The 53,881-nt window shown below is 73.8% G+C and carries 57 protein-coding genes (2 of these 57 only partly in view); 16 read left to right on the top strand and 41 right to left on the bottom strand.

What is annotated here, in order from left to right; translation table 11 throughout:
* Both nrdE and nrdF read left to right on the top strand, forming a co-directional pair.
* Positions 1–1,931, top strand: the 3' portion of a protein-coding gene (nrdE, locus tag J2X49_RS05410) for a class 1b ribonucleoside-diphosphate reductase subunit alpha (protein ID WP_310123455.1). 220 nt of this gene lie to the left of the window's left edge; the window shows 1,931 of its 2,151 coding nt (coding positions 221–2,151); its start codon lies beyond the left edge, outside the window; the stop codon is at positions 1,929–1,931.
* Positions 1,932–1,963: 32 nt separating this feature from the next.
* On the top strand, positions 1,964–3,085 hold the full coding sequence (gene nrdF / locus J2X49_RS05405; protein WP_310123452.1) for a class 1b ribonucleoside-diphosphate reductase subunit beta: 1,122 nt from the start codon (positions 1,964–1,966) through the stop codon (positions 3,083–3,085).
* A 68-nt stretch (positions 3,086–3,153) separates the two neighbouring features.
* Here the strand turns inward: nrdF and J2X49_RS05400 are convergent, their stop codons facing one another.
* Genes J2X49_RS05400 through J2X49_RS05390 form a run of 3 tightly spaced genes read right to left on the bottom strand, consistent with a single transcriptional unit; the run spans position 3,154 to position 5,293 of the window.
* Positions 3,154–3,825, bottom strand: coding sequence for a haloacid dehalogenase type II (locus J2X49_RS05400; RefSeq protein WP_310123449.1), 672 nt, complete (start codon positions 3,823–3,825; stop codon positions 3,154–3,156).
* Positions 3,822–5,048: a glutaminase gene (locus tag J2X49_RS05395; RefSeq protein ID WP_310123447.1), complete on the bottom strand. Its 1,227-nt coding sequence runs from the start codon at positions 5,046–5,048 to the stop codon at positions 3,822–3,824. Before J2X49_RS05395 ends, J2X49_RS05400 begins: the two co-directional genes overlap by 4 nt.
* A 47-nt stretch (positions 5,049–5,095) precedes the next feature.
* Positions 5,096–5,293 (bottom strand): hypothetical protein, encoded by a 198-nt coding sequence (locus J2X49_RS05390; RefSeq protein ID WP_310123444.1) that lies wholly within the window; start codon positions 5,291–5,293, stop codon positions 5,096–5,098.
* A gap of 274 nt (positions 5,294–5,567) precedes the next feature.
* On the opposite strand from J2X49_RS05390, the gene J2X49_RS05385 reads away from it, so the two are divergent.
* The gene (locus J2X49_RS05385) at positions 5,568–6,632 is read left to right on the top strand and encodes a TerC family protein (protein WP_310123441.1); all 1,065 of its coding nucleotides are present in this window, start codon (positions 5,568–5,570) and stop codon (positions 6,630–6,632) included.
* 13 nt (positions 6,633–6,645) lie between these two features.
* Here J2X49_RS05385 and J2X49_RS05380 read toward each other — a convergent pair whose 3' ends face one another.
* Both J2X49_RS05380 and J2X49_RS05375 read right to left on the bottom strand, forming a co-directional pair.
* Positions 6,646–6,891, bottom strand: coding sequence for a helix-turn-helix transcriptional regulator (locus tag J2X49_RS05380; protein ID WP_310123438.1), 246 nt, complete (start codon positions 6,889–6,891; stop codon positions 6,646–6,648).
* Positions 6,891–7,370: a DUF2975 domain-containing protein gene (locus J2X49_RS05375; protein WP_310123435.1), complete on the bottom strand. Its 480-nt coding sequence runs from the start codon at positions 7,368–7,370 to the stop codon at positions 6,891–6,893. Before J2X49_RS05375 ends, J2X49_RS05380 begins: the two co-directional genes overlap by 1 nt.
* A gap of 116 nt (positions 7,371–7,486) precedes the next feature.
* Here J2X49_RS05375 and J2X49_RS05370 point away from each other — a divergent pair, with 116 nt between their 5' ends.
* Both J2X49_RS05370 and J2X49_RS05365 read left to right on the top strand, forming a co-directional pair.
* A complete protein-coding gene (locus J2X49_RS05370) occupies positions 7,487–8,599 on the top strand; it encodes a DUF998 domain-containing protein (RefSeq protein ID WP_310123434.1) in 1,113 nt (370 codons plus the stop codon).
* Positions 8,596–8,811, top strand: coding sequence for a DUF5302 domain-containing protein (locus J2X49_RS05365; protein WP_310123432.1), 216 nt, complete (start codon positions 8,596–8,598; stop codon positions 8,809–8,811). The genes J2X49_RS05370 and J2X49_RS05365 overlap by 4 nt, the downstream gene beginning before the upstream one ends.
* Before the next feature lie 27 nt (positions 8,812–8,838).
* Here the strand turns inward: J2X49_RS05365 and J2X49_RS05360 are convergent, their stop codons facing one another.
* Positions 8,839–9,573, bottom strand: coding sequence for an MBL fold metallo-hydrolase (locus J2X49_RS05360; protein ID WP_310123429.1), 735 nt, complete (start codon positions 9,571–9,573; stop codon positions 8,839–8,841).
* 83 nt (positions 9,574–9,656) lie between these two features.
* Between J2X49_RS05360 and rmuC the strand changes: the two genes are divergently transcribed.
* Together rmuC and J2X49_RS05350 are read left to right on the top strand one after the other, a co-directional pair.
* Positions 9,657–11,159, top strand: coding sequence for a DNA recombination protein RmuC (gene rmuC, locus J2X49_RS05355; RefSeq protein ID WP_310123427.1), 1,503 nt, complete (start codon positions 9,657–9,659; stop codon positions 11,157–11,159).
* A gap of 9 nt (positions 11,160–11,168) precedes the next feature.
* Complete coding sequence (locus J2X49_RS05350) at positions 11,169–11,813, top strand: NUDIX hydrolase (protein WP_310123424.1); 645 nt, start codon at positions 11,169–11,171, stop codon at positions 11,811–11,813.
* A 57-nt stretch (positions 11,814–11,870) separates the two neighbouring features.
* On the opposite strand, the gene J2X49_RS05345 is transcribed toward J2X49_RS05350, so the two are convergent.
* Entirely contained in the window at positions 11,871–12,719 is an 849-nt protein-coding gene (locus J2X49_RS05345; RefSeq protein ID WP_310123421.1) for an EamA family transporter, read from the bottom strand.
* Positions 12,720–12,758: 39 nt separating this feature from the next.
* Between J2X49_RS05345 and J2X49_RS05340 the strand changes: the two genes are divergently transcribed.
* Positions 12,759–13,286, top strand: a complete 528-nt coding sequence (locus J2X49_RS05340; protein WP_310123418.1) for a MarR family transcriptional regulator — start codon at positions 12,759–12,761, stop codon at positions 13,284–13,286.
* Between the two features lie 22 nt (positions 13,287–13,308).
* Positions 13,309–13,887 (top strand): MarR family transcriptional regulator, encoded by a 579-nt coding sequence (locus J2X49_RS05335; protein WP_310123416.1) that lies wholly within the window; start codon positions 13,309–13,311, stop codon positions 13,885–13,887.
* Here the strand turns inward: J2X49_RS05335 and J2X49_RS05330 are convergent.
* The 9 genes from J2X49_RS05330 to idi are packed head-to-tail and all read right to left on the bottom strand — an operon-like array spanning position 13,884 to position 21,383.
* Complete coding sequence (locus J2X49_RS05330; protein ID WP_310123412.1) at positions 13,884–14,303, bottom strand: pyrimidine dimer DNA glycosylase/endonuclease V; 420 nt, start codon at positions 14,301–14,303, stop codon at positions 13,884–13,886. The genes J2X49_RS05335 and J2X49_RS05330 overlap by 4 nt on opposite strands.
* A complete protein-coding gene (locus J2X49_RS05325; protein WP_310123408.1) occupies positions 14,300–15,781 on the bottom strand; it encodes an SDR family oxidoreductase in 1,482 nt (493 codons plus the stop codon). The genes J2X49_RS05330 and J2X49_RS05325 overlap by 4 nt, the downstream gene beginning before the upstream one ends.
* Complete coding sequence (locus tag J2X49_RS05320) at positions 15,778–16,668, bottom strand: prenyltransferase (RefSeq protein ID WP_310123405.1); 891 nt, start codon at positions 16,666–16,668, stop codon at positions 15,778–15,780. Before J2X49_RS05320 ends, J2X49_RS05325 begins: the two co-directional genes overlap by 4 nt.
* Entirely contained in the window at positions 16,661–16,996 is a 336-nt protein-coding gene (locus J2X49_RS05315; protein ID WP_310123403.1) for a lycopene cyclase domain-containing protein, read from the bottom strand. Before J2X49_RS05315 ends, J2X49_RS05320 begins: the two co-directional genes overlap by 8 nt.
* Positions 16,993–17,322 (bottom strand): lycopene cyclase domain-containing protein, encoded by a 330-nt coding sequence (locus J2X49_RS05310; RefSeq protein WP_246992722.1) that lies wholly within the window; start codon positions 17,320–17,322, stop codon positions 16,993–16,995. Before J2X49_RS05310 ends, J2X49_RS05315 begins: the two co-directional genes overlap by 4 nt.
* On the bottom strand, positions 17,319–18,911 hold the full coding sequence (gene crtI, locus J2X49_RS05305; RefSeq protein ID WP_310123401.1) for a phytoene desaturase family protein: 1,593 nt from the start codon (positions 18,909–18,911) through the stop codon (positions 17,319–17,321). The genes J2X49_RS05310 and crtI overlap by 4 nt, the downstream gene beginning before the upstream one ends.
* The gene (locus tag J2X49_RS05300; RefSeq protein WP_310123399.1) at positions 18,908–19,822 is read right to left on the bottom strand and encodes a squalene/phytoene synthase family protein; all 915 of its coding nucleotides are present in this window, start codon (positions 19,820–19,822) and stop codon (positions 18,908–18,910) included. Before J2X49_RS05300 ends, crtI begins: the two co-directional genes overlap by 4 nt.
* Positions 19,819–20,838, bottom strand: a complete 1,020-nt coding sequence (locus J2X49_RS05295) for a polyprenyl synthetase family protein (RefSeq protein ID WP_310123396.1) — start codon at positions 20,836–20,838, stop codon at positions 19,819–19,821. Before J2X49_RS05295 ends, J2X49_RS05300 begins: the two co-directional genes overlap by 4 nt.
* Positions 20,835–21,383, bottom strand: coding sequence for an isopentenyl-diphosphate Delta-isomerase (gene idi / locus J2X49_RS05290; RefSeq protein WP_310123393.1), 549 nt, complete (start codon positions 21,381–21,383; stop codon positions 20,835–20,837). Before idi ends, J2X49_RS05295 begins: the two co-directional genes overlap by 4 nt.
* A gap of 61 nt (positions 21,384–21,444) precedes the next feature.
* On the opposite strand from idi, the gene J2X49_RS05285 reads away from it, so the two are divergent.
* The gene (locus J2X49_RS05285; protein ID WP_310123390.1) at positions 21,445–22,113 is read left to right on the top strand and encodes a MarR family transcriptional regulator; all 669 of its coding nucleotides are present in this window, start codon (positions 21,445–21,447) and stop codon (positions 22,111–22,113) included.
* Between the two features lie 4 nt (positions 22,114–22,117).
* On the opposite strand, the gene J2X49_RS05280 is transcribed toward J2X49_RS05285, so the two are convergent.
* Positions 22,118–23,524 carry an ATP-dependent RecD-like DNA helicase gene (locus tag J2X49_RS05280; RefSeq protein ID WP_128189877.1) on the bottom strand — a complete coding sequence of 469 codons (1,407 nt, stop codon included), beginning with the start codon at positions 23,522–23,524 and terminating at the stop codon, positions 22,118–22,120.
* Between the two features lie 175 nt (positions 23,525–23,699).
* On the opposite strand from J2X49_RS05280, the gene J2X49_RS05275 reads away from it, so the two are divergent.
* On the top strand, positions 23,700–24,506 hold the full coding sequence (locus J2X49_RS05275; protein WP_310123386.1) for a class II glutamine amidotransferase: 807 nt from the start codon (positions 23,700–23,702) through the stop codon (positions 24,504–24,506).
* 9 nt (positions 24,507–24,515) lie between these two features.
* On the opposite strand, the gene J2X49_RS05270 is transcribed toward J2X49_RS05275, so the two are convergent.
* From J2X49_RS05270 to J2X49_RS05255, 4 genes are all read right to left on the bottom strand, one after another.
* Complete coding sequence (locus J2X49_RS05270; protein ID WP_128189879.1) at positions 24,516–24,734, bottom strand: DUF3618 domain-containing protein; 219 nt, start codon at positions 24,732–24,734, stop codon at positions 24,516–24,518.
* Positions 24,731–25,186 (bottom strand): phage holin family protein, encoded by a 456-nt coding sequence (locus tag J2X49_RS05265; protein ID WP_146354721.1) that lies wholly within the window; start codon positions 25,184–25,186, stop codon positions 24,731–24,733. Before J2X49_RS05265 ends, J2X49_RS05270 begins: the two co-directional genes overlap by 4 nt.
* Entirely contained in the window at positions 25,186–25,446 is a 261-nt protein-coding gene (locus tag J2X49_RS05260; protein ID WP_396130941.1) for a hypothetical protein, read from the bottom strand. The genes J2X49_RS05265 and J2X49_RS05260 overlap by 1 nt, the downstream gene beginning before the upstream one ends.
* Before the next feature lie 116 nt (positions 25,447–25,562).
* Entirely contained in the window at positions 25,563–27,503 is a 1,941-nt protein-coding gene (locus J2X49_RS05255; protein WP_310123380.1) for a M13-type metalloendopeptidase, read from the bottom strand.
* Positions 27,504–27,639: 136 nt separating this feature from the next.
* On the opposite strand from J2X49_RS05255, the gene J2X49_RS05250 reads away from it, so the two are divergent.
* Complete coding sequence (locus J2X49_RS05250; RefSeq protein WP_310123975.1) at positions 27,640–28,950, top strand: MATE family efflux transporter; 1,311 nt, start codon at positions 27,640–27,642, stop codon at positions 28,948–28,950.
* 33 nt (positions 28,951–28,983) lie between these two features.
* Here the strand turns inward: J2X49_RS05250 and J2X49_RS05245 are convergent, their stop codons facing one another.
* Positions 28,984–29,874, bottom strand: coding sequence for an NAD(P)H-binding protein (locus J2X49_RS05245; protein WP_310123378.1), 891 nt, complete (start codon positions 29,872–29,874; stop codon positions 28,984–28,986).
* Positions 29,871–30,320 carry a nuclear transport factor 2 family protein gene (locus J2X49_RS05240; RefSeq protein ID WP_310123376.1) on the bottom strand — a complete coding sequence of 150 codons (450 nt, stop codon included), beginning with the start codon at positions 30,318–30,320 and terminating at the stop codon, positions 29,871–29,873. The genes J2X49_RS05245 and J2X49_RS05240 overlap by 4 nt, the downstream gene beginning before the upstream one ends.
* Before the next feature lie 70 nt (positions 30,321–30,390).
* Between J2X49_RS05240 and J2X49_RS05235 the strand changes: the two genes are divergently transcribed.
* On the top strand, positions 30,391–31,032 hold the full coding sequence (locus J2X49_RS05235) for a helix-turn-helix domain-containing protein (protein ID WP_310123373.1): 642 nt from the start codon (positions 30,391–30,393) through the stop codon (positions 31,030–31,032).
* A 13-nt stretch (positions 31,033–31,045) separates the two neighbouring features.
* Here J2X49_RS05235 and J2X49_RS05230 read toward each other — a convergent pair whose 3' ends face one another.
* Together J2X49_RS05230 and J2X49_RS05225 are read right to left on the bottom strand one after the other, a co-directional pair.
* Positions 31,046–32,683: an ABC transporter permease subunit gene (locus J2X49_RS05230; RefSeq protein WP_310123371.1), complete on the bottom strand. Its 1,638-nt coding sequence runs from the start codon at positions 32,681–32,683 to the stop codon at positions 31,046–31,048.
* A 7-nt stretch (positions 32,684–32,690) separates the two neighbouring features.
* Complete coding sequence (locus J2X49_RS05225) at positions 32,691–33,731, bottom strand: ABC transporter ATP-binding protein (protein ID WP_310123370.1); 1,041 nt, start codon at positions 33,729–33,731, stop codon at positions 32,691–32,693.
* 167 nt (positions 33,732–33,898) lie between these two features.
* Here J2X49_RS05225 and J2X49_RS05220 point away from each other — a divergent pair, with 167 nt between their 5' ends.
* Both J2X49_RS05220 and nucS read left to right on the top strand, forming a co-directional pair.
* Positions 33,899–35,086, top strand: coding sequence for an MFS transporter (locus J2X49_RS05220; RefSeq protein WP_310123368.1), 1,188 nt, complete (start codon positions 33,899–33,901; stop codon positions 35,084–35,086).
* The gene (gene nucS / locus J2X49_RS05215) at positions 35,083–35,778 is read left to right on the top strand and encodes an endonuclease NucS (RefSeq protein ID WP_128189886.1); all 696 of its coding nucleotides are present in this window, start codon (positions 35,083–35,085) and stop codon (positions 35,776–35,778) included. The genes J2X49_RS05220 and nucS overlap by 4 nt, the downstream gene beginning before the upstream one ends.
* A 6-nt stretch (positions 35,779–35,784) precedes the next feature.
* Here nucS and J2X49_RS05210 read toward each other — a convergent pair whose 3' ends face one another.
* The 8 genes from J2X49_RS05210 to J2X49_RS05175 form a co-directional block, all read right to left on the bottom strand.
* The gene (locus tag J2X49_RS05210; RefSeq protein WP_310123366.1) at positions 35,785–36,639 is read right to left on the bottom strand and encodes a hypothetical protein; all 855 of its coding nucleotides are present in this window, start codon (positions 36,637–36,639) and stop codon (positions 35,785–35,787) included.
* A gap of 49 nt (positions 36,640–36,688) precedes the next feature.
* On the bottom strand, positions 36,689–37,993 hold the full coding sequence (gene hemL, locus J2X49_RS05205) for a glutamate-1-semialdehyde 2,1-aminomutase (RefSeq protein ID WP_310123364.1): 1,305 nt from the start codon (positions 37,991–37,993) through the stop codon (positions 36,689–36,691).
* Positions 37,990–38,970: a porphobilinogen synthase gene (gene hemB / locus J2X49_RS05200; protein ID WP_310123360.1), complete on the bottom strand. Its 981-nt coding sequence runs from the start codon at positions 38,968–38,970 to the stop codon at positions 37,990–37,992. Before hemB ends, hemL begins: the two co-directional genes overlap by 4 nt.
* Before the next feature lie 89 nt (positions 38,971–39,059).
* A complete protein-coding gene (locus J2X49_RS05195) occupies positions 39,060–40,451 on the bottom strand; it encodes a tripartite tricarboxylate transporter permease (RefSeq protein WP_310123358.1) in 1,392 nt (463 codons plus the stop codon).
* A complete protein-coding gene (locus tag J2X49_RS05190; protein WP_310123356.1) occupies positions 40,451–40,873 on the bottom strand; it encodes a hypothetical protein in 423 nt (140 codons plus the stop codon). Before J2X49_RS05190 ends, J2X49_RS05195 begins: the two co-directional genes overlap by 1 nt.
* Positions 40,870–41,826 (bottom strand): hydroxymethylglutaryl-CoA lyase, encoded by a 957-nt coding sequence (locus J2X49_RS05185; protein WP_310123354.1) that lies wholly within the window; start codon positions 41,824–41,826, stop codon positions 40,870–40,872. Before J2X49_RS05185 ends, J2X49_RS05190 begins: the two co-directional genes overlap by 4 nt.
* Positions 41,823–43,088 (bottom strand): hydroxymethylglutaryl-CoA reductase, degradative, encoded by a 1,266-nt coding sequence (locus J2X49_RS05180; RefSeq protein ID WP_310123352.1) that lies wholly within the window; start codon positions 43,086–43,088, stop codon positions 41,823–41,825. The genes J2X49_RS05185 and J2X49_RS05180 overlap by 4 nt, the downstream gene beginning before the upstream one ends.
* A gap of 87 nt (positions 43,089–43,175) precedes the next feature.
* Positions 43,176–44,933, bottom strand: a complete 1,758-nt coding sequence (locus tag J2X49_RS05175; RefSeq protein ID WP_310123348.1) for a GAF domain-containing protein — start codon at positions 44,931–44,933, stop codon at positions 43,176–43,178.
* 142 nt (positions 44,934–45,075) lie between these two features.
* Between J2X49_RS05175 and J2X49_RS05170 the strand changes: the two genes are divergently transcribed.
* Complete coding sequence (locus J2X49_RS05170) at positions 45,076–46,104, top strand: NAD(P)-dependent alcohol dehydrogenase (protein WP_310123345.1); 1,029 nt, start codon at positions 45,076–45,078, stop codon at positions 46,102–46,104.
* Between the two features lie 37 nt (positions 46,105–46,141).
* Here the strand turns inward: J2X49_RS05170 and J2X49_RS05165 are convergent, their stop codons facing one another.
* The 8 genes from J2X49_RS05165 to hemQ form a co-directional block, all read right to left on the bottom strand.
* On the bottom strand, positions 46,142–46,594 hold the full coding sequence (locus J2X49_RS05165; RefSeq protein WP_310123342.1) for a hypothetical protein: 453 nt from the start codon (positions 46,592–46,594) through the stop codon (positions 46,142–46,144).
* Positions 46,591–47,607: a serine hydrolase domain-containing protein gene (locus tag J2X49_RS05160; RefSeq protein ID WP_310123341.1), complete on the bottom strand. Its 1,017-nt coding sequence runs from the start codon at positions 47,605–47,607 to the stop codon at positions 46,591–46,593. Before J2X49_RS05160 ends, J2X49_RS05165 begins: the two co-directional genes overlap by 4 nt.
* Positions 47,608–47,628: 21 nt before the next feature.
* Positions 47,629–49,269: an ATP-binding cassette domain-containing protein gene (locus J2X49_RS05155; RefSeq protein WP_310123338.1), complete on the bottom strand. Its 1,641-nt coding sequence runs from the start codon at positions 49,267–49,269 to the stop codon at positions 47,629–47,631.
* 227 nt (positions 49,270–49,496) lie between these two features.
* The gene (locus tag J2X49_RS05150) at positions 49,497–49,985 is read right to left on the bottom strand and encodes a YbaK/EbsC family protein (protein ID WP_310123335.1); all 489 of its coding nucleotides are present in this window, start codon (positions 49,983–49,985) and stop codon (positions 49,497–49,499) included.
* Between the two features lie 154 nt (positions 49,986–50,139).
* Positions 50,140–50,958, bottom strand: a complete 819-nt coding sequence (locus J2X49_RS05145; protein ID WP_310123333.1) for a uroporphyrinogen-III synthase — start codon at positions 50,956–50,958, stop codon at positions 50,140–50,142.
* A gap of 92 nt (positions 50,959–51,050) precedes the next feature.
* Entirely contained in the window at positions 51,051–51,989 is a 939-nt protein-coding gene (hemC, locus tag J2X49_RS05140) for a hydroxymethylbilane synthase (protein ID WP_310123331.1), read from the bottom strand.
* Positions 51,986–53,239, bottom strand: coding sequence for a ferrochelatase (locus J2X49_RS05135; protein WP_310123973.1), 1,254 nt, complete (start codon positions 53,237–53,239; stop codon positions 51,986–51,988). The genes hemC and J2X49_RS05135 overlap by 4 nt, the downstream gene beginning before the upstream one ends.
* A gap of 56 nt (positions 53,240–53,295) precedes the next feature.
* A protein-coding gene (gene hemQ / locus J2X49_RS05130; protein ID WP_146354698.1) for a hydrogen peroxide-dependent heme synthase crosses the window boundary here: on the bottom strand, positions 53,296–53,881 show its 3' portion. It continues 134 nt past the right edge of the window; the window shows 586 of its 720 coding nt (coding positions 135–720); the start codon falls outside the window, past its right edge; its stop codon occupies positions 53,296–53,298.

Raw genomic sequence — 53,881 nt, 5'->3', positions numbered from 1 at the left:
ACGAGGCCGAGGTGCTCGACCGGTACTCCTTCGAGTTCATCAAGTCGCTCATGAAGCGCGCCTACGGCTACAAGTTCCGCTTCCCGACGTTCCTCGGCGCGTTCAAGTACTACACGTCGTACACGCTGAAGACGTTCGACGGGAAGCGCTACCTCGAGCGCTACGAGGACCGCGTCGTCAACGTCGCGCTCGCGCTCGCCGAGGGCGACGAGCGGCTCGCCGAGGCGTACGTCGACGAGATGGTCAACGGCCGCTTCCAGCCGGCCACCCCCACCTTCCTCAACGCCGGCAAGAAGCAGCGCGGCGAGCTCGTCTCCTGCTTCCTCCTGCGCATCGAGGACAACATGGAGTCGATCGGCCGCTCGATCAACTCGGCGCTGCAGCTCTCGAAGCGCGGCGGCGGCGTGGCGTTCAGCCTCACGAACATCCGCGAGTACGGCGCCCCGATCAAGCAGATCCAGAACCAGTCCTCCGGCGTCATCCCCGTGATGAAGCTGTTCGAAGACAGCTTCTCGTACGCGAACCAGCTGGGTGCCCGTCAGGGCGCGGGCGCGGTGTACCTGCAGGCGCACCACCCCGACATCATGCGGTTCCTCGACACGAAGCGCGAGAACGCCGACGAGAAGATCCGCATCAAGACCCTCTCGCTGGGCGTCGTCGTGCCCGACATCACGTTCGAGCTGGCGAAGAAGGGCGAGGACATGTACCTCTTCTCGCCCTACGACGTCGAGCGCGTCTACGGCGTCCCCTTCAGCGACATCTCGGTGACCGAGAAGTACCACGAGATGGTCGACGACTCGCGCATCACGAAGACGAAGATCAACGCCCGCGAGTTCTTCCAGACGCTGGCCGAGATCCAGTTCGAGTCGGGCTACCCGTACATCATGTTCGAGGACACGGTGAACCGGGCCAACCCGATCGACGGTCGCATCAACATGTCCAACCTGTGCAGCGAGATCCTGCAGGTCAACACCCCGTCGACCTACGACGACGACCTCGACTACGTCTCGGTCGGCAAGGACATCTCCTGCAACCTCGGCTCGATGAACATCGCGCTGTCGATGGACTCGCCCGACTTCGGCAAGACGGTCGAGACGGCCATCCGCGCCCTGACGGCGGTCTCGGACCAGTCGCACATCGGCTCGGTGCCCTCGATCGCGCGCGGCAACGACATGAGCCACGCGATCGGCCTCGGCCAGATGAACCTGCACGGCTACCTCGGCCGGGAGCGCATCCACTACGGCTCCGAGGAGGGCCTCGACTTCACGAACATCTACTTCTACACGGTGCTGTTCCACGCGCTGCGCGCGTCGAACCTCATCGCGCGGGAGAAGGGCGAGACGTTCGACGGCTTCGAGCGCTCCCAGTACGCGTCGGGCGAGTTCTTCGACAAGTACACCGAGCAGGAGTGGAAGCCGGCCACGGCCCGCGTGCAGGAGCTCTTCGACGCGTCGGAGATCCGCATCCCCACGCAGGACGACTGGCGCGAGCTCAAGTCGCTCGTGCAGGAGCACGGCATCTACAACCAGAACCTGCAGGCGGTGCCGCCGACCGGCTCGATCTCGTACATCAACAACTCGACGTCGTCGATCCACCCGATCGCGTCGAAGATCGAGATCCGCAAGGAGGGCAAGCTCGGCCGCGTCTACTACCCGGCGCCGTTCATGACGAACGACAACCTGGAGTACTTCCAGGACGCGTACGAGATCGGCCCCGAGAAGATCATCGACACCTACGCCGCGGCCACGCAGCACGTCGACCAGGGCCTGTCACTGACGCTCTTCTTCAAGGACACGGCCACCACGCGCGACATCAACAAGGCGCAGATCTACGCCTGGCGCAAGGGCATCAAGACGATCTACTACGTGCGTCTGCGCCAGCTGGCGCTCGAGGGCACCGAAGTGGACGGCTGCGTCAGCTGCATGCTGTGACGCGCGGCGACGAGACGGAGAAGGAACAGGACATGGACACCCAGCACACCCAGGCGGGCTCGGCCTTCGACGAGATCGCCGAGTCGCCCGTCGACGCCGAGCAGGCGCGCGAGGCCATCGAGGCCGAGCGCGACGAGGTCGAGGCGGCGCTCGGCGCCGGCAAGCCGCAGACCGAGGCCCAGCAGCGCCAGCACCGCCACAACCACCTGGTGCAGGCGATCAACTGGAACCGCATCGAGGACGACAAGGACCTCGAGGTCTGGAACCGGCTCGTCAACAACTTCTGGCTGCCCGAGAAGGTGCCGCTGTCGAACGACGTGCAGTCGTGGGGCACGCTGACGCCCGAGGAGAAGACGCTCACCATGCGCGTCTTCACCGGGCTGACGCTGCTCGACACCATCCAGGGCACGGTCGGCGCCGTCTCGCTCATCCCCGACGCGATCACGCCGCACGAGGAGGCCGTCTACACGAACATCGCGTTCATGGAGTCGGTGCACGCGAAGTCGTACTCGTCGATCTTCTCGACCCTGTCGTCGACGAAGGAGATCGACGAGGCCTTCCGCTGGTCGACGGAGAACCCGTACCTGCAGCGCAAGGCCGAGATCATCATCGACTACTACGAGGGCGACGACCCGCTGAAGCGCAAGATCGCCTCGACGCTGCTCGAGTCGTTCCTGTTCTACTCGGGCTTCTACCTGCCGATGCACTGGTCGAGCCGCGCGAAGCTCACGAACACCGCCGACCTCATCCGCCTCATCATCCGCGACGAGGCCGTGCACGGGTACTACATCGGCTACAAGTTCCAGAAGGGCTTCGAGCAGCTGACGCCCGAGCGCCAGGCCGAGATCAAGGACTACACGTACTCGCTGCTCTACGAGCTCTACGAGAACGAGTCGAAGTACACGGCCGACCTCTACGACTCGGTGGGCCTGACGGAGGACGTCAAGAAGTTCCTCCACTACAACGCGAACAAGGCGCTCATGAACCTCGGGTTCGAGCCGCTGTTCCCGTCGACCGTCACCGACGTCAGCCCGGCGATCCTGTCGGCCCTGTCGCCGAACGCCGACGAGAACCACGACTTCTTCTCGGGCTCAGGCTCCTCGTACGTGATCGGCAAGGCCGAGGCCACGGCCGACGAGGACTGGGACTTCTAGCCAGGCGATCGATGGGGCGGTGCTGCGCGAGCGGCACCGCCCCATCGCCGTTCCCGCCTGATCCCGCGTCAGCCCTCAGCGGCGAGCTGCCCTGCCAGCGACTCGAGGTCTGACGCCTGCAGCTCCGGAGGCTCGAAGTAGCCCGGATACGTCGCGTGGTCGCGGTTGATCCATGCGGTGCGCAGCCCCGCACGCGCGGCGCCGTGGATGTCCCACGGGTGCACTGCCACCAGCAGCATCTCGCGCGGGTCGCGGGCGAGCGCATCTGCGGCGTACGCGTAGGCGGTGGGCGAGGGCTTCCACGCCGGGGCGTCGTCGACGCTCAGCAGCGCAGCGAAGCGGTCGCGCACGCCTGCACGACGCAGCAGTCCCTCGGCCACCGATGCGGCGCCGTTGGAGAGCGTCGCGAGCTGCGTCATAGACGCGAGCGCCTCGACGGCATGCGGGACGTCTGCGTGCACGTCGAGGCGCTGCATGACAGCCAGGATCCGGCGTGCCGACGCCGACGCGTCCGCCGCACCTCCGGCGTCGAGCAGCCGCTCGAGGCCCTCGCGCGCGACTTCGGCGAACACCGCCGTGCCGCCCGCGGCGGCCGCGGCGAAGCCGTCGCGCAGCACGGCCGCGAACCACGTCGGGACCTGGTGGGGAGCGAGTCCCTCAGCCGCGAACGCGGCGCCCATCGGCGACATGTCCGACAGCGTCTCGTTCACGTCGAACAGGATGAGCTCGGGCACCATCATGACCGCCTCCTGGATTCGTCGAGCAGCCCGTCGGGGTCGGCGACCCGCACCTCACGGCCGTCCTCGCGCATCCGCTCGACGCCCTCGTGCAGCAGGCGGCGGCCGACCTCGGTCGCCGACGCCGCGCGAGAGAGGTCGAGCACGATCGGGGCGCCGTCGTCGGGCAGCTCCTCCAGCTCGCGCAGGGCCACCTCGACGGCGGCGAAGTGCATCGTGCCCTGCAGCTGCACCTCCCGCACACCGTCGCCGTCGGCGTCTGGCTCGACCACGCCGTAGAGCACGTGCGAGGCGACCTCGGGGGCGTGCATCAAGTGCAGGCCGAGCTCGGCCGACAGCCGCTCGAACGCCCGCACACCGCGCACGCTGTTGCCGATCTCGTCGAGCCGCGGCGAGAAGGTGCCGATGCCGACCTGCCCGGGCAGCGACCCGAGCACACCGCCCGCGACGCCGCTCTTCGCCGGGATCCCGACCGTGCTCATCCAGTCGCCCGCGGCGTCGTACATGCCGCACGTCGCCATGACGCTCAGCACCTGCGTGCACACCCACGTCGGCACCACCTGCTCGCCGGTGACGGGGTTGCGGCCGCCCGCCGCGAGCGTCATCGCCATCACCGCGAGGTCGCGCACGTCGACGAGCAGGGCGCACTGCCGGATGTAGCCCTCCACGGCGTCGTGCGGCTCGCCGTCGAGCTTGTCCTGCGCGTGCACGAGGTAGGCGAGCGCCAGGTTGCGGCTCGACTCCGATCGCTCCGAGTCGAAGACCGCCTCGTCGACCTCGAGGTCGCGCCCGGCGAACGCCGAGAGCCCCTCCCGCACCCGCACGTCGCGACGCTCGCGGCTCATGCCGGCCTCGCCGACGAGCGCGTGCGTCGCGATCGCGCCGATGTTGATCATCGGGTTGCGCGGCCGCCCGTTCTGCTCGAGCGAGATCTCGTTGAACGCGTCGCCCGAGGGCTCGACGCCGACGTGCTCGAGCACCGTGTCGCGGCCGCGGTCGGCGAGCGCGAGGGCGTACGCGAAGGGCTTCGAGATCGACTGGATCGTGAAGCGGTGCTCATCGTCGCCCGTGCCGTAGACGGTGCCGTCGATCGTGCACAGCGCGATCGCGAAGCGGTCGGGATCGGCGTCCGCGAGCTCGGGGATCGTGTCGAGCAGCTCGCCCTCGTCGCCGTCGACGCACGCGCGCCGCACCTCGTCGAGCAGGTCGGGCACGGGGTTGCGCATGCGCCGAGGCTAGCGGTGCGCTCCTGTGGCCGACCGGGCCGCGGGCGCTACGCGCCCTGCTGCGCCGCGCGCACCGCGGAGCGCGCACGGAGGATCGCCTCGACCTCGGCGCAGAGGGCCAGCTGGCGGTCGGCCTGGGGATCGGAGCGGGGCGCGGGCGCGGCGTCCTCGAGCTCGGCGAGCAGGTCGCGGAGCCGTGCTGCGGTGTCGCGCGGACCGCGATCCGCGAGGTCTGGGCTCGTCATGCCGCGACGATACGCGGCGCGGGCCCTGCCGCCCCGCTCAGACGCGCGCGCGACAGCACCTGCTGAGCCACAACGATGTTCGGATTGAGGTTCCGATGGATCGGCGCGGGAGCGTTGACCGACGCGCGACCCACTTGGTACCGTGCTCGCGGAGGGGAGTAGTCCCCCAGGATGCGTCGTCACTTCGTGCCCGCCATCGGGCTCCGGCGCATCCGGGATCGCGGTTCGCGGTCCCGGGCGAGACCTCCGGTTGCATCGACAACTGGAGGACACGATGGACGTACCCGTCTACGCCTGGCTCGCCGTGCTGGCAGCCATCATCGCCATGCTCGCGATCGACCTCTTCGCGCACCGAAGGGCGCACGTCATCGGCGTGCGCGAGGCGCTCGGCTGGTCGATCGTCTGGGTGCTCTCGGGCATCAGCTTCGGCATCGTCGTCTGGAGCACCTGGGGCGCCGAGTACGGCCAGCAGTACTTCGCCGGCTACCTCATCGAGAAGTCGCTCGCCGTCGACAACGTGTTCGTCTGGGCGATCATCTTCGCCGCCTTCGCGGTGCCGCGCGAGTATCAGCACCGCATGCTCTTCCTCGGCGTGCTCGGCGCGCTCGTCTTCCGCGGCATCTTCATCGCCGCGGGCGCCGCGCTCATCGAGAACTTCGCGTGGATCCTCTACGTCTTCGCGGCCTTCCTGATCCTGACGGGCATCCAGATGCTGCGCACCCGGAACGAGCACGCGCACCCGGAGCGCTCGCGCGTGCTGCGGCTGTTCCGCCGCGTCGTGCCGATGACGGATGCGTACTACGGACAGCGCTTCCTCGTGCGGCGGGCGGGGGTCGTCGTGGCCACGCCGCTGCTCGCGGTGCTCGTGCTGGTGGAGGTCACCGACATCGTGTTCGCGGTCGACTCGATCCCCGCGATCTTCGCCGTCACCTCCGAGCCGTTCCTCGTCTTCACCGCCAACGCCTTCGCGATCCTGGGCCTGCGCGCGATGTACTTCCTGCTCGCCGACCTCATCCACCGCTTCATCTACCTCAAGGTCGGGCTCGCGCTCGTGCTCGTCTGGGTGGGCGCCAAGATGGCGCTGCTCGACGTGCTCTACATCCCCACCACCGTGTCGCTCCTCGTCGTCGCGACGATCATCACGGCCTCCATCGCGGCCTCGCTCGTCGCAACTCGAGGCCAGGAGCGCCGGGCCGTGCAGGCCGACCCCGCGGGCGCCTACCGGAGCGCGACCGCGGAGGAGCTCGCCGAGGCCGAGCCGCTGCTCCCCCGTCGTCGCGCGGCGACGCGCGCGGGGGCGGCGCACGAGGAGGCCTCCAGCGACCGGATCCCGGGATGACCGCGGCCGGCGCTCATCCCCGGGGGCCGTCGTGGCCGGCGGCCGCGTCGTCCTCGTCGTCGACCCACTCGAGCAGGTCGCCGGGCTGGCACTCGAGCACCCGGCACATCGCGTCGAGCGTCGAGAAGCGCACCGCCTTCGCGCGGCCGTTCTTCAGCACCGCGACGTTCGCCGGCGTCAGCCCGACGCGCTCGGCGAACTCGCCCACGCTCAGCTTGCGCTTCGCGAGCTCGACATCGATGCGCACCACGATGGCCATCAGATGACCTCGTCGAGCTCGGCGCGGTAGCCGGTCGCCTGCCGCAGCAGCCCGCGCATCACGATCATGAGCAGCATCGGCAGCGACGAGAGCACGACGACCCCGAACAGCGCCATCGGGATGCCGGGGTCGCGGATCTCGGGCGTGAGGAAGATGACCGTCGTGACCGTCAGCGCCCCGGCCGCGAGCAGGCTCCAGCCGATCGCGAGCGCCCACACGATCGCGTCGACCCAGCGGCGCGATGCGTCGCTGAAGAGCCGGTCGCGCTGCACGAGCGTCAGCAGCCGCCAGATGCAGACGATCACCACGAGCACGCTCGCGAGCACGAGCGTGAGCACGATCTGCGCCGGCACGCGGAAGGCGGGCGCCTCGTCGCGGAGCTCGCCGGGCAGCGACATCGCCATGAGCACGAGCAGCCAGAGCGCCGCGACCACGAGGGCGACGCGGAGCAGCAGGACGGACCAGCGGGAGCGGAGCATGCATCGAGTCTCGCTCGGAATCTATCGAAAGTCAATCGGTGAGCGTCGGGGCCTGGAGACCGCGCCCTGCGCCCCATCCGGGCCGGCCGTCAGCGCGGCATGGTTCGATCGGATGCGTGAAGGCAGCCCCGCAGTCCGAGGCGCGTCGGGAGTCGCGCGCGATCGCCGCCGCCTGGGCCTGCTTCGGGATCGGCACGGCCTTCGGCCTGCTGGCGCTCGCGGGCGAGCCGCGCCCGATCGCCGACGAGGGCGGCATCGCGCAGCCCGCCGCCGGCATCGCCGCGATCGTGACCGCCGCGGCCTTCGTGCTCAGCACGCTCCTGCACCGCCGGCGCGAGACCGCGCCGATGCCCGGCTGGCAGACGACCGTCTCGCACCTGTCGACCGCCGCGATCACGCTCGCCTTCGGCGCGGTCGCCTACGTGGCGGTGCTCACCGGCGGCGAGATCCTCGCGCTCGGCCTGCAGGGCCTCGAGGCACCCGCGATCGGCGGCGCGCTGCTCACGGGCATCGCCGCGTCGACGGGCGGCTGGCTCGCCTTCCAGGCGGGCGTCGAGCTGACGACCCGCGACCTCGCGACGCTGCTGTTCGCGTACCTGACGATCGGCACGCTCTTCGCGATGATCACGGCCGCCGACCCCGCCTGGTGGCAGCGCCACTTCTCCGACCTCGGCACGGGCGACGGCGCGGGCTCGTGGGCCTTCAACGGCACCGTCGTGATCGCGGGCCTGCTCGTCGGCTCGGTCGGCGCCTTCGTCGGCCGCGACCTGCACCGCTGGCTCGGCGACGCGGCGCTCCCCCGCATCGCCTGGGTCGTGGGGCTCTTCGCGCTCACCGGCGCCGCGCTCGCCGGCGTGGGCCTCTTCCCGCTGCACCTCGCGCCGCTGCCGCACAACATCGCCGCCTTCGGCGCGCTCGGGCTGTTCGCCCTCACCGCGGCCGTCGTCACCGTCGTCATGCCGGGGCCGCCGCGCGCGATGCTGCTCACGACGGTCGGCGCCGGCGTCGCGCTGCTCGTCGCGCTGCTGCTGTGGCGGCCGGGCGACGTCTACAGCGCTGCCGGGCTCGAGGCGATCGCCGTCGGCGTCGGCTTCGTCTGGATGACCACGCTCGTGCGCACCCTCGCCGCGTTCGTGCCCAACGCATCCCGCCCCTCCGAGCGCGCGCACCTGCTGGCCGGGCGGCTCGACTCGACATCGGTGCCCGCACGCGGCAAGGTGGGGTCATGAGCGAACACGATCCCGCAGAGGTGGAGACGCCGCAGGACACCCCCGAGGGCACGGAGACGCCCGAGGAGGCGCAGCGGCGCAAGTTCCGCGAGGCGCTCGACAAGAAGAAGCTCGGCCACCACGGCCAGGGCATGAGCGCCGGCTCGGGCGTGCAGTCGGCCCACACCGGCCCCGCCGTGCAGAAGCGCGTGCACCGCCGCAAGAGCGGCTGACGCGGGCCGGAGCTGACCCGGGCCGGCTCAGGCCTCGGTCTGCTCCAGGTAGGAGAGCTGGGCGGCGGCGGATGCCTCGGCGGCCTGGCGCACGGATGCGTCGGCGTCGGCGTACACGAGGTCGGTGACCTCGCCGACCGACGCCTCCGCCGCGGTCGTGCCGAGCTGCCGCAGCGCCGCCCGCACCTGGTCGAGCCGGTCGAGCCGGTGCGCGCGGTACTCCCGCGCCACCGCCGCCACCGACGGCAGCGGCTCGCCGTGGCCCGGCAGCACGTGCAGGTCGCCGAGCGCCTCGAGGCGGTCGAGCGTGGCGAGGTAGGGCGCGATCGCGCCGTCGGGATGCATGATGACGGTCGAGCCGCGGCCGAGGATCGTGTCGCCGGTGAGCACCGCGCGACCCGGGACGACGATCGAGATCGAGTCGTGCGTGTGGCCGGGGGTGGCGAGGATCTGCAGCTCGACGTCGCCGACCGGGATCCACTCGCCGTCGGTGAGCGGCTCGCCGCCGTAGCACTCGTCGGGGTCGAGGCCGCGCAGCACGGCGCCGGTCGAGCGCGCGAGCTCGGTCGCGGCCTCGGTGTGGTCGGTGTGCTTGTGCGTCACGAGGATGAGCCGCGGCTGCACCGCCACGAGCCGCTCGACGTGGTCGACGTCGGCGGGACCGGGGTCGACCACGATCTCGCCGCCGATGACGTAGGTGTTGGTGCCCTCGAGGGTCATGGGTCCGGGGTTGGGCGCCAGGATGCGCTCGATCTCCACCATGCCCCGACCCTATGCGCCGCGGGCTGGGTGCGGCATGGCCGTGTCGGCACCACGATGTCAGCGGCGTCTGGTGCCATGGGGGCATGGACCCGCTGACCGTCATCGTCGTCGCCGCGGCCGTGCTCCTCGCCTGCGCGCTGGGCGCGCTGCTCGGCGCACGCGTCGGCCGCGCGCGCGCCGCCGCCGAGCAGAGCGGCGCCGCGGGCGAGCTGCAGGCGGTGCGCGGCCGGCTCGAGGTCGTCGAGGGCGAGCGCGCCCGCGAGCGCGACCTCGCCGAGCGTCGCCACGCGGCGCAGCTCGACGACCTGCGCGCCGACGCGCAGCGGCAGCTCGACGAGGCGCGCGCCGAGGCGCACCGCCGGCTCGCCGAGGAGCGCGAGCGCGGCCGGGAGGCCATCGCCGAGCTCCAGCAGGATGCGCAGCGTCGCGCCGACGAGTTCGCGGCGCTCAGCCGCGCGGCCCTCGAGCGCAACTCGGCCGTCTTCCTCGAGCAGGCCGAGGAGCGGCTGCGCAGGTCGCAGACCGAGGGCGCCGCCGAGCTCGCCAAGCGCGAGGCCGCCGTGCAGCAGCTCGTCGAGCCGCTGTCGAAGACCCTCGACTCGGTGCGCACCGAGGTGTCGGCCGCCGAGAAGGCGCGCGCCGAGGCGGGCGCCGCGCTCGCCGAGCAGCTGCACGCGATGCGCACCTCCTCCGAGCAGCTCACGCTCGAGACGCGCCAGCTCGTCACGGCGCTGCGCGCGCCCCAGGTGCGCGGCCGGTGGGGCGAGCTGCAGCTGCGCCGCGTCGTCGAGGCGGCGGGCATGCTCGAGCACGTCGACTTCACCGAGCAGGCGCACCACGCGACCGACGAGGGGGCGCTGCGCCCCGACATGCTCGTGCACCTCGCGGGCGAGAAGCAGGTCATCGTCGACGCGAAGGTCGCCTTCAACGGCTACCTCGAGGCGATGGAGGCCCGCGACGACGCGACGCGCGACAAGCGGCTCGACGCCCACGCGCGCCACCTCCGCGACCACATCGACCAGCTCGGCTCGAAGGCCTACTGGGAGGCGGTGCCCGGCACGCCCGAGTTCGTCGTCATGTTCATCCCGGCCGAGCCGTTCCTGAACGCGGCGCTCGAGCGCGACCCGACCCTCTTCGAGCGCGCCTTCGAGCGCAACGTCGTGCTCGCGACGCCCGCGACGCTCGTCGCGCTGCTGCGCACCGTCGGCTACACCTGGCGGCAGGAGCAGCTCGCGGGCGAGGCGATGCGGGTGCTCGAGGTGGGCCGCGAGCTGCACAAGCGGCTCGGCACGATGGGCACGCACCTGGCCACGCTCGGCAAGCGCCTCAACAGCACCGTCGAGGCGTACAACGCCTTCAACTCGTCGCTCGACCGCAACGTCGTGACCCAGGCGCGCCGCTTCTCGGCCCTGCAGGGGCTCGAGCCGGCGATCGAGCACGCGCCGCCGCTCGAGGTGCTGGCCGTGCCCGCCCAGAAGCCCGACCTGCACGCCGCCGATCCGGCCGGGCCCGGCGGCAGCCGCGCCGACGACGCGATCCGCGAGATGACGCGTGGATCAGCGGCGGATGAGGGTCCTCAGCGGTAGCGTGAGCGTGTGACCGAGATCCCCGTCGCCGCCACCCTCGTGCTCGCGCGCGACGGCGCCGGCGCCATCGAGGTGCTCCTGCTGCAGCGGCCCGATCGCGGGGCGTTCGCCGGCGGCTGGGTGTTCCCCGGCGGCAGGGTCGAGCCGCACGACGAGGCCGACGACGAGGAGCGCACCGCCCGCAACGCCGCGGTGCGCGAGACGGCCGAGGAGACCGGCCTCATCGTCGACCCCGACGCGCTGCTGCCGCTGTCGCACTGGTCGCCGCCGCAGCAGCTCGCGACCAAGTTCCACACCTGGTTCTTCTTCGCCCACGGGCATGAGGGCGACGTCGTGCTGCAGGAGGCCGAGGCGGTCGCCTCCGAGTGGCTGCGCCCGGCGGATGCGCTGAAGCGGCACGGGGCGGGGAGCCTCAAGCTGTTCCCGCCCACGTGGGTGACGCTCGACACCCTCATGGCCTTCTCCACCGTCGACGCCGCGGTCCGCTCGCTCGGCGCGCGCGACATGCAGCGCTACGAGACGAAGCAGGACCACGAGCGCGGGCTCGCGCTGTGGCACGGCGACGAGGCGTACGACGGCGGCGAGGAGACCGAGGAGGGCCCGCGCCACCGCCTCCACGTCGGCTCGCTCCCGTGGCGGTTCGAGCACCGCTGACGCTGAGGGCCCGCTCGATCATGCCGAGCCGGCTCGGCCGCGCCCCGAGCCGAGGACCTATCCGAGCAGGACACCCGCCAGCACTGCCGCGATGCCGAGCCACTGCAGCATCGAGAGCAGCTCACCGCCGGCCAGCATGCCCAGCAGCACACCGGTCACCGGATTCAGCAGTCCGAGCAGCCCCACCTGTCCGGCGTGCAGGCGCCGCAGCGCGCCGAACCAGCACACGAACGCCAGCGCGGTCGCGATCACAGACACGTACGCATACGCGACCACAGCCTCAGCATCGACGAGCGATGGCGCCCCTTCGAACGCCAGCGCGATGGGAAGCAGCAGCAGTCCACCGGCGGTCAGCTGCCACGCTGATGCCGTCACTGCATCGACGTGCCCGCTCCAGCGCTTGGCGAGCACCGAGCCGAGGGCGTACATGCCCATCGCGGTCAGCGATGAGATGACGCCCCAGCCGTCGATCGGACCGATGGAGGAGGCGAGCATGAGCACCACTCCGAGCACGCCGAGCGCGCCGCCGGCGAGGCGCCGCACGGTCGGCCGCTCGTTGAGCAGCGCCCACGCGAGCAGCATCATGACGAGGGGGGACAGGCTCATCAGCATCGCCGCGACGGCCGTAGGCAGCAACTTGGAGGCGAGGTAGACGAGCACGAAGAACGCCCCGCAGTTCAGGACCCCGAGCACGCCGGCACGCCACCACCACGCACCTCTCGGCAGTCGCCGACGAACTGCCAGGAGGAGCAGCCCCGCCGGCAAGGCCCGAAGCAGAGCCGCGGTGAGCGGCTCCTCCGGCGGAATCCAGTGGAGCGTGACGAAGTAGACCGAGCCCCAGGTGACCGGAGCGACGGCACCGAGCAGTCCCCATCGCCAGCCGCCGCGCGAGCCATTAGTTTCCACAGCAACTAGTTTAGTTTCCGGGGCAACTAGCATGCAAGCATGCACACCGATCACGTCACCCGTGTCCTGCAGCAGTGGAGGGTGGAGCGGCCGGATCTCGACGCGTCCCCCATCGGGATCGTCGGCCGTCTCAGCCGCCTCGCCCTCCTGATACGTCACGACCTGGTGACGGTCTACGACAGCTACGGACTCTCCGAGGGAGAGTTCGACATCCTGGCAACCATCCGTCGACAAGGTGCGCCGTTCGAGTGCAGTCACGGCACGCTCATCCGCGAGACCATGGTCACGAAGAGCGCGGTCTCGAAGCGCCTGGCTGCGCTCGCAGCACGAGGACTAGTGGCTCGCGCGGCAGCGCAGCACGACGGGCGCAGCCAGGTCGTGCAGCTGACGCCGGCCGGTCGCCGCCTGCTCGACCGGGCCTTCGAGGAGCACCTGGAGAACGAACGCCGGCTCTTGTCCGTCCTATCCGCCTCCGATCGCGACGCGCTCCAGCGCATCCTGGCGACCTGGATGGCGTCCTATGAGGACGGTGTCGCCACCGGCGATGATGAGCCAAGGCAACTATGAGCCGCGCCGGTAGAATTGCCCCATGGGACAGCGGGCCGCGGACGCCGACGCACGGGCGCTCATCGACCCGAGGCAACTCGACGCATCCGCCCGCCTCGTCGGCGAGCGCGGCCTGAGCGACCGCGAGGTCGAGGAGATCGTCGACCTGTTCCAGGCGCTGCGGCGGTGGCACCGCACCTCGGAGGAGCACAGCGAGGCGAGCCGCCGCTACATGAGGCTCGGCGAGAACGACATGCGCGCGATCCGCTTCATGATGGCCGTCGCGCGCGAGGGCCGGCCGGTCACGTCGACGATGATCGCGCAGCACCTGGGCATCTCGGGGCCGTCGGTGACGAAGATGCTCGACCGGCTCGAGCGAGCCGGGCACGTGCGGCGCGAGCCGCACCCGACCGACCGGCGCGCGCTGTCGGTGCGGGTGACGGATGCCACGCGCGCGACGGCGACCGCGACGGTCGGGCGCGACCACACGCGCCGCTTCGAGATCGCCGCGACGATGGCGAGCGACGAGCGCCGGGCCGCGACGAGGTTCCTCAGCGCGCTCGCCGACCTGCCGGTGATGGAGCACCCGCCGCTCGAGGCCGACGCCGGGCTCGAGCCCTAGGGCCGCTCCCACTCGGCGACGGGGCCGCGCTCGACCTCGAAGAGCGGATGCGGCACCGGGTGCCGCGCGAGCCGCAGGCGCTCCGGGCTGCGGGCGGCCATCTTGGCGCGCAGGTGCCGCCACTCGAACGCGAGCTGGCCGTCGGAGACGGTCATGCGCTGCGCGGGGCCGGGTGCGTCGATGCGGGAGCGGTCGAAGCGGTAGCCGCGCACCTCGGCCACCGCGGCGATGCCCGAGAGGTACGCGCCGATGCTCGCGACGGGGTCGGGCTGCTCCTGGAAGCGCTGCAGCTGCGGGTGGCGCGTGTAGCCGCTCGTGCGGCCGGCGAGCACCGCCTGCGCGAGCAGCGCCTCGCGCCAGCACGCGATGAGGCCCTGCCGGTCGAGGAGCCCGGGATGCAGCGACCAGAGCCTCATCGGGCCTCCGCCTCCGCCGCCGCGACGATGCGGTTGGCCATCACCTCGAAGATCACGTGGTGGGCCGGCACGAGCGACCACCAGTAGAGCCGGCCACCGAGGCCGCTCGGCAGGAAGATGGCGCGCTGGCGGTAGCGCGCACCGCTCCCGCCCGACTCGAGCTGCGCGGGCTCGACGGTGAACTCGATCCAGGCGCGCCCCGGCACGCGCATCTCGGCCCGCAGGCGCAGCAGCCGGCCGTGGTCGATGCGCTCGACGCGCCAGAAGTCGACGACGTCGCCGGCGCGCAGGCGCACCGGGTCGCGGCGGCCGCGACGCAGCCCCACGCCGCCGACCAGCCGGTCGGCGAGCCCGCGGATGCTCCACAGGAGCGGCACCGAGTACCAGCCGCGGTCGCCGCCGATCGACTCGACCACCCGCCACACCGCCTCGGGCGAGGCGCTCGTGACCCGCTCGCGCGCATCCTCCATCACCGTCGATCCCGACCACTTCGGGTCGCTCGGCAGCGGGTCGGAGGGGGCACCCGCCGACGACGCCGAGCGCCAGCTCGACTCGATGTCGCCCGAGCGCTCGCGGGCGAGCGCGAGTCGCACCGCACCGCGGTAGCCGGTGAGGCCGCCCTCGGGCGGCGGGATGACGCGATCGATGCGGTGCTCCTCGACGACGCAGTCGTGCAGGAGCGAGCCGATGAGCGGCATCGCGATCGCCCGCGGCACCGGCGTCACGAGGTTGACCCACTGCGAGGCGAGCCACGGCGTCAGCACCGGCAGCGGCGCGATCGGCCGCTGCGGCAGGCCCGCTTCGACCGCGTAGCCGTTCATCACCTGGCCGTAGCGCAGCACGTCGGGCCCGCCGATGTCGAACGCGCCGTGCACGTCGCCGGGCACCTCGGCCGCGGCGACGAGGTAGTGCAGCACGTCGCGGATCGCGATGGGCTGCACGAAGTTGCGCACCCACCGGGGCGCCGGCATGTAGGGCAGCACCTCGGTGAGGTGCCGGATCATCTCGAACGAGGCGGAGCCCGAGCCGATGACGATGCCCGCCTCGAGCACGATCGTCGGCACGCCGGAGGCCAGCAGCACCTCCCCGACGGCTACCCGGGAGGCGAGGTGCTTCGAGAGCCGCTCGCCCTCCGGGTGCAGACCGGAGAGGTAGACGATGCGCTGCACGCCCGCCGCCTTCGCCGCCGCGGCGACGTGCTGCGCCTGCACGAGCTCGGCCTGCGCCCAGTCGCCGCCCGCGCTCATGGCGTGCACGAGGTGGAAGACCACGTCGACGCCCTCGACCGCCCGCCGCACGTCGGCGAGCACCTCGAGGTCGCCCTGCACGATCTCGACGTCGCCCGCCCACGAGGCATCCCGCAGGCGCCCGGGGTCGCGGGCCAGCGCACGCACGTGGTGCCCGGCCTCCACGAGGCGCGGGGCGAGCCGGCCGCCGACGTAGCCGGTGGCGCCCGTGACGAGGATGCGGCGGCTCATCGCACGCCCATCGCCCAGGCGATGCACACCATCGTCACGAGGAAGCCGCACGCGTAGTTGACCCAGAGGAAGCGGCGCCAGCCGCGGTTGGCGGCGGCGCTGCCCTCGTCGGTGATGCTCCAGAAGGGCGCGGCGAGCGCGATGTACGGCACGGCGACGAGCGCCGCAGCCGAGGCGGGCCAGGGCGCGAGCAGCATGAGCGCGCCGGCGGCGGCCCACAGGCCGATCGCGAGGCGCACGGTCGCGCGGGCGCCGAGCACCGTCGCGATCGACGCGATGCCGCCCTCGCGGTCGGGCGCGACGTCCTGCACGGCCCCGAAGGCGTGGCTCGCCATGCCCCAGCAGAAGAACGCCACGAGGATCGCCCACAGCTGCGGCGTCCAGTCGGCGCCCGCGAGCACGAGGCCGTAGACGGCGGGGCTCACGAAGTGGGTGCTCGAGGTGATCGAGTCGAGCACCGGCACCTCCTTGAAGCGCAGCCCGCGCGCGGAGTAGGCGACGACCGCGAACAGGCTCACGGCGAGCACGGCCCACGAGCCAGGGCCGCCGAGCGCGACGAGCGCGACGACGAACGGCACGAGCAGCCCCACCGACCACAGCAGCGTCGCGCGGTGCGTCGACGGCGGCAGGAGCGCGCCCTCGACGCCGCCCTTGCGCGGGTTCTGGGCGTCGGAGGCGTAGTCGAAGACGTCGTTGATGCCGTACATCGCGAGGTTGTACGGCACGAGGAAGAAGAGCGTGCCGATGACGAGGCGCGCGTCGACCTGGCCGGTCGTGAGCAGCATCGCCGCGGCGAACGGGAACGCCGTGTTGATCCAGCTGACCGGGCGCGACGCGAGGAGCAGCCGGCGGGCGAGGCTCGGCTCGCCGATCACGACCTCACGCATCCGCCGCCTCCGCGCTCGGGCTCGTGGCGACGCCGCGGCCGCGCGAGGGCAGCAGCCGCCACAGCGCCGCCACGAGCAGCAGCGCGATGAGCGCGTAGCCGAGGTCCTCGATCGGCGCGAGCCCCAGGCGCACCCCCAGCAGCAGCGCGTCGTCGAAGCGGAACAGGTCGGCGGCGATCATGAGCGAGTCGAACACGACGGTGAGCGCCATGACGACGACGGACGCGATCGCGAGCGCCGCCCAGCCGCGCCGGTCGCGGCGGAACGCGACGATCGCGGCGACGACCGCAGCGAGCAGCAGCGGCGTGAGGAGCATCGCGTAGCTCATGCCGCGGCCTCCGCACGGCGGTCGAGGATGCGCTCGGCGCCCGCGAGCGCGACGAGCGAGACGTAGGCGAGGAAGACGATGAAGCCGAGCTCCTCGATCGGCAGGTGCGGCAGCACCTCGAGGCCCGTCATCCACGGCGAGGCGCCGAGCCGGAAGTTGCCGGTGGCGATGCCCGCGAGGTCGATGATGAGCAGCACCGCGGCGGTCGCGCCGACGGCGCCGAGCGCGCGCAGCGGGTCGCGGAAGAGCGCCAGCCGCCACCGGGCGTCGATGGCGCCGACGCCCAGGGTGGCCAGCAGCAGCCCCGCGAGGTAGGCGAGGCTCATGCCGGCTCCGCCTCCGCCCGGGTCTGCGTGGCGGCGCCCAGCGGCCGCAGCGGCCCGGTGGAGCGGTCGCCGCGCACGTGCTTGACGACGAGCTCGGCCGAGATGAGGCACATCGGCACGCCGATGCCGGGCACCGTCGTCGCGCCGGCGAGCAGGAGCCGCTCGACGCTCGGGTGCTTCGTCGAGCCGCGGAAGAAGGCGCTCTGCCGCAGCGTGTGCGCCGGCCCCAGCGCGGTGCCCTGCCATGAGTCGAAGTCGCGCGAGAAGTCGGCCGGGCCGATGGTGCGGCGCGTGACGACGCGCTCGGCGAGCCGGTCGATGCCGGCCCACTCGGCGATCTGGGCGATCGCGCGGTCGGCGATCGCCTCGACCGCGGGGTCGCCCGCGCCGTCGACGCCGCCCGCGCCGAGGCGCGTGTCGGCCGGCACCGGCACGAGCACGAAGAGCGCCTCGTGCCCGGCGGGCGCCACCGACGGGTCGGTCGCGGAGGTGCGGCTGACGTAGAGCGATGCCGGGTCGGTGACGCCGTCGGCCGGGTCGGCCGCGGGAGCGCCGAAGATGCGGCCGAAGCCGTCCTCCCAGTCGCGCGTGAACAGGAGCGAGTGGTGCGCGAGCTCGGGCAGCTCGCCCTCGACGCCGAGCATGACGAGCACCGCCGAGGGGCCCGCGACGCGCTTCGCCCAGCGCCGGCGGGCCCGCTCGGCGATGCCGGGCACGTGCGCGAGCAGCAGGGTGTCGGTCGCGTGGCCGTCGGCGGCGGAGACGACGAGGTCGGCCTCGATGCGCTCGCCGCCGGCGAGCTCGACGCCGTGGGCCGCGCCCCCGTCGACGAGGATGCGCTCGACGCGGGTGCCGGTGCGCACCTCGACGCCGGCCTCGCGCGCGAGCCGCGCGAGCGCATCCACCACCGCCGTGAACCCGCCCTGCGGGTACCAGACGCCCTCGACGAGGTCGAAGTGGCTCATCAGGTGGTACATCGACGGCGCCGACCTGGGCTCGGTGCCGAGGAAGACGGCCGGGTAGCCGAGCGTCTGCTGCAGGCGGCGGTCGCGGAAGCCGCGCGCGATGCGCGACTCGAGCGACTCGATGAGCAGCCGCGTGAGCGTGGGCAGCCGGCGCGCGAGCCCGAGCCCCGCGAACGCGCCGGGCGAGTCGAAGCGGTTGGAGAGCAGGCCCGCGGTGGCGAGCTCTGCCGTCTCGGTCGCCGAGGCGAGGTGGCGCCGCAGCGCGTCGCCGGCACCGGGCTCGACCGCCTCGAAGCGCGCGATCGTCGTCTCGAGGTCGCCCGAGACCTCGAGCTGCTCGTCCTCGCCCTCGAAGAGCACCCGGTAGGCGGGGTCGAGGCGCACGAGGTCGAGCTCGGCCTCGAGGCTCGAGCCGAGCAGCCGGAACGCGTGCTCGTAGGGCTCGCGCATGAGCATCCACGAGGGCCCGGTGTCGAACAGGAAGCCCCTGGAGCGCCACGTGCCGGCGCGGCCGCCGAGGGCCGGCCCCTGCTCGACGAGCGTGACCGCGTGGCCGTCGCGCGCGAGCAGGCCCGCGCTCGCGATGCCGGCGATGCCACCGCCGATGACGACGATGCGGCTCATCGGGCCAGCTCCGGGCGGGCTGCGCGCTCGCGCGCGGGCATGCTGCGCGAGAGCCCGGCGCCGACGGCGGCGCGCGCGATGATCGCAGCCTTCTCGGCGCGCGGCACGCTGATGCGGCGCGAGCGCAGCTTGGCGGCGGGGGTGGCGCGGATGCGCCGCGCGAGGGCGGCGAAGAGGTCGTGCGCCGCGAGCACGGCCGGGCGCGCCTCGCGGGGCAGGCTCGGGATGGTGGCTCGGGCGAGGCGCAGCTCGCCCTCGAGCCGGTCGAGCACGCGCGCGACGGCCTCGTCGGTCGGATGCGCCGGGTCGAGCCCGGGCAGGTAGGCGCGGCCGAGCGCGTCGGCGTCCGCCCCGAGGTCGCGCAGGAAGTTGACGACCTGGAAGGCGCTGCCGAGCGCGCGGGCTCCGCGCGCCACGCGGCGCGCCTCGGCGTCGGGCAGGCGACGGCCGCCGAGGAAGCAGCGCACGCACATGATGCCGACGACCTCGGCGGAGCCGTAGACGTAGCTGCGCAGCTCGCGCTCGTCGGCGAAGGCGACGGGGTCGAGGTCGCGGCGCATGGCGGCGAAGAACGGCTGCGTCTGGTCGGCGCTGATGCCGACGCGGCGCGCGGTCTCGGCGAAGGCGTGCACGACGAGGTCGGCGCTGAAGCCGGTCTGCATCGCCCGCTCGACCTCGCGCTCGAGCGCGTCGAGCACGTCGCGGCACGCGGCGGTGTCGAGGCCCGACTCGGCGCCCGGCCCGTCGACGATCTCGTCGGCGACCCGCACGAGCGCGTACACGGTCTGGATGTCGCCGCGCATCTGCGGCGGCAGCAGCCGGCTCGCCATGCCGAACGACGTGGAGTACGCCTCGATCACGGTGGCGCTCGCCCGCCGCGCGGTGGCGGTGTAGAGGTCGAGCCCGGTCATCGGCGGCGCTCCGCGCAGCGCTCGACGATGAGCTGCAGGTCGTCGCGCAGCCGCTGCTCGATGGGCGCCTCGACGAGCATCGCGCGCACCTCGTCGGCGCCCTCGGCGATGCGGCGCTCGACCTCGCCGAGCGCGCCGCTGCCGCGCATCACGGAGCGGATGCGCGCGGCGGCGCCCTCGTCGGCGTCGGGGTCGCCGTAGTGGCGCGAGACCGACGCCCACTGGGGCTCGCGGCTCGCGAGCGCCGACAGCATCGTGGGCGTGCCGGCGCGGATGTCGCTCAGCACGCTCTTGCCGGTCGTCGCCTCGTCGCCGAAGACGCCCAGCACGTCGTCGCGCAGCTGGTAGACCACGCCCATCCGCAGCCCGATCTCGCCGAGCGCCTCGATCGCGGCCTCGTCGCGGCCGCCGAGCACCGCGCCGAGCTCGAGCGGCGCGCGGAACGAGTAGTCGGCGGTCTTGCCGCGCAGGATGCGATCGATCGTCTCGTCGTCGGGGGTCGAGCCGGCCAGCAGCACGTCGTCGTGCTCGCCCTCGGCCGCGCGGATCATCGCGCGCTCGACGATGTCGACGAGCCGCACCCGCACCGCGGTCGGCACGTCGAGGCGGGCGAGCGCGGCGAGGGCGCGCACGAGGAGGGCGTCGCCCGCGACGATGGCCGTGGTGAGGCCGAGCCGCTGCGCGGCGGCGGGCGACAGCCCGGCCTCTGCGGCGGTGACCGCGGCGCGGCGGGAGACCGACGGCTGGCCGCGGCGCTCGTCGTCGTCGTCGATCACGTCGTCGTGCACGAGGAGGGCCGCGTGCAGCAGCTCGATCGCCGCCGCCGTCGCGACGACGGCCTCGCGGTCTGCGCCCTCCCCCGCCGCCACCAGCACGAGGCGGGGGCGCAGCAGCTTGCCGCCGCCGACGGCGCCGGCCGCGGCGGCCTGCACGGGGTGCGGACCGGTCGGCGCGGCGAGCCGCGCGAGCCGCTGCTCGACCTCGGCGAGCAGCGTGGGCGCGTCGATGGCGGTCACGAGGCACCTGCCAGCGCAGGCAGCTGCTCGGCCTGCAGCACGAGCCAGGGGCTGAACGCCCACGGGGTGGCGCGGATGGCGGTCAGCAGCCGCTCGGGCTCGACCCACTGCCACTCGGCGACCTCGGAGGGGTCGGGCTGCAGCGGGCCGGCGATGCGGCCGACGAAGACGGGGCACAGCTCGTGCTCGACGATGCCGCTCGCATCGACGGCTCGGTAGGAGAAGTCGGGCAGCACGAGCTCGAGCCCCTCGGCGGTCGTGCCGAGCTCGTGCTGGAGGCGGCGCTGCACGGCGGCCTCGAGGGGCTCCCCCGGTGCGGGGTGGCCGCAGCAGCTGTTCGTCCACACGCCCGGCCACGCGATCTTGCCGAGCGCCCGGCGCGTGACGAGCATCCGCCCGTCGGCGTCGAGCAGGTGGCACGAGAAGGCGAGGTGGCGAGGCGTCGCGTCGGTGTGCACCTCGGACTTCGGCGCGGAGCCGATCGGCCTCCCGGCGTCGTCGAGGAGCACCACCAGCTCCTCAGGCTGCTGCGCGTGTGAGGTCATGGATCGAGCGTAGCAAATAGTGAGCCTGTGCAACTATGAGTTTTTGCAATAGAATCCCCCCATGCTGCAACCGCCGATCGACGGCCCCGACGGGCGCGCGCTGCTCGATCCGCGACGCTACGACGCCTCCGCAGCGCTCGTCGGCGAGTTCGGGCTGACCGATGCCGACGTCGACGAGATCGTCGAGCTCTTCCACGCCCTGCGCCGCTGGCACAGCGCGTCGGAAGAGCACACCGAGGCCAGCAGGCGCCACATGAAGCTCGGCGAGAACGACATGCGCGCCATCCGCTACATCATGGCCGTCACGCGCGACGGCACCGTCGTCACCTCGACGATGATCGCCGAGCACCTCGGCATCACGGGCCCGTCGGTGACCAAGATGCTCGACCGGCTCGAGCGCGCCGGCCACATCCGCCGCGAGCCCCACCCCACCGACCGGCGCGCGCTCTCGATCGTGGTCACCCCGGAGTCGAGCCGATCGGCGACCGCCTCGGTCGGGCGCGACCACGCCCGTCGCTTCGCGATCGCCGCCGAGATGTCGAGCGAGGAGCGCCAGGCCGCCACCCGCTTCCTGCGCGCGCTCGCCGACCTGCCCGTGCTCGAGCACGACCGCGCGGCAGCGGGCGGCGACGCCGGCGGCGGCGGTGCCAGCGCCGGCGATGCCGGCTCCGGCGGCCGCGGGCGGCCGCGCTCCGAGTCGGCCGCCGCGAGCGACGCCGACGCCGACTAGCGCGCTAGAAGGGCGTCGGCGCGTCCGGCGCGAAGAGCGCCTCGATGCGATCGCGCCGGTCCTCCTGCGCGGCCGTCTCGGCCGGCGGGGCACCCGCCGCGGGGGCGTCGCGCAGATCCGCGCCCGATGCGCGCGCGGCATCCCGCTCCCGCACCTCGTGGATGAAGCGGCGAACGCGCTGGTCGACGATGATGTCGCGCGGCTGCAGCGGCCGGGAGAGGTAGAGGCCGTCGAGCGAGGTGAGCCGCGAGAGCGCCACGTACGTCTGGCCCGGCGCGAACGCCCGCTGGCCGAGGTCGACGACCGCCCGCTCGAAGGTCTTGCCCTGCGACTTGTGGATCGTCACCGCCCACGCGAGCCGCAGCGGGAACTGCGTGAACTCGGCCACGACATCCCGCTTGATCTCCTTCGTCGTCGGCGAGTACGAGTAGCGGTACTGCTCCCACACGGCCGGCTCGACCTCGTGCTGCTCGCCGTCGACCTCGACCCAGACCGTGCCGCCGATGTCGACCACGCGGCCGAGCGAGCCGTTGACCCAGCGCTGCTCGGCGTCGTTGCGCAGGAACATCACCTGCGCGCCGAGCTTGAGCTCGAGCTCGGCGTCGGCCGGGTACTGCCGCCCGCCGAAGTCGCCGGTGATCTCGGCGGTCGCCGTCTTGGGGCGGCCCGGCAGGCGCGCGAGCTCGCGCGCGTTGATGCGGTTGACGGTGTCGTTGCGGGTCGCGAGCGTCAGCACGTCGTCGCCGGGCGGCGTGCGGGCGCCCGCGTCGTTCAGCAGCTGCGCGATCTCGGCCGTCACGGTGCCGTGGCGCACCGCGTTGAGCGCCTGCTTGAACTCGAGGTCGGTCTGGCGGTGGATGTGCACGAGCTCGACGACCTGCAGGTCACACTCCTCGCGCCAGACCCGCGCGTCGAAGAACCACATCGACTCGTAGTGGTCGGCGAAGTAGGCGCGCTCCTCGGCATCGCCCGGCACCGGCGCGAGCTGGTACGGGTCGCCGAACATCACCACCTGCACGCCGCCGAACGGCACGGAGCGCACGCCGCGCGCCTGCCGCAGCGAGCGGTCGATCGCATCCATGAGGTCGGCGTTGACCATCGAGATCTCGTCGATCACGAGCACGTCGAGCTTGCCGAGCAGCCGCTTCAGCTCGGCGCTCTGCCGCAGCGGCGCGTCGGCGATCACCCCGAGCGGCAGCTTCAGCAGCGAGTGGATCGTCTGGCCGCCGACGTTGAGCGCCGCCACGCCCGTCGGCGCGCACACCACGATCTGCTTCGACGAGTGCTCGATCAGGTGGCGCAGCAGCGTCGACTTGCCCGTGCCCGCGCGGCCCGTGATGAACAGGTGCCCGTCGCCCCGCTCGATGCGCTCATGGATCGCCAGCTGCTCCGGGGTCAGCTCGACGGTCATCCCACCATCCTCCCGCACCCGCGCGAGGCTAGCGGCGAGCCGCACCCGCGCGCCGCGCCCGCCGCGACGGGTGTGGAACAGCGGCGCGCGACGCGCTGTTACCGACTGTGACGACGCACCCGGCATCTGCGGCCCGGATGCGAGAGGATGGACGGAACGGAAAGGGGATGCTCACATGTGCCGACTGCTCGCACACGCCTCCCCCACCCCTGTCACGACGCGCGAGGTCATCGGCGACGCGAGCTGCCACGAGTGGCAGCGGCTCGGGCGCCTGCACACCGACGGGTGGGGCACGGCCTGGCTCGACGGCGACGAGGTGCGCCGCTACCGCGACGCCGCCCGCGGCCTCGACAACCCCGACCTCACCGACGCGCTCGGCGACACCCCGTCCCGCGCGCGCCTGACGCACCTGCGCCTCGCGACCGAGGGCTTCGCGACGCGCGTGCAGAACACGCACCCGTTCCGCGTCGGCGACATCGTGCTCGCCCACAACGGCTCGGTCACGCCCTACGCGCAGCTGCGCGAGAAGGTGACGGATGCCGAGCTCGCCCGGGTGGGCGGCGAGACCGACACCGCGGTCGTCTTCGCCCTCATCCTGCGCCGGCACGAGGCGGGTGAGTCGCTCTTCGACGCGGTGACCGCGACCGTCTCCGAGCTGCGCGGGGAGTTCCCGACCTCGGCGCTCAACCTGCTGGTGCTCTCGCCCGACGAGCTCATCGCCGTGCACGCCAACGAGGGCGCGCCCATCCCCCACGAGCTGTTCGAGGAGTCGGGGCTCGGCGACGACCTGCCGGCCGGGCACGTCGACCACTACTACCAGCTGTCGTGGCGGCGCTCGGAGGACGGCTCGATCGCCGTGACCTCGAGCGGCCTCACGGGCGACGGCTGGAACCGCATGGCGCCCGAGACCGCGGTGCGCGTCGACCTCAGCACGCTGCAGGTCGAGCGGCGCGAGCTGCTGGGCGCGTCGCTCGCGGCGTAGAGCCGGCCGCTACCTGCGGCCGAAGATCGCGAGCGCGATGCCGCCCACGACGAGCACGGCCACGCCGGCGGCGGCGGCCATCCACGGCGTCGGGTCGTCGTTGTAGGAGTCCTGTGCCTTGCCGATGAGCCGGTTGGCGACCTTCTTCGGGTTGAGGCGGCTCTCGAGCTCGTCGAGGTGGCGGCGCACCTCCTCGCGCTGGCGATCGATGTCGCGCTGCTCGGTCATCGCAGGTCTCCGTTCGCGGTCGGCAGGTCGTCGAGCGGGTCGGTGCCCTCGGCGGCGTGACCGACGCCCTTCACCATGTTGACGTCGTCCTTGATGCTGTCGACGGCCTCGAGGTTGTTGAAGTCCTTGTTCTTCTTGATGAGCGAGAGCCCGGCGAGCGCGAGGATCAGCACCACCACGAGCAGGAACGCCGAGACGATGAGCGCCGACAGCCACGGGTCGAGCGCCTCGTTGAGGCCCTCGAACGCGGCGATGAGCAGCCAGCCGAAGAGGAAGATCGCGAAGAAGCCGGCGCCCGCGAGCAGCCCGGCGCCCACGCCGAGGCCCTTCGTCTTCGCGCCGATCTCGGCCTTCAGGTGCGCGATCTCGGCCTTCGCGAGGTCGACGATCAGCTTCGGCGTCTCGGCGACGAGCTCGCCGAGCGACTTGCGGCTCGGCCCTCCGAACGCCATCAGACGTCCTTCGGGATGTCGAGGTCGCGCGAGTGGCGGCGCTTGCCGACCTTGCCGACCTTGTCCATCGCGTCGCTCGCGGACTCCTTCGCCGACTCGACGAGCTTGGGGCCCTTGGTCTCGACGAAGTGCTGCACCTCGTGCCGCTGCTTCGCGACCGACGGCGAGTTCCACACCTTGTCGGCCGCGCTGGCGATCTGCTCGTACCGCTGACGCCCGGCCTTCGCACCGAGCACGTAGCCCGCACCGAAGCCGATCACGAGAAGCATTCTGCCGCGCATGTTCACTCCTGCCCTTGGGTCGCCAGCGTCGCTGGCCTGGTCCGTGCCCAACGATACCCAGCGCGCGCCCGTGCGCGCTCCCAGGTTCCGCCCGGTCACCAGATGGTGACGCGGGCCTCCGGGTCGAGCCAGAGCGCGTCGCCGGGGCGCACGTCGAAGGCCTCGACGAAGGCGTCGAGGTTCTTCACGACCTGGTTGGTGCGGTGCTCGTTCGGCGAGTGCGGGTCGATCGAGACGAGCCGCACCGCTTCCTCGGGCCGGATCTTCAGCTGCCAGGCGTTCGACCACGAGAGGAAGAAGCGCTGCGCGCCCGTCAGCCCGTCGATGACCGGCGGCTCCTCGCCGCCGAGCGAGGCGATGTAGGCCTTCCAGGCGATGCCGAGCCCGCCGAGGTCGCCGATGTTCTCGCCGATCGTGAGCGCGCCGTTCACCTTGTGGCCCGGCGCCGCGGCCGGCTCGAGCGCGTCGTACTGCGCGATGAGCGAGCCGGTGCGCTCCTCGAACGCCGCCCGGTCGTCGTCGGTCCACCAGTCGACGAGGCGGCCGTCGCCGTCGTACTTCGAGCCCTGGTCGTCGAAGCCGTGCCCGATCTCGTGCCCGATGACCGCGCCGATCGCGCCGAAGTTGGCCGCCGCATCCCGACCCGCGTCGAAGAAGGGCGGCTGCAGGATGGCGGCCGGGAAGACGATCTCGTTGAAGCCGGGGTTGTAGTACGCGTTCACCGTCTGCGGGTTCATGAACCACTCGTCGCGGTCGATCGGCTTGCCGATCTTCGCCAGCTCGCGGTCGTGCTCGAAGCGGGTCGCCGCCTGCACGTTCGTCACGAGGTCGTCGCCGATCTCGAGCGTCGAGTAGTCGCGCCACTGCACCGGGTAGCCGATCTTGGGCGTGAACTTCTCGAGCTTCTCGAGGGCGCGGGCGCGGGTCTGCTCGCTCATCCACGGCAGCTCGGCCATCGACGCGCGGTAGGCGTCCACGAGGTGCGCGATGAGGTCGTCCATCGCCGCCTTGGCCTCCGCCGGGAAGTGGCGCTCGACGTAGATGCGGCCGACCGCGTCGCCCAGCATGCTCTCGACGAGCGAGACGCCGCGCTTCCAGCGCTCGCGCTGCACCGTGGCGCCGGTGAGCGCGGTGCCGTAGAAGGCGAACTGGTCGCGCGAGACCTCGGTGGTGAGGTAGCTCGCGAACGAGCGCAGCACGCCCATGCGCAGCCACGACTTCCACTCCTCGAGGCGCTCCTCGACGAGCATCTCGGCGAGCCCCTCGAGGAAGCTCGGCTGCCGCACGACCGCCTCGTCGAAGGCGCCCTCGGGCGCGTGGATCGCACGCAGGTACGGCTGCAGCCGCGGGTGGTCGACGGCGGGCCGCTGGAGGTTGTAGGTCTTCTCGTCGTCGCGGGAGGCGACGCGGTCCCAGTGGTGCCCGGCGAGCTCGGTCTCGAGCGCGAACACGCACGCGGCCTCGGCGTCGGGGTGCTCGGCGCCCAGGTGGCCGAACATCGTCGTCAGGTGCGCGAGGTACGCCTCGCGGACCTCGGCGAACGCGTCGTCGCGGTAGTACGACTCGTCGGGCATGCCGAGGCCGCCCTGGTTCATCTGCACCAGGTAGCGGCTCGGGTCGCCCGGGTCGGTGTCGACCCAGATGCCGACGAAGCCCGGGCCGCCGATCGACTCGAGGTCGCCCAGCAGCGCGAGCATGCCGTCGATCGAGTCGACCGCGTCGATGCGGTCGATCAGCGGGCGGATCGGCTCGAGCCCCTTGGCATCGGCTGCCTCCTCGTCGAGGAAGGATGCGTAGAGGTCGCCGACCTTGCGGGCGTCGGTGCCCGGCTCGGCCGCCTGCATCTCGATGACGATCTCCTTGACCGCCTCCTCCGCCGCCTCCGCGAGCACCGCGAACGAGCCCCAGCGGGCCTTGTCGTCGGGGATCTCGGTGCGCTCGAGCCATCGCTCGTGCACGTGCAGGAACAGGTCGTCCTGGGGGCGGATGCGGTCGCTGAACTCTTCGACAGGCAGGCCGGAGGGCAGGGTCGTCATGGTGTCAGCCTATGCCGGGGCGCACCGCTCGGATGCCCACGCCGGCGCGGGTTCCGCGCGCGTCGCGGGTCCCGCGGGCGGGAGTCGCGCGCCCGCGGACGCGCGGGGCGCCCACCGGTAGCGTTGGCGGGTGCGGATGCGGGCGGATGCGCTGGATCGGGAGATCCTGCGGCTCGCCGTCCCGGCGCTCGGGGCCCTCATGGCCGAGCCCGCCTTCCTGCTCGTCGACACCGCCCTCGTCGGGCACCTCGGTGCCGAGCAGCTCGCCGGCGTCGGCATCGGCGTGGCCGTGCTCTCGACCGCCGTCGGCCTGCTCGTCTTCCTCGCCTACGGCACCACGCCGGCGGTCGCGCGCCTGCTCGGCGCCGGCGACCGGCCCGCCGCGATCCGCGCGGGCGTCGACGGCATCTGGCTCGCGATCGTCGCAGGCGCGGCGCTCCTGCTCGCCACCCCGCTCGCGCACCCCGTCGTCGCCCTCTTCGGCGCCGCATCCGCCGTCACCGAGCACGCCGCGGTGTACCTGGGCATCTCGATCCTCGGGCTGCCGGCGATGCTCATCGTCCTCGCGGCGACAGGCCTCATGCGCGGGCTGCAGGACACCCGCACGCCGCTCGTCGTCGCGACCGCCGGCTTCGCCGCGAACGCCGCGCTGAACGCGCTCCTCATCTACGGCCTCGACCTCGGCGTGGCCGGCAGCGCCCTCGGCACGGTGCTCGCGCAGTGGGGCATGGCCGCGTTCCTCCTGCGGTTCGCGGTGCGCGAGGCGCGCCGCGAGGGCGTGCCGCTGCGCCTGCACTGGGGCGACCTCGGCCGCACCGCGACCACCGGCGGCTGGCTCTTCGTGCGCACGCTGTCGCTGCGCGCGGCGCTGCTCGCGACCACGGCGGTCGCGACGCAGGCGGGCACCACGACGCTCGCCGCGACGCAGATCGCCTTCGCGCTCTTCTCGACCCTCGCCTTCGCGCTCGACGCGCTCGCGATCGCGGGGCAGGCGCTCCTCGGCAAGGCGCTCGGCGCGGGCGACGTCGCGCAGGCGCGAGCGGTGACCCGGCGCCTGCAGCGGTGGGGCGTGGGGTTCGGATGCCTCGTGGGCGCCGCGCTCCTGGCCGCGGCCTGGGTGCTCGGCGGCGCCTTCACCTCGGACGCGGCGGTGCTCGAGGCGCTGCCGGTCGCGCTCGTGCTGCTCGCGCTCGCGCAGCCGATCGCGGGCTTCGTCTTCGTGCTCGACGGCGTGCTGATCGGCGCGGGCGACGTGCGCTACCTCGCGTGGACGGGCGTGCTCAACCTCGCCGTCTACCTGCCGCTGCTGCTGCTCGCGCTCGTGCCCGGCTGGAGCGCGCTCGCGGTGATCTGGGCGGCGTTCTCGTTCGGGTACCTGGGCGCCCGTGCCGTGACGCTGGGGCTGCGGGCCCGCTCGGACGCGTGGATGCGCACGGGGCGCGCCTGACGCATCCGCTACCGCGGTCGACGACGCCGCGGCTCAGGTCGCGACGGGCCTCGGCGCCGGCGCCCAGCGCATCGTCTCCGGCGAGATGCGGTGCGGCTCGAGCCACGACGGCACGTCGGCATCGGCGCGGGGCGCAGGCTGCGGCACGTTCATCGCGATCCCCAGCGTGAAGCGCCTCGCGAGGTCGGGGCGGAGCGGCGCCAGGGCGCCGGCGATGGCCCGCACGAGCGGCACGGGCAGGTGCCGCGGTGCGCCGTGCCAGCCGTTGGCCGCCTGCACGAGCTCGGCGAGCCGGGAGGGGCTCAGCGCATCCGGGCCGCACACCTCGAGGATGCGGCCGCGGAGCGTCTCGTCCACTGCGGCGCGCGCGACGACCTCGGCGACGTCGCGGACGTCGACGAAGCGATGGAGGGCCGAGCCGGCACCGATGAGCCCCGGGCGGCCCGAGCGGCCGGCGGACAGGGTCAGGATCATGGCCCAGGTCTGCGCGAACGCGGCGGCGCGCACGATCGTCCACGGCACGCCGCTGTCCCGGACGATCTGCTCCGCGGCCCACTTCGTGCGCGCGAGCGGCTGCGCGGCGTCGGGCGCCGCCCCGACCGCCGAGACGAGCACGATCGCGCACCCGTGCCGGATCGCGGCGGCGACGACGGCCTTCGCGCCCAGGACGTCGACCGACTCCAGCCCGTCGCGCTCCCGGCTCTCCACGCCGTGGGACGCGACCACGATGCATGCGGCGCCTGCGGCGGCCGCGGCCAGCGCCTCCGGGTCGCGGACGTCGCCGTCGACGAGACCGACGCGGCCGTCGAGCGGGGGCTCCGCGGTCGAGGCGTGCCGCGCGAGCACGCGCACCTCGTGCCGAGGGACGAGCGCGTCGACGACGAGGCGGCCGAGGCGGCCGGTGCCGCCCACCAGGAGGATCATCGCCCCGGCTCCGAGACGAGGTCGAGCACTGCCGCGTCCGCGTCGAGCCCGTCGCGGACGACCGGCGCCAGGTAGAAGGTGCCCGCTGCGATGAGCCCTCCCGCGACGCGGAAGATCATCACCCCGCGCAGCGCCTGCTCGCGCCCGTCGGCCAGGCGCCCGCGGATCGCGATCTCCGTCCACACCGTCGAGCCGTCGGCGACCAGCCGGCGCTCCTCGAGCGCGAGGCCGTCCATCGAGGCGAGGAGGTGCGACCAGTTGCGCCGCACCTGCTCGCGGCCGCGGAAGCTCCGGTCGGGCCGGACCGGATCCTCGAGCGCGTAGTCGGGCGCGAAGTGCGCCACGATGCCCTCCAGGTCGTGGGCGCCGACCGCGCGGTGCAGGCTCCGCACGACATCCGCCGCCGAGGCCGTCGAGCCCATCGGGCCCGGATCCTCCTGTGCCATCGCTCCACCCTCCGTCACGCACGCTCCGAAGATTCGGTACAGTGCTGTGTATCTGATTCGGAGGATCCTCGTGGTGGAGCAGCCTGTCAAGAGGCGCTACGACGCGGCGCGTCGGCGGGACCGCGCCGAGGAGCGGCGGCGCGAGGTCGTCGAGGCGGCGCGCCGGCTCTTCGCCGCGCAGGGCTTCGCGCGGACGACGGTCGGTGCCGTGGCCGACGCCGCCGGCGTCTCCCCCGAGACCGTCTACAAGTCGTTTGGCGGCAAGGGCGGCCTCGTGCGCTCGATCTGGGAGGGCGCGCTCGCGGGAGGCGGACCCGAGCACGCCGAGCACCGGGCAGACGCGATCGCGGCCTCCGCGCCCGACGGGGAGGCGATCGTCGAGGGGTGGCTGCGGCTCGCGCTCGAGGTCGCACCGCGGGCGAGCGCCGTCCTCGCGCTCGTGCGCTCGGCCGCCGAGGTCGACGAGGAGGCCCGGGCGCTGCTCGACGAGATCGAGCGGGGGCGCTCCGCGCGGATGCTGCACAACGCCCGCGCCCTGGCGGACGGCGGCCACCTGCGGCCCGACCTGAGCGTCGAGGCGGCCAGGGACCTGCTGCTCGTCTTCTCGGGCGACATCTACGACCGGCTCGTGCTGCGCGCCGGCTGGGACGCCGAGGCCTACGTCGCGACGATGACGCGCATGATGTCGGCCGCGCTCCTGCGCCGGGCGTAGCCGCCCGACGCGCTCAGACCAGGGCGTCGCGGGCGCGGAAGCGCGCGGCGGCCGCGGCGAGCAGCGCTGCCGCGATCGCGAGCAGCCACCAGGAGCCCGTCCAGTCGGGGTCGTCGGCGAGCGGGTTCGCGAGCCAGTGGAAGGGGCTGAGGTTCTCGAGCCACTCCCACGCCTCGCCGAGCAGCGGCGCGAAGTCGCCGACCAGCAGCAGCCCGATGAGCAGCACCCAGCCGAGCCAGGCGACCGTCGACGGCAGGAACGCCACGAGGGCCGCGCCGACCGCGAGGTAGACCGCGACGAGCGGCAGGTGCGTGAGCGCGATCCGCCACAGCTGCTCCCAGCGCTCCTCGCCCCCGGCGGCGAGGGATGCGCCGGTCACGATCGTGAAGGCCGCCAGCACCGCGAGGGACGCGAGCGCGCCGAGCAGCAGGTGGCTGCCGAGCCACCCGGTGCGGCGCACGGTCGTCGCGAGCATGAGCTCGCCGTGCGCCTGCTCCTCGTGCCGCAGCCGCAGCACCGCCTGCATGCCCGCCGCGCTCGCCACCACGCCGATGACGCCCGCGAGCGCCGTGAGGAACAGGCCCTCGGTGTCGCCGCCGCCCTCGGCGCCGAGCGTCTCGACGATGCGGCCGAGCGCCGGGTTCTCGGCGAGCGCCTCCGAGATCACCGGCGCGAGGCGCCCGGCGATCGCGCCGATCACCGCGCCGACGACGAGCCACGCGAGCGACGCGGCGCGCTGCAGCCGGCCGGTGAGGCCGAGCGGCGCACCGCCGGGGTGCCAGCCGAGCAGCGCGGTGCCGGCGCCGCGGCCGCGGCGCTCCGCCAGCAGCGAGCGGCCGAGCTCGCGCCGCGCCTCGAGCGCCACCACGAGCGCGCCGAGCAGGAGCACGGCGGGCACGAAGAGCAGCAGCGGCGTGCCGTCGGGCTCCCACGGCTCGTCGGCGAAGGGATGCGCCTGCGCGCCCCAGCCGATCGGCGAGAGCCAGATCGGCCACGCCGACTCGACCCGGGTGAGGTCGGCGCTCGGCTCGCCGAGCGCATCCCCGATGCCGCGCACGAAGAACCACAGCCCCACGACGATCGACGCGGCGCCGTTCGCGGCGCGCGAGGTGGGGAAGACCTGTCCGGCGAGCAGCCCGACGAGCATCGCGACGACGCCGACGCCCGCGAGCGCCGCCGCCATGAGCGCCGAGCCCAGCGGGTCGAGCCCGAGCGCGAGCGAGGCCGCGAGCGTGACGCCGCACACGACCGCGAGCTCGATGGCTCCGGCGAGCAGCGTCGACACGAGCGGCGCCCAGCGGCCGACCGCCGTGCCGCGCACCAGCTCGGCGCGGCCGGCGTCCTCGTCGCCGCGCGAGTGGCGCACCGCGAAGAAGGTCATCATGAACGCGACCATCACGGCGAGGTAGGCGAAGGTCGAGACGAACATCACCGCGCCGAGGCCCGTGCCGGCGGGCGCGCCGCGCAGCAGCATGAGGCCCGGCTGCGCCGCCAGCAGCGCGACGAGCCCTCGGCGCGACTCCTCGTCGAAGGCGGCGCCGAGTCCGCCGAGCACGGCCGACCACATGCCGGCGACCGCGAGCACCCACAGCACGACGTGCAGCCGGTCGCGACGCAGCGCCGCGACGAGCAGCAGGCCGGTGCCGGTCATCGCCGGCTCACCTCGCGTGCCGGCCGTGGACGTCGTCGACGTCGGCCGACGACGGCGCGACCGCCGGCGCATCCGCCGCCTCCGGTCCATCCGCCTCAGGCGCGTCCACCAGGCCCGTCTCGTCGGCGTGCCGCTGGCCCTTCGCGCGCTCTGCCCGCGCCGAGTCGACGCGCGCCTCGTCGCCGTAGTGGCGCAGGAACAGCTCCTCGAGGCTCGGCGGCGTCAGCGTGACGGCCTGCGCCCCGCGGTCGCCGAGCCAGCGCAGCACCGCGGGCATGTGCTCGGCGGCGACGGAGGCGCGCACGTGCTCGCCCTCGACCGAGACGTCGGCGAGCGGCAGTCCCTCCGGCGCCGGGCCGCGGTAGGCGACGACGGTGTGGTGCAGGTGGCGCAGCTGCTCGAGCGTGCCGGCCTCGACGATGCGCCCGTCGCGGATGATCGAGACGGTCGAGCAGAGCCGCTCGACCTCGCTGAGGATGTGGCTCGACAGCAGCACCGTAGCGCCGCGGTCGGCGACGCGGCGGATCTCGGCCTGGAAGACGCTCTCCATCAGCGGGTCGAGCCCGCTCGTCGGCTCGTCGAGGATGTAGAGGTCGGCCTCGCTCGCGAACGCGGCGATGAGCGCGACCTTCTGCCGGTTGCCCTTCGAGTAGGTCTTCGAGCGGCGGCGCGGGTCGAGGTCGAACGCCTCGATGAGGCGGGCCCGGTCGGATGCGGGGGCCCGGTGGCCGCGCAGGCGCGTGATCGTGTCGATCGCCTCGCCGCCGGTGAGGCCTGGCCAGAGGGTCACGTCGCCGGGCACGTACGCCGCGCGGCGGTGGATCGCGACGGCGTCGCGCCACGGATCCATGCCGAACACGCGCGCCTCGCCGCCGGAGGCCCGCAGCATCCCGAGCAGCACCCGGATGGTGGTCGACTTGCCGGCGCCGTTGGGGCCGAGGAAGCCGTGCACCGCACCCTGCTCGACCGCGAGGTCGAGCCCGTCGAGCGCCTGCACGCGCCCGAACCGCTTGTCGAGACCGCTCGTCTCGATGACCCGATCCGCCATGGCGCTGACGCTACTCCTGCGCGGGCGCCGCACAACGCAAGCCGTTCCGCCCGATCGTGCGGCGGATCGGGGGCGGGCCGCCGAAGCGGTGCGGAACCGGCGCGCGGGGCTTGCGTTGTGCGGGCGGCCCGGCGCGGCCCGGCTCCCCGGCACGGCAGAATGGATCGGTGCACTCCCTCACCGCCTGGCGCAACGCCGTGTTCGCGACGTTCTTCGCGATGGGCCTCGGCTACGCCAGCTGGATGGCGCGCGTGCCCCACGTGCGCGACGTGCTCGACATCTCGACCGGCGAGATGGGCATGATCCTGCTCGGCATCTCCGTCGGCTCGGTCACGGGTCTGCTGCTGGCGAGCCACATCATCCACGCCGTGGGCACGCGGCTCGTGGTGTCGTTCGGCATGATCGCGGTCTCGAGCGGCCTCGCGCTCGCCGGATGGGCCGCCGACGCCGGGCAGGCGTGGCTCGTGATCGCCGGGTTCATCGTGGGCGGCAGCCTCACCGGCGTCACCGACGTGGCGATGAACATCTCGGGCGCCGCCAACGAGCGGCGGCTGGGGAAGCCCATCATGCCGCTCTTCCACGCCTCCTTCTCGTTCGGCACCGTCGCCGGCGCGGGTCTCGGCGGCCTCTGCGAGCTCCTCGGCATCGGGCTCGGCTGGCAGGCGACCTCGATCGCCGTGCTGACGATCGCGCTCGGCTTCGTCGTCCACCGGCACCTGCCCGCCGACACGGTCGAGGAGCACGAGGAGCCGGTGACGCTGCGCGAGCGGCTCGCGGTCTGGAAGGATCCGCGCACGCTGCTGCTGGGCCTGCTCGTGCTCGGCATGTCGCTCACCGAGGGCAGCGCCAACGACTGGCTCGCGCTCGTGATGGTCGACGGCCACGGCTTCTCGAAGGAGGGCGGCGCGTTCATGCTCGCGCTGTTCCTCACCGCCATGACCGGCGGCCGCCTGCTGGGCGTCGGCATGCTCGCGCGCTTCGGCCGCGTGCCGGTGCTGCGCGCGACCGCCGCGTGCGCCGCCGCGGGTCTCCTGCTCGTGATCTTCGCCGACGCCTCCTGGCTCGTCGTCGCCGGCGTGCTGCTGTGGGGCTTCGGCGCGAGCCTCGGCTTCCCGGTCGGCATGAGCGCCGCCGCCGACGAGCCGCGCATGGCCGCCGCGCGCGTCGGCACCGTCTCGGCGATCGGCTACATCGCCTTCCTCGCCGGCCCGCCGCTGCTGGGCCTGCTCGGCGACCTCGTGGGGCTGCGGAACGCCCTGCTCGCCGTGCTCGTCTTCGTGGTGCTCTCGCTCGTCACCAGCCACGTCGCGCGCGAGCGCGTCTCGCCCGCCACGCCGCAGGAGGTCGCCTCATGAGGCTCGTCGTCGCCCACTGCTCCGTCGACTACGCCGGGCGCCTGTCGGCGCACCTGCCGCTCGCGCCGCGCGTGCTCATGCTCAAGGCCGACGGCTCGATCCTCGTGCACTCCGACGGCGGCTCGTACAAGCCGCTCAACTGGATGAGCCCGCCCGCCGTGTTCAGCGCATCCGAGCCCGACGACGACCAGCGGGCCGCGGGCGTCACCGAGGTGTGGACGGTCACGCACCGCAAGACGGGCGACTCGCTCATCGTCTCGGTGCACGAGGTGCTCGCCGACTCGAGCCACGAGCTCGGCGTCGACCCGGGGCTCGTGAAGGACGGCGTCGAGGCGCACCTGCAGGTGCTGCTCGCCGAGCAGATCGAGCGCCTCGGCGACGGCTGGGAGCTGTGGCGGCGCGAGTACATGACGCCCATCGGCCCGGTCGACATCCTGGCGAAGGATGCGACGGGCACGACCGTGGCGGTCGAGATCAAGCGGCGGGGCGAGATCGACGGCGTCGAGCAGCTCACCCGCTACCTGGAGCTGCTGAACCGCGACCCGCGCATCGCGCCCGTGACGGGCGTGTTCGCCGCGCAGGAGATCAAGCCGCAGGCGCGCACGCTCGCCGAGGACCGCGGCATCCGCTGCGTCGTGCTCGACTACGACGACATGCGCGGCATCGACTCCGGGCACGCGCGGCTGTTCTGAGGCCGGTCAGTCGCCCCGCGGCGGCCAGCCCTCCTCCTCGGCGTCGGTGAAGTCGCTCGTGTCGAGCGACCGCGGGTCGATGCGCACGTCGAGCGGCAGCGGCACCTCGTCGTCGGCCGCCTCGCCCGGCGCCTCGCCGCCCGGCACCGCCTCGCCCGGCGCCGCGTCGTCGGCCGCGCCGCCGCTGAACGGTGGGATGCGCTCCTGCCACGCTGCGCTCCGGTCGGGCAGCGCGTCCTCGCGCGACGCGTACGGCTCGACGTGGTCGGGAGCGGGGGCGGATGCGGCGGGCAGGTCGTGCGCGCGGGCCGCGTAGGGCTCGACGCGGTCGGGCATCGCCGCACCGCCGACCGGCAGCGCGTCCTCGCGGGAGGCGTACGGCTCGACGTGGTCGGGCGTCGGCGTCGACGGCGGCGGCAGCTCGTCCTCGTGCGACGAGTAGGGCTGCACTCGGTCGCGCCACGTGCCGGGCGCCGAGGGCACCGCGCCGAAGTCCTCGTCGACGAACGGCGATGCGGCGTCGGCGCTGCCCGGCTGCGGGCCGGCGGCTCCCTGGGTCGGTGCCGGATCGGACATCGTGACCTCCCATCTCCCGCGCGGCGGGCTGCTGAAGCTGACGGCGAAGGGGTGCTCGGCGGGCGCGGCGGGCTCGGGGCGCGCGAGCGCGACGCCCTCGGCGTCGGCGCGGGTGCCGCAGATCGGGCACTGGAGCGCGGCCACGCGACCGGCGTCGTCGACGTCGACGACGCATCCGCCGATCACCACGTCACCGGCTTCGAGCACGTCGGGGATGGTGCCGTACCCCCACACGATCTCGCGCATGGGGGTGCCGCACTCGGGGCACGCCAACGTCGTCGCCATGCCGCAACGGTAGTCCCGGCGGGCGCCGGAGGCTAGGTGCTTCGGGCCCTCAGGCGCCCTTGGCGGCTGCCGCCGCGCGGGCGGCCGCGGGCAGCGCCTCGACGATGCGGCCGAGCGGCTCGTCGCCGTGCGCCGCGGTCACGAACCACGCCTCGAAGACGCTCGGCGGCAGGCTCACGCCCGCGTCGAGCATCGCGTGGAAGAACGGCGGGTAGCGGAAGGCGTCCTGCGCGCGCACCTCGTCGAAGTCGCGCGGCGCGCCCTCGCGGAAGGCGACCGAGAAGAGGCTGCCGACGCGGGTGATCGCGTGGGCGACGCCCTCGGCCGTGAGCGCGTCGGCGAGCGCGCCCGTGATGACGTCGGCCGCCGCGTCGAGGCGGCGGTACACCTCGTCGGTCGCGAGCCGCAGCGTCGTGAGGCCCGCCGCGACCGCGACAGGGTTCCCCGACAGGGTGCCCGCCTGGTAGACGGGGCCGAGCGGCGCGAGCAGCTCCATGAGGTCGCGCCGGCCGCCGAGCGCCGCGAGCGGCATGCCGCCGCCGATCACCTTGCCGAAGGTGATGAGGTCGGGCGCCTCGTCGCCGACCCACTGCTCGAGGCCCCACATGCCTGCGCGGTGCACGCGGAAGCCGGTGAGCACCTCGTCGCTGATGAGCAGCGCGCCGTGCGCGTGCGCGGTGCGGGCGAGGAAGCCGTTGAAGTCGCCGTCGGGCGCGACGACGCCCATGTTGGCGGCGGCCGCCTCGACGATGATCGCGGCGATCTGGTCGCCGCGCTCGGCGAAGAGCCGCTCGATGGCCTCGCGGTCGTTGTACGGCACGACGACGGTCGTCGCGGCGACCGACGCGGGGATGCCGGCCGAGCCGGGCATGGCGAGCGTCGCGAGGCCGGAGCCGGCGGCCACGAGGAGGCCGTCGGAGTGGCCGTGGTAGTGGCCGTCGAACTTCACGAGCAGGTCGCGGCCGGTCGCGCCGCGGGCGAGGCGGATGGCCGTCATCGTCGCCTCGGTGCCGGTCGAGACGAGCCGCAGCCGCTCGACGGGGCCGACGCGGCGCTCGACCTCCTCGGCGAGCAGCGCCTCCGCGGGCGTCGAGGCGCCGAACGAGAGGCCGTGGGCGGCGGCGTCCTGCACGGCCTCCACCACCTCGGGGTGGGCGTGGCCGAGGATGGCCGGGCCCCAGCTCGCGACCAGGTCGACGAGGTCGCGACCCTCGGCATCCGTCACGTGGGCGCCGTGCGCCCGCACGAGGAAGGCGGGCGTGCCGCCGACGGAGCCGAAGGCGCGCACGGGGCTGTTGACGCCGCCCGGGATCGCGAGCTTGGCGCGCTCGAAGAGCTCGGCGTTGGTGCTCATCGCATGGCCCCCAGCCACTCGGCCTGCTCGATCGCCCAGTAGGTGAGCACCACGTCGGCGCCTGCGCGCACGATGCTCGTGAGGCTCTCGGCGATGAGGCGGTCGCGGTCGATCCAGCCGTTCGCGGCGGCCGCCTCGACCATCGCGTACTCGCCCGACACCTGGTAGGCCCACACGGGCACGTCGGATGCGGCGGCCACGTCGGCGAGCACGTCGAGGTAGAGGGAGGCCGGCTTCACCATCACGATGTCGGCGCCCTCGGCGAGGTCGAGCAGCGCCTCGCGGAGCCCCTCGCGGCGGTTCGCCGGATCCTGCTGGTAGGTCTTGCGGTCGCCCTGCAGGCTCGAGTCGACGGCCTCGCGGAAGGGGCCGTAGAGGGCGGAGGCGTACTTCGCGCTGTAGGCGAGGACGGCCGTCTGCTGGTGGCCGGCCGCGTCGAGCGCCGCGCGCACCCGCTCGACCTGGCCGTCCATCATGCCGCTGAGGCCGAGGATCTGGGAGCCGGCGGCAGCCTGGGCGACCGCCATGTCGGCGTAGCGCTCGAGCGTCGCGTCGTTGTCGACCGCGCCGTCGGCGGCGAGCACGCCGCAGTGGCCGTGGTCGGTGAACTCGTCGAGGCAGAGGTCGGTCTGCACGACCGTCGCGTCGCCGAACCGCTCGGCGAGGAAGCGCGTCGCGGCGTTGAGGATGCCGTCGGGGTCGGTCGCGCCCGAGCCCTCGGCGTCCTTGTGCTCGGGCACACCGAAGAGCATGACGCCGCCGACGCCGGCGGCGATCGCGCGCTCGACCTCGCGCGCGGCGGAGTCGAGCGTGTGCTGCACCTGGCCGGGCATCGACGAGATGGGCCTCGGCTCGCTCAGCCCTTCGGCGACGAACATCGGCAGCACCAGCTGCGCGGGGTGGATGCGAGTCTCGGCCACGAGGCGGCGCATGGGAGCGCTCTGCCGCAGCCTGCGGGGGCGGAGGGTGGGAGCCATGTCCCCCCAGGATACTCGCGACCGCCCACACGACGGGGCCGGCCCATCCGGACCGGCCCCGTCGGTGCGGCGCGCGCCGCGGGTGCGGCTCAGGCCGCGGGTGCGACGAGCGCCATGATCGCCGGCACCGTGAGCGCCGCGACGTAGTAGCCCATGAACTGCACGCCCGTGTGCATGTGGAACATGCGGTTGAGCAGGCCGCCGACGAGGCCGACCGTGAGCGCGACGAGCAGCGCCACGAGCCCGCCCTCGTAGAGGCAGATGACGACGATCAGCGCGGCGAACGCGCCGATGATCGCCTCGTGCGAGACGGTGCGCATGACCCACTTCGCCGCCCGGTGCGCCTGCGTCATGGCGAACGGGTAGCTGATGAGCACCGCGATGATGACCGCGAGCAGCCCGAACACCAGGAACTGCCACGGCTCGAGCAGGTTGTGCAGGTTGTTCGACGTGCCCGCCTCGGCGTCGATCGTGTAGACCGGCGGCGCGTTGAACAGCGGGTTGGCGGGCCCCGCCGCCATCGGCGACAGCGGCAGCCCGATCGCGATGAGCGGGATGAGCGTCTCGGCGATGTAGGTCGACTCGGTCGTGCCGTTGCGGATCGACATCGTCGACGTGAGGCGGTGGTAGCCGTTCTTGAAGCGGCTGCCGAAGAGCTCGCCCATCAGCACCGTCATCGCGACGGGCGAGAACACGAAGGTCGCGCTCGACACGGTCGCGGCCGCGCTCGTGTAGGCGAGCTGCTGGCGGTCGAGCACCTTGAACGGGTTGGGCATCCGGCCCTTCCACGTGCGGGTGTCCTTCGCCAGCTCGAACGTGCGCTGCTCGTCGCGGCCGATCAGCTTGCGCCCGAGCGGGCTCGAGGCGAGGAAGAGGTCGGCGATGAGCGGGCCGGTGGCGATGCCGAGGAAGAACGAGATCGACAGCCCGTGGCCGATCGTGCTCGTCGCGAACGCCTGCAGGCCGACCACGAGCAGCACGAAGGGCACGAGCGCGAAGAGCGCCGCCCAGCGGCCCTTCGAGGTGACGGCGATGAGGATCGCGGCCGCCAGGAACAGCCACGGCGCGACCGAGCTGATCGCGTCGGCGAAGGGCGTCAGGATCAGGGCGAAGAGCACCGCGAGCGGCACCGCGATGAGCGCCGCGATGACGCCGCCCGAGATGGCCTTCCGCAGCGCGATGTGCGGCACGCCGAGCTCGCGGAGCATCTGGGCGTCGCGCAGCAGCGGCGCCGCCATGGTGTCGCCAGGGATGCCGAGCAGGGTCGTCGGGATGGCGTGCGTGATGTGCTTCGAGGCGATCGCCGCCATGAAGAACGCGAAGACGCCGGCCGGCGGCACGCCGAGCAGGATGACGAGGAGCGTGATCGGGGCGATCGTCGCCGTCTCGTCGGTGCCCGAGACCAGGCCGAGCAGGCCGAAGACGACGGCGCCGATGAGCGCCATGCCGAGCGCCCAGAGGGTCGCGTCGAGCATCTCCATCAGCGCACCTCGGCCTTCGCGCGGTGCTTCGCGTGCTGGGCGCGGAGGTCCTCGTAGATGCCGAGCTCCTGCACCTCGCGGAGCACGGGCGCGGGCAGCTCGTCCGGGTCGCCGAGCGGGCCGTACTCCGCCTCGATGGCGTCCATGGCCGCCTCGCGCGAGCCCGCCTCGTCGGTCTGCTCGGTGAGGATGCGCTTCGGCGGGAAGGCGCGCGCCGACACGACGCCGGTGACCACGCACGCGGCGAGGCCGACGAGCAGCGAGTACGACTTCGCGAGGCCCGGCTCGATCGACGACTGGCCGAACAGCCACGCCGCGAGCAGGTAGGCGGGGGTCGCGAGACCCACGCCGATGAGGATGGAGTACAGCAGGTGACGACCGTCGACGGTGTCGCCCCAGACCTCCAGGTACGTGCGCTTCATCGCGCTTCCTTTCCGCCCGCGAGCGCCCGTGCGACGCGGGATGTCGTGGCGCGGCCGAGCTCGGCGCTCAGCCAGTCGCCGGTGCCGGCGATCGCCGACAGGTCCATGCCGTGCTCGATGCCGAGCCCGTCGAGCATCCAGAGGAGGTCCTCGGTGGCCAGGTTGCCGGTCGCCGACCTCGCGAACGGGCAGCCGCCGGTGCCGGCGACCGCCGAGTCGAAGATGCGCACGCCCGCCTCGAGCCCCGCGTACACGTTCGCGAGCGCCTGGCCGTAGGTGTCGTGCATGTGGAGGGCGAGCCGGTCCACCGGCACGCCCCGCGCCGCGTGCGCGGCGATGACGTCGGCGACCGCGCCGGGTGTGGCGACGCCGATCGTGTCGCCGAGGGAGACCTCGGCGACCCCCCACGCGAGCATCCGCTCCGAGAGCCGCGCCGACGCATCCGGCTCGACCGCGCCCTCCCACGGGTCGCCGAACACCATCGACACGTAGCCCCGCACGCGCATGCCTCGGTCGACGGCGGTGCGGACGACCTCCTCGGCGGCGGCCTCCGCGTCGGCCATCGACGCGCCGAGGTTGGCGCGCGAGAAGGTCTCGGTGGCGCTCAGGAACACCGCGACCTCGCGCGCGCCGGCGTCGATCGCGTCCTGCAGCCCGCGCGGGTTGGGGGTCAGCACCGGCAGCCGCGCGTCGAGGTCGCCGAGCGCCGCGAGCACCTCCGCCGAGCGCGCCATCTGCGGCACCCGGTCGGCGCGCACGAAGCTGCCGGCCTCGATGACGGATGCGCCGGCGGCGGCCAGGCGGCGGATGAGCTCGGCGCGCACGGCCGGCTCGAGCGCCGTCGGCTCGGCCTGCAGGCCGTCGCGCGGCCCGACCTCCCACACCGTCACGCGCTCGGGGAGCCCGGCGCGCGGGCGGCGCATCGGGAGCCCCAGCTCGAGCGCGCCGGTCACGGGCGCTCCCGCAGCGACGCGAGCTCGCGCTCGGCGACGTCGGCGCGCACGGCGCGCTGCTCGACGAGGCGCGCGGCGACGAGGTCGATCTCGTCGCCCTCCGCGCCGGCGGCGACGGCGACGTTGCGCGCATGCAGCGCCATGTGCCCCTGCTGGATGCCCTCGGCCGCGAGCGCGCGGACGGCCGCGACGTTCTGCGCGAGCCCGACGGCGCAGATGAGCTGCGCGAGCTGCTGCGCGGTCTCGACCTCGGTGAGCGCGACCGCGGCGCGGGCGGCGGGATGCGTCTTGGTCGCGCCGCCGACGAGGCCGACGGCGAGGGGCAGCTCGAGCGTCGCGACGAGGTCGCCCTGCGCGTCGCGCTCGAAGTGCGAGAGGGAGCCGTAGTGGCCGTCGCGCACGGCGTGCGAGTGGGCGCCCGCCTCCACGGCGCGCGTGTCGTTGCCGGTCGCGAGCACGACGGCCGAGATGCCGTTCATGATGCCCTTGTTGTGCGTCGCGGCGCGGTACGGGTCGTCCTCGGCGAGCTGCGCGCCCAGGATCATGTTGTCGACGATCTCGGGTCCGCCGAGCATGTCGGCGGGGATCACGGCGCGCGCCCGGCTCAGCCGCAGGTCGGCCTTGTTCGTGAGGATGCGCAGCAGCGGGCGGCCGCCCGCGAGCTCGGCGACGCGGCCCGAGATCGCCTCGGCCATCGTGTTCACGGCGTTCGCGCCCATCGCGTCGCGCACGTCGACGAGCAGGTGCGCCACGAGGTGCCGGCGGCCCTCGCGCTCGACGATCCGCACGACGAGGTCGCGCACGCCGCCGCCGAGCTCGACGAGCCGGGGGTCCTGCTCATCGGCGAGCGCCATGAGCGCCTCGCGCTGCTCGAGGATGCGCAGCCGGGCCCCGTGCGGGTCGGCGACGTCGACGACGTGGATCTGGGCCTGCATGATCGGCGCCGTGCTGGAGGTCGTGAAGCCGCCGCGCTCGCGCGCCATGCGGGCGATGTTGCTCGCTGCCGCCACGACCGACGGCTCCTCCGTCGCCATGGGCACGAGCACCTCGCGCCCGTCGACGACGAAGTTGGTCGCGACGCCGACCGGGATGCCGATCTGGCCGATGACGTGCTCGATCATGCGATCGGCGCGGGCCTCGTCGAGGCCGCCGTCGACGAGCGGGGCGAGCGGGTCGTCCGAGCCGAGCGCATCCGCGACGAGCGCTCGGCGCTCCTCGACCGTGTGATTGCGCAGCCCGCTGAGCCTGCTCGTCCGTGCCATCGTCGCCACCCTCCTGCACCGCACCCGTTGCGGCGGTAGCAGTCAAGCGCGGCCGCCGCCGCGCGACCATGGCCGGATGGGCCACATTCAGTCGGTCGGACGTGTCCGATCGAGACCCTGCAGTGCCATGTGCAGGCGCGCCGCGACCTCCACGCGGAACCGCCGCTCGGACGCGTCCCAGTCGTCGCCGAGGAGCGCCCGCAGGCGCGCCGACCGCTGCTTCACCGTGCTCAGGTGCACCCCGAGCCGGCGGGCGGCCGCGGCCGCCGACCCCTGGGACTCGAGCAGCGCCGCGAGCGTCGCGACCAGCTCGGTGCCGCGCCGCGCATCCCACGCGAGCACCGCGCCGAGCGCGCCGTCGACGAAGGCCCGAGCTCGCGCCCCGTCGTCGTCGAACACGGCCGCGTAGGGCTCGAAGGCGATGGCGGTCGTCGCGGCGTCGTCGACGCCGAGTCCCCGCAGCAGCCTCGCCGCCCTGCCGGCCGCGCGCATCCCCCGCCCCGCGTCGGCGAGCGAGGCGACGCCCTCGGTGACCACGATCGCCGCGATCGGGCCGAGCAGCGCGCGCACGCCGCGCGCGGCCTCGGTGGCATCGGGCTCGGGCAGCAGCACCGCGCAGCCCTCCGGGGCGAGCGCGACGAGCGCGCCGCGCGACTGCCGCAGCCGCGCGGCGGCGCGCGACCGGTCGGCGTCCGCGACGCGCACGGCGACGGCGCACCACGCCTCGTCGACCGGGATGCCGCGCTGCCTGGCACGCCGCACCGCGGCATCCGTGTCGGGGCTCTCGAGCAGGTCGAGCACGAGCTCGCCCCGCACCCGCTCCTCGGCGTCGGCGACGGCGTTGCGCTGCATCGTGACGAGCGCGAGGATCTGCGCGGAGCGCTCGAGCGTGCGCCGCTGGAGGTCGCTGAGCGGCCCCGCGCCGCCGACGAGCACCGCGCCGATCCGCTCGCCCGCCGCGACCACCGCGATCACGGCGCGCACCGGCCCGCCGTCGACCGCGCTCGAGCGGCCCGTGGCGGCGCTCTCGACGGCGGCGCGCGCGAGCGCCGGACGCGCGGTGGCCGCGACGAGCGCATCCGAGCCCCACAGCGGCGCGCCCTGCACGTCCTCCGCCCAGACCGGTCGGTCGAGGGCGGCCGCGAGCGCCGCGAGCACGTCCTCCGGCCCGCGGCCCCGCACGATGAGCTCGGTCAGCTCACCGTGGAGTCGCGACGCCGAGAGCGTCTCGGCTGCGAGCCGCTCGGCCCGCTCGCGCGCCGCCTCGGCCTCCTGGCGGCTCGCGGTGAGCGCCTCGAGCACCCCCGCGATGCGCAGCACGATCGCCGCGTGATCGGCGAAGGCGGTGAGCAGCGCCGCGTCCTCGTCGTCGAACTCGCGCGCGGCGCGGTTGGCGGCGAACAGCACGCCGAGCACGTCGCCGCCGCCGAGGAGCGGGGCGCCGAGGATGGCGTGGATGCCCTCGGCCCGCACGATCTCGTCGATCTGCTCGTCGCGGGGCAGCGCGCCGAGCTCCTCGTAGTCGGCCACCGACTGGGCGGAGCGGGTGCGCACGACGAGGCTCGCGACGCCCACCCCCGCCGGCACGCGCATCCCCAGGAACCTGCCCGACCGCGAGCCGCGCACGGCGCGCACGAAGAGCTCGTCGATCGCCGGGTCGTAGACCGAGAGGTAGGTGACCTCGGCGCCCAGCAGCTCGTGCACGCGGTCGACGATGCGCTGGAGCATCGCGGTGGCGTCCTGCACCTCGAGCAGGTCGCGAGTGGTGCTCGCGATCGTGGCGAGCTGCGCCTCGAGGCGCAGCCGCACGCGCTCGGCCTCGCCGGTGCGCGGCTCGACGTCCACTGCGCCCCCTCCGCCTCGTGACCCGGAGCGCCAGGCTATCGAGGCCAGGGAAGCCGCCTGTCGCGCCGTCGCGGTGCGTGCCTAGGCTGGAGGGGCGAGGCATCGGCGGTCGCGCCGGCCTCCCGAACCAGAGGAGCGCACCATGCAGGCAGTCCAGTACACCGCGTTCGGCGAGCGGCCCCAGCTCGTCGAGGTCGAGAAGCCGACTCCCGGGCCGGGCGAGGTGCTGCTGCGCATCACGGCGTCGGGGCTGTGCCACTCCGACGAGGTCGTCATGTCGTTCCCCGAGGACGTCTACCCCTACCCGATGCCGATGACGCTCGGGCACGAGCCGGCCGGCGTCGTCGAGGCGCTCGGCGAGGGCGCGACCGGCGTCGAGGTCGGCGACAGCGTGATCGTCTACGGCTGCTGGGGCTGCGGCGTGTGCGCCATGTGCGCAGACGGGCGCGAGCAGCTGTGCCTGCGCGGCATGGTCTCCCCCGGCCTCGGCCGCGACGGCGCCATGGCCGAGTACATGCTCGTCGACACCGCCCGGCACCTCGTGCCGATCGGCGACCTCGACCCGGTGCGCGCGGCGTCGCTGACGGATGCGGCGCTCACGCCGTACGAGGCGATCAAGAAGGTGCTGCCCCACCTCACGGGCGGCTCGACCGCCGTCGTCATCGGCGCCGGCGGCCTCGGCCACGTCGCCATCCAGCTGCTGCGCACGCTCACCTCCGCGAAGGTGATCGCGCTCGACGTGGGCGAGGAGAAGCTCGCCTTCGCCCGCGAGATGGGCGCGCACGAGACGCTCGAGTCGAACGCGGAGGCGGCCGCGCGCATCAAGGAGCTCACGGGCGGCGTCGGTGCCGACGTGGTCTTCGACTTCGTCGGCATCGACGCGACGGGCGCGACCGCGGTCGGCGCGGTGAAGGTCGCGGGCGCGGTGGTCGTCGTCGGCGCCGGCGGCGGCACCGCGAAGGTCGGGCTGCTCGCCGCGCCCTACGACGTCGAGGTGCGCACGTCGCTCTGGGGCACGCGCACGTCGCTCCTCGAGCTCGTCGAGATGGCGCACCGCGGCGAGATCCAGATCGAGACGAGGTCGTACCCGCTCGCCGACGCGCTGCAGGCGTACGCCGACCTGCACGACGGCAAGGTGCGCGGCCGCGCTGTGGTCGTGCCCGGCAGCTGACCGAGCAGCGGCACCTGCGGGGCTCGGCCGAGCGCGCTCAGCCGAGCGCGACGACCTCCACCTCGGCGTCGCCGGTGCGGTACCGCACCGGCATGCCGGGGTGCGCGAGCGCGAACCAGAACGTGCTCGTGCCCGCGTCGCCGCGCACCTCGTAGCGCAGGCACTCGAGCTCGCCGACCGCGAGGCGGATGCGCTCGGTCGCGACCGACGTCGCGTCCTCCGGGAACGCGGCGTGGCCCTGCAGCTCGCGCCACGTCGCGCGGCGGCGCCGCACCTGCCCCGTCGGCCGGCCCGACGCATCCGTCGTCACCGTCGTGCACGTGCAGCCGTCGGCATCGCCCTCCTCGAAGCCCGACCGGTGGAAGGCGACCTCGCCGGCGCGCTCGGTGCGCGAGAGCACCCAGCGGCCGTCGGGGCAGCCGGCGCGGATCTCGGCGGCGGTGAACGGCGTCGGCGCGAGGCCGGGCCCGAGCACGTGCGGGTCGCTCATGCCCGCAGCTCGGCGTCGACGGCCTTCGCGAGCGCGCCGATCACCGGCCACGCGCCCTCGGAGCTGTTGCCGAGCACGCTGACCGTCGTGCGCGCCGCGATCAGGTGGGTCGAGCGGAACGAGGCGCCCGCGTCGTAGCCCTCGAGCACGAGGGCCGGATGCGTCGCGTGCAGCCAGAGGCCCATCCCGGAGCGCAGTCCCTCGTCGGGCACGTCGTGGCGCGGCCGCATCATCGCGTCGACCGTCGCGCGCGAGACGATGCGCCCGTCGAGCAGCGCGAGCCAGAAGCGGTGCAGGTCGGCGGCGGTCGTGAGCGCGCCGCCGTCGCCGTTGCCGAGCACCGGCAGGTGCAGCGTGTTGACGAGGTCGCCCTCGTCGTCGAGGTAGCCGAGCGCCGCGTCGGCGGGGAGCGCGTTGAGCGGCAGGAAGCCGGTCGAGGCGAGCCCGGCCGGCTCGAGCACGAGGCGGCGCACCGCCTGGTGGTAGGTCTCGCCGGTCGCCCGCTCGAGCAGCACGGCGAGCACCATGTAGCCGCCGTTGCAGTACGCGAACCGCTCCCCCGGCGCGAACGCCTGCGGGTGCCCGTCGAGCACCGGCAGGAACGCCTCCGCGGTCGTCAGCCGGTGCACGGGCACGCTCAGCACGAAATCCGAGACCTCCCACTCGGCCTCCTCGTCGAGGTAGTCGCCGATGCCGGAGGTGTGGGTGAGCAGGTGCTCGATCGTGACGGCGGCGTCGACGAGCGGCAGTTCGTCGCCGAGCAGCGCGCGCACCGGCTGGTCGAGCCGCAGCGCCCCCTGCTCGACGAGCCGCAGCACCGCGAGGGCGGTGAACGTCTTGCTGCCGCTCGCGATCGCGATGCGCGCCTCGGGGATCATCGGCACGCCGTGCGCCCGGTGCAGGAAGCCCTCGCAGCGCTCGAGCGTGCGCCGCTCGCCCTCGTCGATCGTCACGACGCCGGTGAACGCGCGCTTGGCGACGGCCTCGTCGAGCGCCTGCCGATCGACGTGCATGGCTGCCTCCGCGGGTGCTGGTCACCTGGATGCTACGCCGCGATCGTCGAGCCTGCGCCCCTCGATCCTCCACTCGCGCGCGATGCCGAGACGGTCGACGAACGCGGCGTCGTGGCTCACCACCACGAGCGCTCCCTCGTAGGCCGCGAGCGCCTCCACGAGCCGGTCGACGCTGTCGAGGTCGAGCGAGTTCGTCGGCTCGTCGAGCAGCAGCAGCTGCGGCGCCGGGTCGGCGAGCAGCAGCCGTGCGAGCGCGAGCCGGAACCGCTCCCCGCCCGAGAGCTCGCGCACCCGCTGCTCGCCGCGGTCGCCGCGGAACAGGAAGCGCGCGAGCTGCGCCCGCACCTCGAGCGGCGACCGGGTCGGCGCCGTCTCGCGCACGGCGTCGACGAGCGTCGCGTCCTCGTCCGGGAAGCGGATGCGCTGCGGCAGCATCGCGGTCTCGCGGATGCGGTGGGTCACCTCGGCGACGGGCGCGGGCCGGCCGTCGGCCCGGGAGGCCGCCGTGCCGGCGATCGCGTCGAGCAGCGTCGTCTTGCCCGCCCCGTTGGCGCCCGTGAGGGCGATGCGCTCGGGCCCGCGCACCGCGACCGCCTCGCCGCCGGGCAGCCGCAGCGCGAGCACGTCCCGCCCCGCGGGCACGCGCGTGCCGGGCAGCGCGATGCGGATGGTGCGGTCGTCGCGCACGCGCGCCTCGGCCGCCTCGAGCGCCGAGGCGGCGGTCGACTCGCGCCCCTCGTGCAGCGCCTTCGAGCGCGCGGTCGTGCGCTCGGCCTTCCGCTGCAGGCCGCCGGCGACGATCTTCGGCATGCCGCCGCCGAGGAACGCGCGCCGCCCCGCGGCCTGTGACCGCGAGCGCCGCTCGGCCGCATCGATGCGCTCGCGCCGCTCGCGGCGCAGCAGCTGCTCGGCGTCGCGCACGTCCTGCGCGGCCGCCGCCTGCTCCGCCTCGAGCGCCGCCCGGTAGGCCGAGTGCGGCCCGTCGAATGTGCGCAGCGACGAGCCGGCGCCGGGCCCGGGGGCGTGCAGCTCGGCGATGCGGTCGACCCGCTCGAGCAGCGCGACGTCGTGGCTGACGACCACGAGCGAGCCGCGCCACGCGCCGACCGCGTCGTGGAGCCGCGCGCGGGCATCGGCGTCGAGGTTGTTGGTCGGCTCGTCGAGCAGCGCGATGTCGGCGCGCTGCAGCCGGATCGCGGCGAGCCCGACGAGCACCGCCTCGCCGCCCGAGAGCGTCGCGATCGGGCGGCGCAGCAGGTCGGCGTCGCCGGCGAGGCCGAGGGCGGCGAGCTCCGCGAGCGCCTCCGCCTCGACGCCCCAGCGGTCGCCGACCTCGTCGAAGCGGTGCGGGGCGACGTCGCCCGACTCGATGGCCGCGATCGCGTCGAGCACGCCCGCGATGCCGAGCGCATCCGCCACCGTGCCGGCCCCGAGGGCCAGCTGCTGCGGCAGCGCGGCGACCGTGCCGTGCACGACGATGTCGCCTGCGGCGGGCGCGAGCGAGCCGGCGATGAGGCGCAGCAGCGTGGACTTGCCGGCGCCGTTCATGCCGACGAGGCCGGTGCGCCCGTGGCCGAGCGCGCCGGAGACGCCGTCGAGCACGGGCGTGCCGTCGGGCCACTGGAACGAGACGCGCGAGAGCGCGATGACAGGGTGTGCCAAGAGGGATCCTCCGAGAGCGGGGAGCGCTGACGGATGGGTCGACGATGCGTGGTCGTCGGGTCAGCGCCGGGTCGCGGCTCCGTGGATCTCGGTCATCGTGGCTCCTGGGGGTGCGGAGGGCGTCGGCGCTGACACCGCCGACGACTGCTCGAGCGACGGTACACGCCCGGCGCGGTGCGCGCCAGCGCCGTCGGCGACCCGTGCCCTCGCGGCTGCGGGCGGATGCGTCAGCGCGGCGCCTCGGGGTCGGTCACGTCGGCGACCTGCGCGCCCAGGTGCGCGACGAGCGCGTCGCCGTCGACCGTCGCCGCGACCCCGTGGTCGCCGCCGCCGATGGAGACGCGGTGGCCGAGCACGCGCTCGTCGGCGACGACGGGCAGCGGCCGCGGCGTGCCGAACGGGGTGATCGTGCCGCGGCGGAACCCCGTCACCGCGAACGCCGCGTCGGCGTCGGGCATCGACAGCCGGCTGACGCCGAGCAGCTCGCGCAGCTTCGGCCACGCGATCGTGCGGTCGCCGGGCACGAGCACGAGCAGGTGGTCGCCCTCGCCGCGGCGCACGACCATCGTCTTGATGACCTCGGCGGGGCTCACGCCGCGAGCCTCGGCGGCCTCGGCGAGCGATCCGACGCGCCCGTGCCGGGTGATCTCGTGCTCGAGGCCGGAGGCGGCGAGCGCCTCGAGGGCGGGGTTCGTGTCGCGGGCGTGCTCGCTCATGCGCCCACGCTACGCCGCGCGCGACCCGTTCCACCCTCGAGGACCCGTTCCACCCGGGAGGACCCGGTGCACCGGGTCCCGTTCGGTCGAAGGGGTCCCTCTACGGGGGGGATCGGAGCGCTTGCGGGGGGATCGGTGCGGGGCGGCGCCGAGCTCAGCGGCCCGCGGCCGCCACGAGCGCCGCGACGAGCTCCTGCGCGTTCGGCCGCTGCGCGATGCCCGCGACCCGCAGGCCGTGCTTGCGGCAGTCCTCGGCCGTCTGGTCGCCGATCGCGATGATGCGCGTGTCGCCCGCGAGCCCGAGCCGCGCGACCTGCTTCGCGACCGAGCCCGAGGTGACGAGCACCGCGTCGATCGGCGTCTCGGCCGGTTCGACGGCGGTCAGCACGGCATCGGCGCCGTCCTCCCCCGCCGCCTGCAGCTCCTCCTGCTGCCGCGTCGCATCCGCGCCGACGACCGGGATCGCGCCCGTCTGCGTCGAGACCGCCTCGGCGAGCGCGTCGCCCGACTCGAACACCGGCACCGTGCGGTACGCGACGACCTCGGTCACCTGCATGCCGTGGCGCCGCAGCCCGTCGGCGATCGTCGGCCGCGCGTCGAGCGCGTGCGGCCAGAGCACCCGGCCCTCGCGGATGGGCCACTCGTCGACGAGCCCGGCCGCCGACTGCTTCGTGGGGATGAACGCGACCGGCACGCCGCGCTCCCGCAGCGATGCGGCCGTCACCGCGCCGACCGCGGCGACGTGCACCGAGACCGGCACGCGCGGCAGCACCCGCACGGTCGACTGGCTCGTGACGACGAGCCAGTCGAAGCGGCCCTCGGCGAGCTGCGCGAGGATGCGCTGCAGGTGCTCCTGGTCCTCGGCCGGCTCGATCGTGACGAGCGGCAGGATCAGCGGCTCGAAGCCCGCTTCGGTGACGAGCCGGGCGACCTCGTCGCCCCAGCTGCCGCCACGGGGGATCAGGACGCGCATGGCTTCCTCCCTGGGTCGGTGCCGAGCAGTCTCGCAGAGGCGGCGGATGCGGCGCGCCCGACCACCCGCGCGCCGCCCGATCCGCCGGAGCCTCAGCCCTCGGTGCGCGCCTCGTGCACGAGGTCGGCGGCGCCGGCCTCGAGCAGCTCGGCGACCGCCCGCTCGGCCACGTCGCGCGCGCCCTCCGCGAGGTCGGCGGGCGACGTGGAGTCGAGCGTGAAGGCGTGGGATGCGCCGAGGCGGCGGGAGCCGTCGGTCGCGTACGCGATCGCGGTGAGGAAGAGCATCCCGTCGGCGACCTCGGCGTGCGCGGCCACCGGTGCCGCGCATCCGGCCTCGAGGCCCGCCAGCACGCGCCGCTCGGCGTCGGCCGCGGCCCGGGTGGGGCCGTGGTCGGTCTTCGCGACCGCGGCGCGGCTCGCGCCGTCGCCGTCGCGGATCTCGACGGCGAGCGCGCCCTGCGCGGGCGCGGTCGGGAAGTCGACGAGGTCGAGCAGCTCGGTCGCGCTGCCGTCGAGCCCGAGGCGCTTGAGGCCCGCGAGCGCGAGCACGACCGCGTCGAGGTCGGCATCGTCGCCCTGCGCCCGCGCGAGGCGCGTGGGCACGTTGCCGCGGATGTCGACGACCTCGATGTCCGGCCGCGCGAGGCGCAGCTGCGCCGCGCGCCGCGGCGACCCGGTGCCGACCTTCGCGCCCTCGGGGAGCCCGGCGAGCGTGAGCCCGTCGCGGGCGCACAGCGCGTCGCGGGGATCCTCGCGCTTCGCGACCGCGGCGAGCTCGATGCCGGCGGCGGGCGCCGTGGGGAGGTCCTTCATCGAGTGCACCGCGACGTCGACGCGGCCCTCGAGCAGGGCATCCCGCAGCGCCGAGACGAACACGCCCGTGCCGCCCAGCTGCGACAGCGAGGTGCGGTCGACGTCGCCCTTCGTCGTGATCTCGACGATCTCGACGTCGCCCGCGAAGCGCGCGGCGAGCGCCTTCGTCTGCGCCATCGCGAGCGCCGAGCCGCGCGTGCCGACGCGCAGCGTCACGGCTGCAGCCCGGCGATCGCGGGCCGGAAGCCGAGCCGCGGGTTCTCGCAGCAGCCCGGCCGGCACACGTCGTACCAGGTGTGGATCGAGGTGACCGCCTTGCGCTCGGCGACCGGCCGGCCCTCGAGCCGCTCCTGCACGAGGTCGACGAGCGCGCCCACGTACTGCGGGTCGACGCCCGGCGTCGGCGCGCGTCGCACCCACAGGCCCCGCTCGGTGGCCGTCTCGATGGCCTCCTCGTCGAGGTCCCACATGACCTCCATGTGGTCGCTCACGAAGCCGAGCGGCACGATCACGACCGCCTTGCGGCCGCCGTCGCCCACCGGGAGCTCGTCGATCGCGTCGTTGATGTCGGGCTCGAGCCACGGCTGCGAGGCGGGTCCGGAGCGCGACTGGTAGACGAGCTGCCAGGCGACGCCCGGCGCCGCCTCGCCCATGACCCACTCCGCGGCGGCGAGGTGCTGCGCTTCGTAGCCGCCGCCCGGACCCCACTCGTGCAGGTCGGGCGCGCCCGAGCGCTCCGCGTCGGCGGTGGGGATGCTGTGGGTCGCGAAGAGCACCTCGACGTCGCCGTCGGCGAAGCCCGCCTCGCGCGCCTCGGCGACCGTCGCGCGCACGCCGTCGACGAACGGCGCGAGGAAGCCCGGGTGGTTGAAGAACTGGCGCACCTTGTCGATCTGCATCGACGCCTGCAGCCCGGTCGCCTCAAGCGCGTCGGCCCAGTCCTCGCGGTACTGCCGGCACGACGAGTAGGAGGAGTAGGCCGAGGTGGGGATGGCCAGCAGCCGCGTCGCGCCCGCATCGGCGGCCTGCTGCAGCGCCTCGTCGAGGTACGGCGCCCAGTTGCGGTTGCCCCAGTAGACGGGCAGGTCGACGCCGGCCTCGGCGAGCGCGCCCTCGAGCGCGGCCTTCAGGTCGCGGTTCTGCTGGTTGATGGGGCTGACGCCGCCGAAGTGCCGGTAGTGGGTCGCCACCTCCTCGAGCCGCTCGTCGGGGATGCCGCGGCCGCGGGTGACGTTGCGCAGGAACGGCAGCACGTCGTCCTGCCCCTCCGGCCCGCCGAAGCCCGACAGCAGGATGCCGTCGTACGCGACCGGCTCCTCCACGTGCTCGGGGCCCAGCTGGGCGGCCGGCGTCGCGCTCGCGACGGCCGCGCCCTGCTCCAGGTGCACGGCCGTCGCCGCCGGCGCCTTGGTCTCGCGCCGGGCCGCCTGCTGCTCCGCCTGCTGCTGCTCGGGCTGCTGCTGCATCCCGCCGCAGCACCCGCCGCCGCAGCATCCGCCCTGGGGCGCATCCGTCATCTCGCTCATGCGAGCACCTCCTCGATCTCGTCGACCGCGATCCTGCGGCCCGTGAAGAACGGCACCTCGTCGCGCACGTGCAGCCGCGCCTCGACGGCGCGCAGCTCGCGCATCATGTCGACGAGCTCGACGAGCTCGTCGGACTCGAGCGGCAGGATCCACTCGTAGTCGCCCAGCGCGAACGCCGAGACGGTGTTCGCGAGCACGCCGCGGTAGGCGGCGCCCGCGCGGCCGTGCTCGGCGAGCATGCGGCTGCGGTCCTCGGCCGGCAGCAGGTACCAGTCGTAGGAGCGGTTGAACGGGTAGACGGTCACCCAGCGCTTGGGCGCGATCCCGCGCATGAACCCGGGCACGTGCTGCTTGTTGAACTCGGCGTCGCGGTGCACGCCCATGGCGCTCCACACCAGCGTCGTGCCGGCGAGCTCGCGCGAGCGGCGCACGCGGCGCATCGCCGCCTGCAGCGCCTCGGGGCGCGTGCCGGCGGTGCCGTGCAGCCAGACCATGATGTCGGCGTCGGCGCGCATGCCGGAGACGTCGTAGATGCCGCGAGCGATGATGCCCTCGGCCTCGAGCGCGGCGAGCTCCTTCTCG

The sequence above is a fragment of the Agrococcus sp. BE272 genome (assembly GCF_031457935.1).
In the GTDB taxonomy this organism is placed as follows: Bacteria; Actinomycetota; Actinomycetes; order Actinomycetales; family Microbacteriaceae; genus Agrococcus; species Agrococcus sediminis.
The sequence above is the reverse complement of the archived record's forward strand: the minus strand, read 5'-3'. Positions and strand labels throughout refer to the sequence as shown.

Coding starts and splice junctions, on each gene's coding strand:
- J2X49_RS05300 (WP_310123399.1), bottom strand. CDS start 19,822: ATGACCGGGCTCGACCTCTACACCGCCACCGCGCGGCGGGCGAGCGCC.
- J2X49_RS05225 (WP_310123370.1), bottom strand. CDS start 33,731: ATGGCGGATCGGGTCATCGAGACGAGCGGTCTCGACAAGCGGTTCGGG.
- J2X49_RS05165 (WP_310123342.1), bottom strand. CDS start 46,594: ATGAGCGACCCGCACGTGCTCGGGCCCGGCCTCGCGCCGACGCCGTTC.
- J2X49_RS05375 (WP_310123435.1), bottom strand. CDS start 7,370: ATGCTCCGCTCCCGCTGGTCCGTCCTGCTGCTCCGCGTCGCCCTCGTG.
- J2X49_RS05340 (WP_310123418.1), top strand. CDS start 12,759: ATGCACACCGATCACGTCACCCGTGTCCTGCAGCAGTGGAGGGTGGAG.
- rmuC (WP_310123427.1), top strand. CDS start 9,657: ATGGACCCGCTGACCGTCATCGTCGTCGCCGCGGCCGTGCTCCTCGCC.
- J2X49_RS05285 (WP_310123390.1), top strand. CDS start 21,445: ATGCTGCAACCGCCGATCGACGGCCCCGACGGGCGCGCGCTGCTCGAT.
- J2X49_RS05365 (WP_310123432.1), top strand. CDS start 8,596: ATGAGCGAACACGATCCCGCAGAGGTGGAGACGCCGCAGGACACCCCC.
- J2X49_RS05380 (WP_310123438.1), bottom strand. CDS start 6,891: ATGGCCATCGTGGTGCGCATCGATGTCGAGCTCGCGAAGCGCAAGCTG.
- J2X49_RS05395 (WP_310123447.1), bottom strand. CDS start 5,048: ATGCGCAACCCCGTGCCCGACCTGCTCGACGAGGTGCGGCGCGCGTGC.
- J2X49_RS05255 (WP_310123380.1), bottom strand. CDS start 27,503: ATGACGACCCTGCCCTCCGGCCTGCCTGTCGAAGAGTTCAGCGACCGC.
- hemL (WP_310123364.1), bottom strand. CDS start 37,993: ATGAGCACCAACGCCGAGCTCTTCGAGCGCGCCAAGCTCGCGATCCCG.
- J2X49_RS05270 (WP_128189879.1), bottom strand. CDS start 24,734: ATGACCGAGCAGCGCGACATCGATCGCCAGCGCGAGGAGGTGCGCCGC.
- J2X49_RS05280 (WP_128189877.1), bottom strand. CDS start 23,524: ATGACCGTCGAGCTGACCCCGGAGCAGCTGGCGATCCATGAGCGCATC.
- nrdF (WP_310123452.1), top strand. CDS start 1,964: ATGGACACCCAGCACACCCAGGCGGGCTCGGCCTTCGACGAGATCGCC.
- J2X49_RS05180 (WP_310123352.1), bottom strand. CDS start 43,088: ATGGCACGGACGAGCAGGCTCAGCGGGCTGCGCAATCACACGGTCGAG.
- J2X49_RS05315 (WP_310123403.1), bottom strand. CDS start 16,996: ATGAGCTACGCGATGCTCCTCACGCCGCTGCTGCTCGCTGCGGTCGTC.
- J2X49_RS05400 (WP_310123449.1), bottom strand. CDS start 3,825: ATGATGGTGCCCGAGCTCATCCTGTTCGACGTGAACGAGACGCTGTCG.
- J2X49_RS05230 (WP_310123371.1), bottom strand. CDS start 32,683: ATGACCGGCACCGGCCTGCTGCTCGTCGCGGCGCTGCGTCGCGACCGG.
- J2X49_RS05245 (WP_310123378.1), bottom strand. CDS start 29,874: ATGATCCTCCTGGTGGGCGGCACCGGCCGCCTCGGCCGCCTCGTCGTC.
- hemB (WP_310123360.1), bottom strand. CDS start 38,970: ATGGCTCCCACCCTCCGCCCCCGCAGGCTGCGGCAGAGCGCTCCCATG.
- J2X49_RS05150 (WP_310123335.1), bottom strand. CDS start 49,985: ATGAGCGAGCACGCCCGCGACACGAACCCCGCCCTCGAGGCGCTCGCC.
- J2X49_RS05210 (WP_310123366.1), bottom strand. CDS start 36,639: ATGGCGACGACGTTGGCGTGCCCCGAGTGCGGCACCCCCATGCGCGAG.
- J2X49_RS05325 (WP_310123408.1), bottom strand. CDS start 15,781: ATGAGCCGCCGCATCCTCGTCACGGGCGCCACCGGCTACGTCGGCGGC.
- J2X49_RS05390 (WP_310123444.1), bottom strand. CDS start 5,293: ATGACGAGCCCAGACCTCGCGGATCGCGGTCCGCGCGACACCGCAGCA.
- J2X49_RS05330 (WP_310123412.1), bottom strand. CDS start 14,303: ATGAGGCTCTGGTCGCTGCATCCCGGGCTCCTCGACCGGCAGGGCCTC.
- J2X49_RS05145 (WP_310123333.1), bottom strand. CDS start 50,958: ATGCGCGTCCTGATCCCCCGTGGCGGCAGCTGGGGCGACGAGGTCGCC.
- J2X49_RS05320 (WP_310123405.1), bottom strand. CDS start 16,668: ATGCGTGAGGTCGTGATCGGCGAGCCGAGCCTCGCCCGCCGGCTGCTC.
- J2X49_RS05265 (WP_146354721.1), bottom strand. CDS start 25,186: ATGGCGTTCGGAGGGCCGAGCCGCAAGTCGCTCGGCGAGCTCGTCGCC.
- nucS (WP_128189886.1), top strand. CDS start 35,083: ATGAGGCTCGTCGTCGCCCACTGCTCCGTCGACTACGCCGGGCGCCTG.
- J2X49_RS05195 (WP_310123358.1), bottom strand. CDS start 40,451: ATGGAGATGCTCGACGCGACCCTCTGGGCGCTCGGCATGGCGCTCATC.
- J2X49_RS05160 (WP_310123341.1), bottom strand. CDS start 47,607: ATGCACGTCGATCGGCAGGCGCTCGACGAGGCCGTCGCCAAGCGCGCG.
- J2X49_RS05335 (WP_310123416.1), top strand. CDS start 13,309: ATGGGACAGCGGGCCGCGGACGCCGACGCACGGGCGCTCATCGACCCG.
- J2X49_RS05240 (WP_310123376.1), bottom strand. CDS start 30,320: ATGGCACAGGAGGATCCGGGCCCGATGGGCTCGACGGCCTCGGCGGCG.
- idi (WP_310123393.1), bottom strand. CDS start 21,383: ATGACCTCACACGCGCAGCAGCCTGAGGAGCTGGTGGTGCTCCTCGAC.
- J2X49_RS05385 (WP_310123441.1), top strand. CDS start 5,568: ATGGACGTACCCGTCTACGCCTGGCTCGCCGTGCTGGCAGCCATCATC.
- J2X49_RS05360 (WP_310123429.1), bottom strand. CDS start 9,573: ATGGTGGAGATCGAGCGCATCCTGGCGCCCAACCCCGGACCCATGACC.
- J2X49_RS05275 (WP_310123386.1), top strand. CDS start 23,700: ATGTGCCGACTGCTCGCACACGCCTCCCCCACCCCTGTCACGACGCGC.
- J2X49_RS05310 (WP_246992722.1), bottom strand. CDS start 17,322: ATGAGCCTCGCCTACCTCGCGGGGCTGCTGCTGGCCACCCTGGGCGTC.
- J2X49_RS05250 (WP_310123975.1), top strand. CDS start 27,640: ATGCGGGCGGATGCGCTGGATCGGGAGATCCTGCGGCTCGCCGTCCCG.
- J2X49_RS05170 (WP_310123345.1), top strand. CDS start 45,076: ATGCAGGCAGTCCAGTACACCGCGTTCGGCGAGCGGCCCCAGCTCGTC.
- crtI (WP_310123401.1), bottom strand. CDS start 18,911: ATGAGCCGCATCGTCGTCATCGGCGGTGGCATCGCCGGCATCGCGAGC.
- J2X49_RS05190 (WP_310123356.1), bottom strand. CDS start 40,873: ATGAAGCGCACGTACCTGGAGGTCTGGGGCGACACCGTCGACGGTCGT.
- J2X49_RS05135 (WP_310123973.1), bottom strand. CDS start 53,239: ATGCAGCAGCAGCCCGAGCAGCAGCAGGCGGAGCAGCAGGCGGCCCGG.